This is a genomic window from Klebsiella sp. CD33 (genome assembly GCF_051992865.1).
GTDB lineage: Bacteria > Pseudomonadota > Gammaproteobacteria > Enterobacterales > Enterobacteriaceae > Klebsiella > Klebsiella pneumoniae.
This window is the reverse complement of the sequence record NZ_CP197023.1, coordinates 2,557,366-2,612,481: the sequence shown is the minus strand read 5'-3', so window position 1 is coordinate 2,612,481 and position 55,116 is coordinate 2,557,366. Positions and strand designations below refer to the sequence as shown.

At 57.1% G+C, this 55,116-nt stretch carries 56 protein-coding genes and 4 pseudogenes (2 of these 60 cut by a window edge); 22 read left to right on the top strand and 38 right to left on the bottom strand.

Features of this window, described 5'->3' with window-relative positions:
• The 4 genes from tam to ACR809_RS13010 form a co-directional block, all read right to left on the bottom strand.
• Positions 1-262, bottom strand: partial view of a trans-aconitate 2-methyltransferase gene (gene tam / locus ACR809_RS13025; protein ID WP_122051326.1) — the 5' end (the start) only. It extends 500 nt beyond the left edge of the window; the window shows 262 of its 762 coding nt (coding positions 1-262); it begins with the start codon at positions 260-262; its stop codon lies off the left edge, out of view.
• Between the two features lie 208 nt (positions 263-470).
• The gene (locus ACR809_RS13020) at positions 471-761 is read right to left on the bottom strand and encodes a hypothetical protein (protein WP_002904624.1); all 291 of its coding nucleotides are present in this window, start codon (positions 759-761) and stop codon (positions 471-473) included.
• Positions 762-989: 228 nt separating this feature from the next.
• Complete coding sequence (locus tag ACR809_RS13015) at positions 990-2,177, bottom strand: MFS transporter (protein WP_065806703.1); 1,188 nt, start codon at positions 2,175-2,177, stop codon at positions 990-992.
• Positions 2,178-2,332: 155 nt separating this feature from the next.
• Positions 2,333-2,755, bottom strand: a complete 423-nt coding sequence (locus ACR809_RS13010; protein WP_122051325.1) for a VOC family protein — start codon at positions 2,753-2,755, stop codon at positions 2,333-2,335.
• A gap of 207 nt (positions 2,756-2,962) precedes the next feature.
• On the opposite strand from ACR809_RS13010, the gene ACR809_RS13005 reads away from it, so the two are divergent.
• Positions 2,963-4,120, top strand: coding sequence for a YbfB/YjiJ family MFS transporter (locus tag ACR809_RS13005; protein ID WP_117076625.1), 1,158 nt, complete (start codon positions 2,963-2,965; stop codon positions 4,118-4,120).
• On the opposite strand, the gene ACR809_RS13000 is transcribed toward ACR809_RS13005, so the two are convergent.
• Entirely contained in the window at positions 4,117-4,962 is an 846-nt protein-coding gene (locus tag ACR809_RS13000; protein WP_117076624.1) for a LysR family transcriptional regulator, read from the bottom strand. The genes ACR809_RS13005 and ACR809_RS13000 overlap by 4 nt on opposite strands.
• A gap of 89 nt (positions 4,963-5,051) precedes the next feature.
• Here ACR809_RS13000 and ACR809_RS12995 point away from each other — a divergent pair, with 89 nt between their 5' ends.
• Complete coding sequence (locus ACR809_RS12995; protein WP_228200887.1) at positions 5,052-6,110, top strand: NAD(P)H-dependent flavin oxidoreductase; 1,059 nt, start codon at positions 5,052-5,054, stop codon at positions 6,108-6,110.
• Between the two features lie 10 nt (positions 6,111-6,120).
• Here ACR809_RS12995 and ACR809_RS12990 read toward each other — a convergent pair whose 3' ends face one another.
• Genes ACR809_RS12990 through ACR809_RS12975 form a run of 4 tightly spaced genes read right to left on the bottom strand, consistent with a single transcriptional unit; the run spans position 6,121 to position 9,423 of the window.
• Positions 6,121-6,780 (bottom strand): methionine ABC transporter permease, encoded by a 660-nt coding sequence (locus ACR809_RS12990; protein WP_021440109.1) that lies wholly within the window; start codon positions 6,778-6,780, stop codon positions 6,121-6,123.
• Positions 6,777-7,568, bottom strand: a complete 792-nt coding sequence (locus ACR809_RS12985) for a methionine ABC transporter ATP-binding protein (RefSeq protein ID WP_002904635.1) — start codon at positions 7,566-7,568, stop codon at positions 6,777-6,779. Before ACR809_RS12985 ends, ACR809_RS12990 begins: the two co-directional genes overlap by 4 nt.
• Entirely contained in the window at positions 7,565-8,371 is an 807-nt protein-coding gene (locus ACR809_RS12980; RefSeq protein ID WP_002904638.1) for a MetQ/NlpA family ABC transporter substrate-binding protein, read from the bottom strand. Before ACR809_RS12980 ends, ACR809_RS12985 begins: the two co-directional genes overlap by 4 nt.
• Positions 8,372-8,394: 23 nt before the next feature.
• Positions 8,395-9,423 carry an isopenicillin N synthase family dioxygenase gene (locus tag ACR809_RS12975; RefSeq protein ID WP_004143503.1) on the bottom strand — a complete coding sequence of 343 codons (1,029 nt, stop codon included), beginning with the start codon at positions 9,421-9,423 and terminating at the stop codon, positions 8,395-8,397.
• A gap of 282 nt (positions 9,424-9,705) precedes the next feature.
• Between ACR809_RS12975 and ACR809_RS12970 the strand changes: the two genes are divergently transcribed.
• The 3 genes from ACR809_RS12970 to ACR809_RS12960 all read left to right on the top strand — a co-directional run bounded on the left by ACR809_RS12970 (position 9,706) and on the right by ACR809_RS12960 (position 11,234).
• Complete coding sequence (locus tag ACR809_RS12970) at positions 9,706-9,969, top strand: VF530 family DNA-binding protein (RefSeq protein ID WP_002904643.1); 264 nt, start codon at positions 9,706-9,708, stop codon at positions 9,967-9,969.
• 21 nt (positions 9,970-9,990) lie between these two features.
• Positions 9,991-10,302, top strand: coding sequence for a cupin domain-containing protein (locus ACR809_RS12965; RefSeq protein WP_002904646.1), 312 nt, complete (start codon positions 9,991-9,993; stop codon positions 10,300-10,302).
• Positions 10,303-10,478: 176 nt separating this feature from the next.
• Positions 10,479-11,234, top strand: coding sequence for a VOC family protein (locus tag ACR809_RS12960; protein WP_049016967.1), 756 nt, complete (start codon positions 10,479-10,481; stop codon positions 11,232-11,234).
• A gap of 9 nt (positions 11,235-11,243) precedes the next feature.
• On the opposite strand, the gene ACR809_RS12955 is transcribed toward ACR809_RS12960, so the two are convergent.
• Positions 11,244-12,188 carry an AraC family transcriptional regulator gene (locus tag ACR809_RS12955; RefSeq protein WP_122051323.1) on the bottom strand — a complete coding sequence of 315 codons (945 nt, stop codon included), beginning with the start codon at positions 12,186-12,188 and terminating at the stop codon, positions 11,244-11,246.
• A 105-nt stretch (positions 12,189-12,293) separates the two neighbouring features.
• On the opposite strand from ACR809_RS12955, the gene ACR809_RS12950 reads away from it, so the two are divergent.
• Positions 12,294-13,532, top strand: a complete 1,239-nt coding sequence (locus ACR809_RS12950; protein ID WP_122051322.1) for an MFS transporter — start codon at positions 12,294-12,296, stop codon at positions 13,530-13,532.
• Here the strand turns inward: ACR809_RS12950 and hpxE are convergent.
• Positions 13,509-14,483, bottom strand: a complete 975-nt coding sequence (hpxE, locus tag ACR809_RS12945) for a molybdenum cofactor-independent xanthine hydroxylase subunit HpxE (RefSeq protein ID WP_162992542.1) — start codon at positions 14,481-14,483, stop codon at positions 13,509-13,511. The genes ACR809_RS12950 and hpxE overlap by 24 nt on opposite strands.
• 11 nt (positions 14,484-14,494) lie before the next feature.
• Positions 14,495-15,532, bottom strand: coding sequence for a molybdenum cofactor-independent xanthine hydroxylase subunit HpxD (gene hpxD, locus ACR809_RS12940; protein WP_122051320.1), 1,038 nt, complete (start codon positions 15,530-15,532; stop codon positions 14,495-14,497).
• A 125-nt stretch (positions 15,533-15,657) separates the two neighbouring features.
• Between hpxD and hpxR the strand changes: the two genes are divergently transcribed.
• Positions 15,658-16,581 (top strand): LysR family hpxDE operon transcriptional regulator HpxR, encoded by a 924-nt coding sequence (gene hpxR, locus ACR809_RS12935; protein ID WP_002904781.1) that lies wholly within the window; start codon positions 15,658-15,660, stop codon positions 16,579-16,581.
• On the opposite strand, the gene hpxO is transcribed toward hpxR, so the two are convergent.
• Positions 16,562-17,716: an FAD-dependent urate hydroxylase HpxO gene (hpxO, locus tag ACR809_RS12930; RefSeq protein WP_002904783.1), complete on the bottom strand. Its 1,155-nt coding sequence runs from the start codon at positions 17,714-17,716 to the stop codon at positions 16,562-16,564. The genes hpxR and hpxO overlap by 20 nt on opposite strands.
• 345 nt (positions 17,717-18,061) lie before the next feature.
• Between hpxO and ACR809_RS12925 the strand changes: the two genes are divergently transcribed.
• The 5 genes from ACR809_RS12925 (at position 18,062) to ACR809_RS12905 (ending at position 22,095) form a co-directional block, all read left to right on the top strand.
• Complete coding sequence (locus tag ACR809_RS12925) at positions 18,062-19,441, top strand: nucleobase:cation symporter-2 family protein (RefSeq protein ID WP_122051319.1); 1,380 nt, start codon at positions 18,062-18,064, stop codon at positions 19,439-19,441.
• Positions 19,419-19,919 carry a 2-oxo-4-hydroxy-4-carboxy-5-ureidoimidazoline decarboxylase gene (gene uraD / locus ACR809_RS12920; protein WP_122051318.1) on the top strand — a complete coding sequence of 167 codons (501 nt, stop codon included), beginning with the start codon at positions 19,419-19,421 and terminating at the stop codon, positions 19,917-19,919. The genes ACR809_RS12925 and uraD overlap by 23 nt, the downstream gene beginning before the upstream one ends.
• The gene (uraH, locus tag ACR809_RS12915; protein WP_002904788.1) at positions 19,916-20,242 is read left to right on the top strand and encodes a hydroxyisourate hydrolase; all 327 of its coding nucleotides are present in this window, start codon (positions 19,916-19,918) and stop codon (positions 20,240-20,242) included. The genes uraD and uraH overlap by 4 nt, the downstream gene beginning before the upstream one ends.
• Positions 20,243-20,506: 264 nt before the next feature.
• Positions 20,507-20,773 carry a type II toxin-antitoxin system antitoxin HipB gene (gene hipB, locus ACR809_RS12910; RefSeq protein ID WP_002904790.1) on the top strand — a complete coding sequence of 89 codons (267 nt, stop codon included), beginning with the start codon at positions 20,507-20,509 and terminating at the stop codon, positions 20,771-20,773.
• Positions 20,773-22,095: a type II toxin-antitoxin system HipA family toxin gene (locus ACR809_RS12905; protein WP_122051317.1), complete on the top strand. Its 1,323-nt coding sequence runs from the start codon at positions 20,773-20,775 to the stop codon at positions 22,093-22,095. Before hipB ends, ACR809_RS12905 begins: the two co-directional genes overlap by 1 nt.
• Positions 22,096-22,111: 16 nt before the next feature.
• Here ACR809_RS12905 and ACR809_RS12900 read toward each other — a convergent pair whose 3' ends face one another.
• From ACR809_RS12900 to ACR809_RS12880, 5 genes are all read right to left on the bottom strand, one after another.
• Positions 22,112-23,404 (bottom strand): glycoside hydrolase family 10 protein, encoded by a 1,293-nt coding sequence (locus ACR809_RS12900; RefSeq protein WP_002904794.1) that lies wholly within the window; start codon positions 23,402-23,404, stop codon positions 22,112-22,114.
• 141 nt (positions 23,405-23,545) lie between these two features.
• The gene (locus ACR809_RS12895; protein WP_016946380.1) at positions 23,546-24,550 is read right to left on the bottom strand and encodes a fimbrial protein; all 1,005 of its coding nucleotides are present in this window, start codon (positions 24,548-24,550) and stop codon (positions 23,546-23,548) included.
• Complete coding sequence (locus ACR809_RS12890) at positions 24,538-27,039, bottom strand: fimbria/pilus outer membrane usher protein (RefSeq protein ID WP_122051316.1); 2,502 nt, start codon at positions 27,037-27,039, stop codon at positions 24,538-24,540. Before ACR809_RS12890 ends, ACR809_RS12895 begins: the two co-directional genes overlap by 13 nt.
• 15 nt (positions 27,040-27,054) lie before the next feature.
• Positions 27,055-27,750, bottom strand: a complete 696-nt coding sequence (locus ACR809_RS12885; RefSeq protein WP_122051315.1) for a fimbrial biogenesis chaperone — start codon at positions 27,748-27,750, stop codon at positions 27,055-27,057.
• A gap of 77 nt (positions 27,751-27,827) precedes the next feature.
• Positions 27,828-28,391, bottom strand: coding sequence for a fimbrial protein (locus tag ACR809_RS12880; RefSeq protein ID WP_004143457.1), 564 nt, complete (start codon positions 28,389-28,391; stop codon positions 27,828-27,830).
• A gap of 444 nt (positions 28,392-28,835) precedes the next feature.
• Here ACR809_RS12880 and ACR809_RS12875 point away from each other — a divergent pair, with 444 nt between their 5' ends.
• Positions 28,836-29,123 carry a hypothetical protein gene (locus ACR809_RS12875; RefSeq protein ID WP_004176193.1) on the top strand — a complete coding sequence of 96 codons (288 nt, stop codon included), beginning with the start codon at positions 28,836-28,838 and terminating at the stop codon, positions 29,121-29,123.
• A 226-nt stretch (positions 29,124-29,349) separates the two neighbouring features.
• On the opposite strand, the gene map is transcribed toward ACR809_RS12875, so the two are convergent.
• The 3 genes from map to ACR809_RS12860 all read right to left on the bottom strand — a co-directional run bounded on the left by map (position 29,350) and on the right by ACR809_RS12860 (position 30,869).
• Entirely contained in the window at positions 29,350-30,132 is a 783-nt protein-coding gene (gene map, locus ACR809_RS12870) for a type I methionyl aminopeptidase (protein ID WP_004179825.1), read from the bottom strand.
• Positions 30,113-30,331: a ParD-like family protein gene (locus ACR809_RS12865; RefSeq protein ID WP_002904808.1), complete on the bottom strand. Its 219-nt coding sequence runs from the start codon at positions 30,329-30,331 to the stop codon at positions 30,113-30,115. The genes map and ACR809_RS12865 overlap by 20 nt, the downstream gene beginning before the upstream one ends.
• Before the next feature lie 289 nt (positions 30,332-30,620).
• Complete coding sequence (locus ACR809_RS12860; protein ID WP_002904810.1) at positions 30,621-30,869, bottom strand: hypothetical protein; 249 nt, start codon at positions 30,867-30,869, stop codon at positions 30,621-30,623.
• A 296-nt stretch (positions 30,870-31,165) separates the two neighbouring features.
• Here ACR809_RS12860 and ACR809_RS12855 point away from each other — a divergent pair.
• Positions 31,166-32,170 (top strand): annotated as a pseudogene (locus ACR809_RS12855) (diguanylate cyclase domain-containing protein); the annotation flags it as partial.
• On the opposite strand, the pseudogene ACR809_RS12850 reads toward ACR809_RS12855, so the two are convergent.
• From ACR809_RS12850 to ACR809_RS12840, 3 genes and pseudogenes are all read right to left on the bottom strand, one after another.
• Positions 32,170-32,763: pseudogene (locus ACR809_RS12850) on the bottom strand (MFS transporter); the annotation flags it as partial. The pseudogenes ACR809_RS12855 and ACR809_RS12850 sit on opposite strands and share 1 nt — an antisense overlap.
• Positions 32,764-33,508: 745 nt before the next feature.
• Positions 33,509-34,837, bottom strand: coding sequence for a 6-phospho-alpha-glucosidase (locus ACR809_RS12845; protein ID WP_004143438.1), 1,329 nt, complete (start codon positions 34,835-34,837; stop codon positions 33,509-33,511).
• Positions 34,838-34,848: 11 nt separating this feature from the next.
• A complete protein-coding gene (locus ACR809_RS12840) occupies positions 34,849-36,381 on the bottom strand; it encodes a PTS transporter subunit EIIC (protein ID WP_099451562.1) in 1,533 nt (510 codons plus the stop codon).
• Between the two features lie 267 nt (positions 36,382-36,648).
• Here ACR809_RS12840 and ACR809_RS12835 point away from each other — a divergent pair, with 267 nt between their 5' ends.
• Entirely contained in the window at positions 36,649-37,347 is a 699-nt protein-coding gene (locus ACR809_RS12835) for a GntR family transcriptional regulator (RefSeq protein ID WP_002904825.1), read from the top strand.
• A gap of 5 nt (positions 37,348-37,352) precedes the next feature.
• Here ACR809_RS12835 and ACR809_RS12830 read toward each other — a convergent pair whose 3' ends face one another.
• Entirely contained in the window at positions 37,353-38,096 is a 744-nt protein-coding gene (locus ACR809_RS12830; RefSeq protein ID WP_002904827.1) for a sulfite exporter TauE/SafE family protein, read from the bottom strand.
• 111 nt (positions 38,097-38,207) lie between these two features.
• On the opposite strand from ACR809_RS12830, the gene ACR809_RS12825 reads away from it, so the two are divergent.
• Together ACR809_RS12825 and ACR809_RS12820 are read left to right on the top strand one after the other, a co-directional pair.
• Positions 38,208-39,092, top strand: coding sequence for a LysR family transcriptional regulator (locus tag ACR809_RS12825; RefSeq protein ID WP_004179829.1), 885 nt, complete (start codon positions 38,208-38,210; stop codon positions 39,090-39,092).
• Positions 39,093-39,203: 111 nt separating this feature from the next.
• The gene (locus ACR809_RS12820) at positions 39,204-40,079 is read left to right on the top strand and encodes an NAD(P)-dependent oxidoreductase (protein WP_440310710.1); all 876 of its coding nucleotides are present in this window, start codon (positions 39,204-39,206) and stop codon (positions 40,077-40,079) included.
• An 82-nt stretch (positions 40,080-40,161) separates the two neighbouring features.
• Here the strand turns inward: ACR809_RS12820 and ACR809_RS12815 are convergent, their stop codons facing one another.
• The 3 genes and pseudogenes from ACR809_RS12815 to ACR809_RS12805 all read right to left on the bottom strand — a co-directional run.
• Positions 40,162-41,319 (bottom strand): CdaR family transcriptional regulator, encoded by a 1,158-nt coding sequence (locus tag ACR809_RS12815; protein WP_122051314.1) that lies wholly within the window; start codon positions 41,317-41,319, stop codon positions 40,162-40,164.
• Positions 41,316-42,491, bottom strand: coding sequence for a glycerate kinase (locus ACR809_RS12810; protein WP_122051313.1), 1,176 nt, complete (start codon positions 42,489-42,491; stop codon positions 41,316-41,318). Before ACR809_RS12810 ends, ACR809_RS12815 begins: the two co-directional genes overlap by 4 nt.
• Positions 42,492-42,504: 13 nt before the next feature.
• Positions 42,505-43,101: pseudogene (locus ACR809_RS12805) on the bottom strand (MFS transporter); the annotation flags it as partial.
• Between ACR809_RS12805 and deoC the strand changes: the two are divergent.
• The 3 genes and pseudogenes from deoC to ACR809_RS12790 all read left to right on the top strand — a co-directional run.
• Positions 43,100-43,630: pseudogene (gene deoC / locus ACR809_RS12800) on the top strand (deoxyribose-phosphate aldolase); the annotation flags it as partial. The pseudogenes ACR809_RS12805 and deoC overlap by 2 nt on opposite strands.
• Positions 43,631-43,683: 53 nt before the next feature.
• Entirely contained in the window at positions 43,684-45,189 is a 1,506-nt protein-coding gene (locus tag ACR809_RS12795) for a xylulokinase (protein WP_042937454.1), read from the top strand.
• A gap of 61 nt (positions 45,190-45,250) precedes the next feature.
• Complete coding sequence (locus tag ACR809_RS12790) at positions 45,251-46,024, top strand: DeoR/GlpR family DNA-binding transcription regulator (protein ID WP_004143402.1); 774 nt, start codon at positions 45,251-45,253, stop codon at positions 46,022-46,024.
• Positions 46,025-46,412: 388 nt separating this feature from the next.
• Here the strand turns inward: ACR809_RS12790 and ACR809_RS12785 are convergent, their stop codons facing one another.
• The 10 genes from ACR809_RS12785 to ACR809_RS12740 all read right to left on the bottom strand — a co-directional run bounded on the left by ACR809_RS12785 (position 46,413) and on the right by ACR809_RS12740 (position 53,921).
• The gene (locus ACR809_RS12785) at positions 46,413-46,643 is read right to left on the bottom strand and encodes a hypothetical protein (protein WP_122051312.1); all 231 of its coding nucleotides are present in this window, start codon (positions 46,641-46,643) and stop codon (positions 46,413-46,415) included.
• A 200-nt stretch (positions 46,644-46,843) separates the two neighbouring features.
• Positions 46,844-48,019, bottom strand: coding sequence for a type II secretion system protein GspD (locus ACR809_RS12780; RefSeq protein WP_162992541.1), 1,176 nt, complete (start codon positions 48,017-48,019; stop codon positions 46,844-46,846).
• The gene (locus ACR809_RS12775; protein ID WP_122051310.1) at positions 48,016-49,071 is read right to left on the bottom strand and encodes a zonular occludens toxin family protein; all 1,056 of its coding nucleotides are present in this window, start codon (positions 49,069-49,071) and stop codon (positions 48,016-48,018) included. Before ACR809_RS12775 ends, ACR809_RS12780 begins: the two co-directional genes overlap by 4 nt.
• Before the next feature lie 10 nt (positions 49,072-49,081).
• Positions 49,082-49,360: a DUF2523 family protein gene (locus tag ACR809_RS12770; protein ID WP_048335018.1), complete on the bottom strand. Its 279-nt coding sequence runs from the start codon at positions 49,358-49,360 to the stop codon at positions 49,082-49,084.
• 15 nt (positions 49,361-49,375) lie between these two features.
• Complete coding sequence (locus tag ACR809_RS12765) at positions 49,376-50,647, bottom strand: hypothetical protein (protein ID WP_122051309.1); 1,272 nt, start codon at positions 50,645-50,647, stop codon at positions 49,376-49,378.
• 126 nt (positions 50,648-50,773) lie between these two features.
• Positions 50,774-50,992 (bottom strand): hypothetical protein, encoded by a 219-nt coding sequence (locus ACR809_RS12760; RefSeq protein ID WP_048334838.1) that lies wholly within the window; start codon positions 50,990-50,992, stop codon positions 50,774-50,776.
• Positions 50,993-51,633: 641 nt separating this feature from the next.
• Positions 51,634-51,942 carry a DNA-binding protein gene (locus ACR809_RS12755; protein WP_087759419.1) on the bottom strand — a complete coding sequence of 103 codons (309 nt, stop codon included), beginning with the start codon at positions 51,940-51,942 and terminating at the stop codon, positions 51,634-51,636.
• A gap of 22 nt (positions 51,943-51,964) precedes the next feature.
• Positions 51,965-52,960, bottom strand: a complete 996-nt coding sequence (locus tag ACR809_RS12750; protein ID WP_087759414.1) for a replication initiation factor domain-containing protein — start codon at positions 52,958-52,960, stop codon at positions 51,965-51,967.
• Positions 52,944-53,165 carry a hypothetical protein gene (locus ACR809_RS12745; protein ID WP_096809387.1) on the bottom strand — a complete coding sequence of 74 codons (222 nt, stop codon included), beginning with the start codon at positions 53,163-53,165 and terminating at the stop codon, positions 52,944-52,946. The genes ACR809_RS12750 and ACR809_RS12745 overlap by 17 nt, the downstream gene beginning before the upstream one ends.
• A gap of 636 nt (positions 53,166-53,801) precedes the next feature.
• A complete protein-coding gene (locus ACR809_RS12740; RefSeq protein WP_223168828.1) occupies positions 53,802-53,921 on the bottom strand; it encodes a hypothetical protein in 120 nt (39 codons plus the stop codon).
• Between ACR809_RS12740 and ACR809_RS12735 the strand changes: the two genes are divergently transcribed.
• Both ACR809_RS12735 and ACR809_RS12730 read left to right on the top strand, forming a co-directional pair.
• Entirely contained in the window at positions 53,886-53,990 is a 105-nt protein-coding gene (locus ACR809_RS12735) for a helix-turn-helix domain-containing protein (RefSeq protein WP_223386949.1), read from the top strand. The two genes, ACR809_RS12740 and ACR809_RS12735, sit on opposite strands and share 36 nt — an antisense overlap.
• Before the next feature lie 218 nt (positions 53,991-54,208).
• Positions 54,209-55,116, top strand: the 5' portion of a protein-coding gene (locus ACR809_RS12730; protein ID WP_004176170.1) for an aldo/keto reductase. The gene runs 130 nt beyond the window's last position; 908 of the gene's 1,038 nt are visible here — the first part of the coding sequence; the start codon lies at positions 54,209-54,211; the stop codon falls past the right edge of the window.

Genomic DNA, 55,116 nt, shown 5'->3' with positions numbered 1-55,116 from the left:
AGCGGGCAATATCGGCATCAATGAATTCGCAGTCGGGTAAGGCCTGCGCCGCCTGGACCAGCATGGCCGGGGAGTTATCGATACCGACGATTGTCGCCAACGGCCAGGCGGCGCGTAGCAGGCGGGTGCTGTTTCCCGGCCCGCAGCCGAGGTCGACGGCGTGCTCGACCTGCAGATGGGCAATACGCGAGAGCAGGTCGGCCGCGGGGCGGGTACGTTCAGCGTCAAATTGCAGATACAACGAAGGATTCCAGTCGGCCATCGGGTGCAGTTCCTGTGTGAGGAGGGAGACAGGGTAAAGCATAGAACGCGTCAGGCGGCATGTCAGCGGTTAATGAACCTCAGCGGTCACCTTTGTGCGTGACAGTGTCACAAAATAGAACGTGGCTGGATTGCGCCTGCGCTGTTGGCCGAACCTGGGATTGAGACATGGCAGGGAACGTCTCTGCGCCCATGGCGGGCGCAGGAGCCTATTCGGCGTTTTTGAGCGCCTCGGCGCGGCTGGCGGTGGCGTAGACAAAATCCAGCATCGGCTCGAGATCGGTGTCATAGCCAGCCTGAATAATTTTTCCTCGCAGCCATTCGATTTCACTGGTGATATCGGGAGGAAAAATGTTGTTATCCTGCGCCCGGCGCAGCCATTTCAGCAGAAAGTTATTCTTTCCCCTGATACCACCCGCTTTTTTCGATTTTCCGTGCATCTTCAGCGCGACCAGGACGCAGTAATAGAAATGAACGCGCTGATTAAAACTTTGGTGCATGTCTGTGTTTCCCGCCAGAATCAGGAATTCACCGTGTGGGTCAGTGATTCGGATTGGACTACGGTACCGGGCTGGATCGTTGCGCGAACTCTGTTGTCTACCAGTACCGTCCATGCATCTGTTGCCAGACGCTGACGGGATGTTGGCACGGAAGCCGAATCGTCGTCAATTGCCGATTCATTTTTTGCCGGCGTCATCGGACCGCGGCGGCCCGCGAGCCGGGCCACACTACTCTCTGGCGACAAGCCGCTGTTGCCGATGTACGCGGAAAATCAGCAGGAATGCGAGCGCCACCACGATCGCCGCCAGCAGATACAGCGTGGCGAGATCGTAGAACCCGGCGACCCAGCCGGCCAGCGGCCCGGTCAGGCCCAGCGCCAGATCAAGAAACGCCGAGTAGGTGCCGAGGGCGGTTCCCTGATTTTGCTCTTCCACCTGTTTTACCGCCTCAACTCCTAAAGCCGGAAAGACCAGCGAGAAACCCGAACCGGTGAGAAAGGCGCCGACGCCGGCCATCCATGCTGATGGCGCCAGCCAGATAAGCAGCAGGCCGAGACTTTCGATGATGAAGCAGGCCAGGGAGACCGGGACTCCGCCAAAGCGGGTAATGGTATTTCCCAGCACCAGGCGAACGCAGATAAAGCCGACGCTGAACAGCGAAAGGGTAAACGCGGCGCCCTGCCAGCTGTGCGCGGCGAAGTAGAGGGTGATAAAGGTGGCGATAACGCCGAAACCGACGGTGCCAAAGGCCAGCCCCAGGCCGTAAGGCCAGATTTTTCGCACCACCGCGTGAAAGGGCGCTCTGGTGCCGGCGGTCACCTTGACGTCCTGGCGGGTACGAGCGAACAGCAGACCGATGGCCGCGACCAGCACTACCACCGTAGCAAAGCCGCTGATGCCAAAATAGTGATTGAGGGTAACTCCCAGCGGCGCCCCGACCGCCATCGCCACATAGGTCGCCACGCCGTTCCAGGAGATAACCCGTGACGTGTGGATCGCGCCGACGGTTTTGATCCCCCACAGGGTGGCGCCGGTGGCGGTAAAGCTCTCGCCGACGCCGAGAAACACCCGGCCCGCCAGCAGCGCGGCAATGGCCAGCATCGGCGTTGCCTGCAGGACTACCGCCAGTAGCGTGAAGGCGCCACTGAGCAGGCAGCAGACGATCCCAAGGCTGACCACTTTTTTCGGCCCCCAGATATCGGTATAGCGCCCGGCGTGCGGCCGGCTTATCAGCGTCGATATGTACTGCAGACTGATCACAATTCCGGCGACAAAGGTGCTGTAGCCCAGCTGATAGTGAATATAGCCCGGCAGTACGGCCAACGGCAGACCAATGGAGAGATAGCAGATACAGGTAAAAACAACGATCGAGATAATGCGCAAATTGAGTTGTGTAGTGCTGACGGAAGTGCTCATAGGGATAAGAGGTTAATACAACGGGATGTGTAGCATAGCGCGCCGTGAGGACGCTGGCGAGGCGCGACAGCGTTTTATCGGTAACCGACGGGAACGATATTTGTACGAATGTAAATAACTGCTTTTACAGCGCTTAACGCCCGCCTCGCTCAGCGTCAGCTCGCCGCCATACCCGACGAATCACACACCATGCCCCAGGCGCGGTTTTGCAATACCGTGCGGTAACCGTCCCGGTCGACGAAAGTGACGCCATTGACCTCCCAGTAAGGGTTAAACGCCGTAACGCGCAGAAATCCGGCGGCGTCCATGGCTGCGCACTGTGCCTCCCATGCCGCCTGCTGCGGATAGTACAGCACCAGCAGATCTTCATCGCCTGGCGAGGGGGTGACGGGATGGTGGCGGCAGTGGGTGAATTCCAGATGCCAGCCCGCTTCGGGCGCGCCGAGCATTATCCCGCTGAATACTTCATGATCGGTAAAGCTGCCGAGCAGCTCGAGTCCCAGCCCGGCGCAATACATGCTGGCGGTGGTGTCCAGTTCGCTGACCGGCCTGGCAATGCGCATATGACAGAACGACATAATGACTCCCGTGAGCATAAGTTGAGTTGATACTGTACCGGTAAATCGGCCCGGCGTGTGTTAAGACGTGCCCAGGCGCCACCTCCTCTCTGTAAATACCATAGCGGACTAACATCCGCCTTGCGCCAACAACACCTCTTCATCATAATAAAAAAAGAATTATACAACATTATTGTTCTTAAATTGAGAATCATTGTGGGGTGGTGGATGAATAACCAATCGCGCCAGGCCTTATGGCTGGCACTGGCTGGATCGATAGTACTGATGATCGGCATGGGCTATGGGCGCTTTGCCTTCACCGGCGTGCTGCCGCTTATGCTTAATGAAGGTCTGTTAACCCTGCACGAGGGCAATCTCGCCGCGTCGGCCAATTACGCTGGCTATCTGGTCGGTGCGTTGCTGCTGGCGCGGGTGCAGCCTGGGGCCGCCACCCGACTGAGCATTATCTCCGCCGGGTTGACCATCGCCAGCCTGGCGCTGCTGGCCTGGGTGAGCTCGCCGTGGACCATTATTACGCTGCGCGCCGTCGCCGGCGCGCTGAGTGCGATAACGCTGATTGCAGGTTCGCTGTGGCTGCTGGAACATATGGGGCATCATCACGGGGCGCCGTTGCTGTATGCCGGGGTGGGGCTGGGGATATTTATCTCCGCGGAGGGGATCGCCCTTGGACATGCCCTGAGCCTCACCAGCCAGCAGATCTGGCTGCTCTGCGCATTATGCGCCGGTATGCTGCTGGCGCTGGCGATCCGTTGGCTACTGACTCCGCCGGCTGCACTGGTGCGGGCTTCCCATGTTGAGACCTCCCTGCCTGCGTCCGGGAGCGATACCCGTCGCGCGGCGTGGCGACTCTTGATGGTTTACGGTCTGGCGGGCTTCGGCTATATCATCACCGCCACTTATCTGCCGTTGTTTCTGTCCGGTTCGCTGCAGAGCGTTGACCCGGTCCATCTGTGGGCGCTGTTTGGTCTGGCGGCCGCGCCGTCCTGCCTCATCTGGCATAAGCTGGTGCTAAAGTGGGGATACCGGCAAGCGCTGACCCGCAACCTGCTCGTCCAGGCGCTTGGCGTGATCCTTCCAGCCTGCAGCGCTTCATTGCTGTTTTGCGTGCTAAGCGCGCTTTTGGTGGGCTTTACCTTTATGGGCACCGTAACCATTGCGCTACCGAAGGCGAAAAGTCTCAGCCATCAGGTGAGCTTCAATATGATTGCCGCGATGACTGCACTGTACGGTGTGGGACAGATTGCCGGGCCGCTTATCGCCGGCGCGCTGTATCAGATCGCGGCTTCATTTAACCCGGCGCTCTGTGCCGCGGCGCTGGCGCTGCTGATTGCCGCAGGGCTGGTCTTTACCGAACGCCAGGCTTAGCCAATCGCCACGCTTTGCAGCAGCTTGCGCCACTCGCTCAGGGCGGGGGCGCTCAAGCCGCTGCGCCAGATAAGCTGGGTGGTCGCCTCGCACAGCGGTTCGCTAAGGCAGTTTTCGGGAAGCGTCATCAGCGACAGCACGCTCTGCGGCAGCAGGCAGGCGTAGCGCCCGGACGCCACGCAGGCAAGCATGCTGTGATAGGAATTGACCTCATGCACCTCCACGGCCGCCTGCTGTTCCGCCAGCCAGCGTTCTCCCAGCGCGCGGTAGCTGCAGCCGCTGGCAAATGCCGCGAACCGCAGCGGACCCGGGGTCTGCGGACGGACCAGCATCAGGGTTTCATAAAACACCGGGGTGAATGCCAGCTCGTCGGGACAGGCAGGTTGCCCATCGGCCCCTGGCGGCAGGCAGACCAGCGCGGCATCAAGGGCGGCGGTTAACACCCCCTGGGTTAACTGGCGGGTCGGTTGGGTGATGAGGGTGATATCCACCTGTGGGCACTGCTGTTGGAAGCAGGTAAGCAGCGGCGGCAGCCGGCTGACGGCGGTCGCCTCCATCGCGCCCAGACGCAGACTGCCGCCTGGGGTTGTCGGATGCAGAGCCTGCTTTGCCTCTTCCGCCAGGCTCAGGATCCGCCGGGCATAGCTGAGAAACTGCACGCCTGCCGGGGACAACACCATTTTTTTGTTGCCGCGAACGAAGAGCTCAACGGCAAGCTCCTCTTCCAGCTGCTGAATGCGGGTCGTGATATTGGACTGTGCGCGACCCAGCCGTTTTGCTGCCTGGGTGACGCTCTGCGTTTCTGCCACCTGAATGAAGATCTCGAGTGTGCTGTGGTTCATATTTTTCTTCTCAATACGATAATAATGTTGATCTTACCATCTTTAAAGGAGATGGTAAGCCTCCAGCATCGTTAATGCATGAGGAAACCATGAGCAACCCGCTGCTTTCGCTTCTTGATATTGATTATCCCCTGATTCAGGCCCCGATGGCGGGCGTCTCCACCCCCGCGCTGGCTGCCGCGGTAAGTAATGCCGGTGCGCTGGGCTCGCTGGGGCTGGGCGCTTCAACCGTTGCCCAGGCGGAAGCGATGATAGTCGCCACCCGCCAGCTGACGGACCGTCCGTTCAATGTCAATCTGTTCTGCCATGCGCCGCCCCGGCGCGACGCCCGGCGGGAAGCCGACTGGGCAACAACATTACGTCCCCATTTTGCCCGCTATGGCTGTACGCCACCGGATTCGTTAAGCGAGATCTACCAGACATTTATCGGTCATGCGCCGATGCTGGAGCTGCTTCTCGACCTGTCGCCGGCGGTGGTGAGCTTTCATTTTGGTCTTCCTGAAGGTGAGACGATCCAGCGTCTGCGGCGGCAGGGGATCGTTACCCTGGCGACGGCAACCTCGCTCCAGGAGGCGCTGCTGATTGAACAGCAGGGGATCGACGTGGTGGTCGCTCAGGGCTATGAGGCGGGTGGGCACCGGGGGATCTTTGCTCCGCAGGCGCCTGACGCGCAGCTGAGCACCTTCACCCTGGTGCAACTTCTGCGGCGTCGACTAACCATCCCGGTGGTGGCCGCCGGGGGCATCATGGACGGAGCGGGGATCGCCAGCGTGATGCAGTTGGGGGCGCAGGGCGTACAGCTCGGTACGGCGTTTTTACTGTGTCCGGAATCGGCCGCCGACGCCGGCTACCGCGCGGCGATCCACAACAGTCTTGACGGGCGTACGGTGCTGACCTCCGCGATATCCGGGCGTCCGGCACGCTGTCTGGCGAATGCCTTCTGTGCGCTGGGGGAAGGCTATCCGGCGAGCGCCGTGCCGGATTATCCGCTGGCGTATGATATCGGCAAAACACTGGCCGCCGCCGCGAAAGCCCAGGGCGTCCATGAGTATGGCGCCCACTGGGCCGGGCAGGGGGTGGGGTTGATCCGCGAGTGTGACGCCGCCACTCTGATCCGCCAGCTGGCGGCAGAGAGCGGCTGGAACTAATGACTGACGGCTAGCGGCGGTGGGCCAGGCGGCGCACCAGCCGATCGCCGGCCATTTGCACCCCCTGCACCATCGCCACCAGGATCAGCACCGTGCCAAACATGACTTCATTATTAAACCGCTGATAGCCGTAGCGGATGGCGAGGTCGCCGAGTCCACCGCCGCCGATCACACCGGCCATGGAGGAGAAACCAATCAGCATCACGATGGTCAGCGTGATCCCGGCCAGCAGCGTTGGCAGGGCTTCCGGCAACAGGGATTTAAAAATCACGTGCCAGACGTTGCCGCCCATCGACAGAATGGCTTCAATTCTCCCGTAGTCCACCTCGTCGAGCGCGTTTTCCGTCAGACGGGCAAAGAACGGAAAGGCGCCGATGGTCACCGGCACGATGGCGGCGGTGCTGCCCAGCGTGGTGCCGACGATCAGCCGGGTAAAGGGGATCAGGGCGATCAGCAGTACGATAAACGGCAGCGACCTGCCGATGTTGATCACCGCGCCTAACAGCGCGTTCAGTTTCGGCATCGGCGCCAGCCCGTTGGCGCGGGAAATAAACAACAGCACGCCGGTGGGCAGCCCGATCAGCACGGTAAACAGGGCCGCCAGGCCCACCATATAGAGCGTATCCAGCGTGCCGTCGAGTAATAACGGCCACAAATCTTCCCAGCTCATGCTACTCCGCATAATGGCCTCCCCTGAACGCCGTGGCGGGTAAGAAATTCCTGTTCAGCCTGCGGGTCGTGCAGCAGCGACTGGCGCAGCCGCGACCATGGGGTCACCAGCAGGTCGGCGAGTTTACCGCTTTCGACAATCTCGCCCTGTTCCAGCAGCGCCGCGTGGTCACAGATGGTTTTCACCACCTCCAGCTGGTGCGTAATCAGCACAATGGTCAGATTGAGGCGCTGGTTAATATCCGCCAGCAGGGCCAGCACCGAGGCGGTGGTCTCGGGATCCAGCGCACTGGTCGCCTCATCGCACAGCAGCACTTCCGGCCGGGCGGCCAGCGCCCGGGCGATGCCGACGCGCTGCTTTTGCCCGCCGGAAAGCTGCGACGGGAAAGCAGCGGCCTTTTCGCTGAGATCCACCAGCTCCAACAGTTCGCGCACCCGGGCCTCGCGAGCGGCCCTCGGCACTCCGGCAATCTCCAACGGCACCGCGACGTTGTCAGCGACGGTGCGGGCATGCAGCAGATTGAAGTGCTGGAAAATCATCCCGGTGCGCAGGCGATAATCCCGCAGCGCCGCCTTGTTCAACTGGGTAATATCCTGTCCGTTCACCAGAATGCGGCCCGAGGTGGGCCGCTCCAGTAAATTGAGACAGCGGATGAGCGTACTTTTGCCGGCGCCACTGCGCCCGAGAATGCCGTATATTGCCCCTTTCGGTATCTGCAACGCGATATCGTTCAGCGCCGGTCGGCCGGTTCCGGCGTAGGTTTTGCTCAGCCCTTCGATGGTTATCATGACTGAGGGGCCACCGGGATCACCGAGCCGTTATAGGTTTTACGGATAAACTCCGCCACCTGCGGCGAGGTCAGGTCTTTCGCCAGCGCCTTAATGCGCGGGTCATTCGCCAGGGCTGGGGTGGTCACCAGAATATTGGCGTACGGGTTATGCTCGGCGCTTTCCAGCCCCAGGGCATCCTTCGCTGGCACCAGGCCGGCTTCCAGCGCGTAGTTGCCGTTAATCACCGCCAGGTCGACATCATCGAGGGAGCGCGGGATCTGCGGCGATTCAATCTCCAGAATCTTCAGGTGTTTCGGGTTCTCGACAATATCCTTCGGCGTCGCCAGGGTGGTGGCCGGATCGGTAAATTTGGGATCCAGCTTAATAAGCTTCTGCGCCTGCAGCAGGAACAGCGCCCGGCTCAGGTTGGTGGTGTTATTCGGCACCGCCACGGTGGCGTTTTCCGGCAGTGATGAGAAATCTTTATGCTTATGCGAGTAGATCCCCAGCGGCTCAATATGCACCGTGGCCGCGACGGCAAAGGTTTTACCCAGCGCTTTCTCCTGATCCTTCAGGTAGGGGACATGCTGGAAGTAGTTGGCATCCACATCGCCACTGGCCAGCAGTTCATTGGCGTTGACCCCGCTGGTCAGCTCCACCACCTTCAGATCGAGGCTGGGATCGATTTTTTTGATGTAGTTGAGGATCTCCGCGTGGGGAACCGGGTCCGCGGCGACGCGCAGCGCGGCAGCCTGGGCAGACGTCCATGCCAGAGAAAGAGACAGTGCGACTCCTGCCAGTTTAAAAGCGGCATATTTCATGGTGTGTTCCTTTTTAGTTATGGTTAAACGATCAATTGCTCGGCGCGTTCGCGAAACACGTCCTGATAGTAGCGTTCCGCCACGTCCGGATGGGAACGCAGACGGCCCTTGAGATAATTCCAGCCGACATCGCGCAGCAGCGGATTGTGCGGGTCGCTGTCCGGCCCTCGCGCTTCACGCGCCAGCTCGGGCGGCAGGGTGTAAACCGGCACCACCGCGTCAAGCTGGGCGCCGAGGAAGAAGGCGATGGAGAGGCGCTGCTGCTGCGCCGGCGGCGACACCACGCGATGGACGGTAGCGCGCAAATACCCGTTGGTCGCCAGCTCCAGCAGTTCGCCAATATTGACCACAAAGCTGCCGGCCAGCGGCACGGCGTCGATCCATTCTCCAGGCGCGACCTCAACCTGCAGTCCTTTCTGCTCGTCCTGCAGCAGGAAGCTGAGAAACCCCGAATCTTTATGGGCGCCGACGCCCTGGCTGCTTTGGGTCTCCTGCTGGCCGGGATAGCGGATCAGTTTGATATGCTCGTTGGGTTTGTCGCCGTAGAGCTGATCGAAAGCATTCTCCGGGAGCTGCAGGGCTTCGGCAAAGGCGCGCAGCAGGCGGATGCCCACCTGGGTCATTTGCTGTTGCCAGTGAAGTAATACCGGTTTAAGCGACGGCAGGGCGGCAGGCCACAGATTCGGACCCTGCAGGCGCTGCCAGCGCGGGGCGTCGTCGCTGAGGGTCAGCGCCGGACGTTCGGCGCCGATATCAAACTGTTCTCGCCAGTCAGGCTGGCCGCGCGTCAGCTCAGAGGCCGCGCGGTTATAGCCGCGAAAATGGGGGGAGTGGATCATCGCCACCTGCTGTTTTTGCGCCTCATCGAGAGCAAAAAAGCGCTGGGACTGGCGCTGAACTTCATATTGAAGCGCGTCGTCGACACCGTGGTTGATCAAATAGAAGAAGCCGATGTCGCGGGCGGCATGACGCAGGTCGGCCAGGAAGGCCGCTTTATCCGCGGGGTCCGCGTAGCGGGCCAGATCGAGAATCGGCAGGGTGGTCGCGTTCATTGTGTTCTCCGAAAACGGGGTAATAAGTTATGGGTTGATTCAGGTTCTGGGTTCGGGCACAACAGCAGCGCATGGTGATTTCCTCTGTCCGGGGCTGAACACAGCTTGCCTCAAGGCCAAATAAGCAACCAATAACGTTATTTTCTAATTTATGACCGCGCGGGGTTCAGTGCTTTTGCGTTAAATAGATATAGGCGCGAAGCGCGTAATGAAGCCGGTTGCGCCCGTCGGTGAGAGCCAGTAAGGTAGGCGCACTTTTTAATGCGGAACGGACGTATCGTAATGCACAGCTCGAAAGATCCCCTGCACGGCGTGACGCTGGAAGCGCTGCTCAATGCCCTGGTGGCGCGCTATGGTTGGGCGGAAATGGCCCGCCAGGTCAACATTAACTGCTTTAAAAGCGATCCCAGCATTAAGTCCAGCCTCAAATTTCTCCGCCGGACGCCGTGGGCGCGCAAAGAGGTGGAGGCTATGTATCTCGCCTCCCTTGATGATGACGCGCCGGTGGAGAAAGCGGACCCCTGGGCAAACTGGCAGAAAAAATAACCCTTACCACAGGACACCATCATGCAGAGCTGGAGCAGTAAAGATTTCACCGCCGACCGCGCGTGGGGCGCGCTGGATATTGCCAATTTTTCCGGCACCACCGTGCGTCTACACTGGACCGACCAACCCTATATCTGGCACATCAATGATGGTCAGGAGGTGTTTGCCGTGATGGATGGTCAGGTGGCGATGCATGTGAAAGTCGACGGCGAGGAGCAGATCATCATGCTAAACGCCGGCGATATCTTCTACGCCGGGGTGGGATGCGAGCATGTCGCTCACCCGCAGGGGGCGGCGCGTATTCTGGTGATTGAGAAAGAAGGGTCGGTCTGACCCCGCGGCGGGCGGTTCTTTGCCCGCCGTTTCATCGCCTGCCAGATGCGACATACCGCTTTGATATAAATCACTTATCCTGCTTTCGATATATTTAATTCTTGTTTGCCATTCCCTTCACCCCAGCACTATCTTTTGCCGCAGGCGCCTGACCAGGCACAATCGCGGGAGAGATCATGGCAACCTTGCAGTGGGACCACGCAGTACAGTTTGTGAATCAGCCGGAAGCGGCGATTGAAATCTTTGCCGGGCAGCAGCTGCGGGCGGTGGCCGGAGGGCGGCATCCGGGGTGGGGAACCCGTAATGCGCTGAGCTATTTTGGCCTCACGTATATCGAATTCCTCGCCATTGCCGACCCGGACGAACTGCGCGCCGCGACGGACAAATTCCTCCTTTCGCGCGACGCCGCACGGCTGCTGCCGGAGAATGAGGCGCTGTTTCGGGTGGCGCTGCGCAGCGACGACATCGACGCCACCTATGACCAGTTGCGTCGTACAGGGGTGACAGTGTCACCGATTGTCGATGGCCAGCGCAACGATCCGCAGGGCAATATCATCCGCTGGCGGATCTTCACCATCGATGGCGACACTGACGGGCTGGTCTATCCCTTTGTGCTGCAGTGGGAAGAAGACGACGCCACCCGGCTGACGCGGCTGCGCGCCCAGAGGCTGGACGCGCCGCATCCGCTGGGCGACATTACGCTTGAGCAGGCGGTGTTCGAGGTGGTCAATCCGCAGGCGGTGCGCGATCGCTGGCAGGCGCTGCTGGGCTTTCCGCCACTGGGGGAGCAGGGACTGGACGTGGGCGGCCGGCAATTTATCTTCCGTGAAGGGGCTGCCAACCAGCTGACCGAACTGGTGTTCCGCGTCGCCAACCCGGCGCTTAAGGGGCAGCGCTTTCGTGTCGGCAACGGCGTGTATCGCTTTACATAAAGGCTGACTCTAGCGTGCCGTGGCGCGCAGGGCTCCCGGCGGCTGGCCGGTGATGCGTTTGAAAGCCCGGCTGAAGGCCGCCAGCGACTGATACCCGAGGCTGAAGGCGACTTTTTCCAGCGCCTGGCCTTCATGGGTGATGTACTGCACCGCCAGCCGCATACGCAGCTCGGTGAGATAGCGGGCGGGGGTGGTGCCGGTGGCGGCGAGAAAACGTTCCGCGAACAGCGAGCGTGAAAGACCCGCCTCCCGCGCCAGATCTTCCACTTTCCAGTTGACCCCCGGGCGCTGATGCATGGCGTAGATCGCTTTCGCCAGCCGGGGATCGCGCAGGACCTGTACCCAGCCGGTGGCGTTGCCGCACCCGCACGCTACCCAGCCGCGGACAATCAGCGCGGCCACCACGTCCGCCAGCCGGGCGAGGATCCCGGCATAGCCTGCCTGGCGGATGAGCGATTCCCGCTCCATCGCCGCCAGCAGCGGCTGGATCTCCGGCCAGGTATTAAGCAGGCTGCTGACCCGCATCACCTCCGGCATGGCCTTGACCAGCGGCTGCATGCCGCCGAGCTCAAAGTCCATACAACCGCTGAAAATGACGGCGCGCTCCGGGCAGTCAGGCTGGTCGCCAGCGTTGATACAACTTACCGTGCTGCACACCGTTTCGCTGGGCAGCTGCGCCACATTGACCACCGTGGCCTGCGGATCCGAGAGCAGGGCGTGCCCGTCGCCGTTGGGAATAAACAGCGCATCGCCGCTCTCGAGGGTGAACTGTTCCCCGCTGGCCATGCGCAGCAGCACCGGCCCGCGGCTGATGAAATGGAACTGGGCTTTACCCGCCACGGCGCTAAAGCCGACGCCGAACGGGCGTGCGGTTTCGATGCGCCGGTAGTTAACGCCGGAGAGGCGCATACCGCGCAACAGTTCGCTGGTAAGGTCGATGGCAGGCTGGCTCATGGTAATTCCGGACGAATAATCAATAACTGAAGAGTATGCATCATATATCGTCCAAAAGTAAGTCCCTAAGATGACCAGGATGTTAATAAACCTGGAGAGTTGTATATGAGTTCCTGCATAGCTGCTGACGCGAGCCTGTCTCCCGCCAAACCTGCCTGGCGCGCCGTCTATGCCCTGGCCCTCGGGGTGTTCGGCCTGATCGTGGCCGAGTTTCTACCCGCCAGCCTGTTAACGCCGATGGCCAGCAGCCTCGGCGTCAGTGAAGGGATGGCCGGACAGGCGGTCACCGCGACGGCGCTGGTGGCGTTAGTTACCGGCCTGCTGATCGCCACCGCCACCCGCAATATCGATCGCCGCTGGGTGCTGATGTTCTTTTCCGTACTGCAGATAGTCTCCAGCCTGATGGTCGCTTTTGCCGATTCGCTGGCGTTTCTCCTGCTGGGCCGTCTGCTGTTGGGGATCGCCATCGGCGGCTTCTGGGCGATGTCCACCGCCACGGCGATGCGTCTGGTGCCGGCGGCCCATGTGCCAAAGGCGCTGGCGATCATCTTTTCCGCGGTGTCTGTCGCCACGGTGGTGGCCGCGCCGCTCGGCAGCTACCTCGGGGAGCTGATCGGCTGGCGCAACGTGTTTATTCTCTGTGCGATACCCAGCCTGCTGGCGCTGCTCTGGCAGCTGTGGGTGCTGCCCTCCATGCGCCCGGAGAGCGTCGGGACCTTCTCCACGCTGTTCAGGGTGCTGCGCCGTCCCGGTATGCTGGGCGGCATGCTGGCGACGATCCTGATTTTCAGCGGCCATTTCGCCTTCTTTACCTACCTGCGGCCGTTCCTTGAGACCGTCGCGCAGACCAGTGTCGAAGGGGTTTCGCTGATATTGCTCGGCTTCGGTGTCGCTAACTTTATCGGCACTTCGGTGGCGAGCTATCTGCTGAGCCGTAGCCTGCGCCTGACCCTGGCGCTGGTGCCGTTGATGATGAGCGTTCTGGCGCTGCTGATGGTGACGTTTGGCCATCTGACCGTGCTGGCCGGGCTGCTGGTCGCCCTGTGGGGATTTGCCTTCGGCCTGGTGCCGGTGGCCTGGTCCACCTGGCTTGCCACCACCGTGCCGGATGAAGCAGAAAGCGCGGGCGGTCTGCTGGTCGCCTCTATTCAGCTGGCCATCAGCGCCGGGGCCGCCGGCGGCGGGGCGGTGTTTGATTTGCACGGCGCCAGCGGCGTCTTCACCGGCAGCGGTCTGCTGCTGTTGAGCGCGATGGTGATTGTCTTCGCCGCCGTACGGGTGAAACCGGTCGCCCGCGCCGACCAGCCGGTGACGGGCCGCTTATCCCGCGAGATCGATAACTAAATTGGCCGACAGGCTGCGGGAGCAGCACAGCGCAATATGCTGCTCTGCGGCCTGTTTTTCCGCCTCCGACTGCACGGTATCCCGGTGGTCGACGGTCCCCTCGCGTACCGGCGTCAGGCAGGCGCCGCAGATCCCCATCTCGCAGGAGAGCGGCACCGCGACGCCATGCTCCTGCAGCACCTGGGCGATGGTTTTGTCCCCCGGCACCGGCCAGCGCTCCCCGGTGGAGGTGAGGGTGATGGTGAAGGTTCCGTCCGCCGCCGACGCCGCCGTCGGGGCGGGCGGCTGGAACGCTTCGCTGTGCAATTGTTCCTCTCCCCATCCGACCGCCCGCGCGGTATCGCGAACCCGGGCCATAAATCCGGGCGGACCGCAGAAGTAGACCCGGGTGTCGGCGTCCGGAGCCCCCAGATCCTGCGCCAGCCGCTGGCGCGGACTCTGCCCCTCGTCTGAGCAGTGGATCTGGCAGATTCCACCCGTTAGCTGGCGGGCGATCTCGGTGGCGAAGGCGGCCTCCTGCGCACGGCTAACGTAATAGTGCAGCGTAAAGCTGGCGCCGGACGCCGCCCGGGCGTGGGCCATCGCCAGCAGCGGCGTAATGCCGATCCCGGCGGCGAGAAGCACCACATGGCCGCCCTCGTGCAGCGGAAAGTGGTTGCGCGGGGCAGAGATCATCAATGGCTGTCCCGGGCGCAGGGTGTCATGAATATAACGGGAGCCACCGCGAGACTGCGACTCGCGGGCGATGCAGAGCAGATAGCGATCCTGTTCGGCCGGGCTGCCGGTCAGGGAGTACTGACGGATCAGCCCGCAGGGAAGATGGAGATCGATATGGGCGCCGGGCGTCCACGCCGGCAGCGGTTGCCCCTCGGCGCTCACCAGACGAACGGCCAGATTTTTCGCGCCCTGGCGCCACAGGCCATCGACCACCACCGGGAGTATGTCGCGCATATGACCTCCACTCATACCAGAAAGAAATCGCCAAAGCCCATCTTCTTCAGCCCGCGCCGGTAGGCGATAGAGCTGCGGTCCGCCGGAATATGCGCCTCCAGCGTCAGATCCAGCGGCAACCCTTCCGGACGCTGGGTCTCGACCATCAGGCGGTCCTCTTCAAATACCCGCAGGTTGAACGCATGTACGTCTTCCACCGGCACGTGCAGATCGAAGTTGCGGGCAATAGGGGCAAACATCCGCGTCACCCGGGACGACACCGGCGAGGCGGCGTTCATGATCACCAGCCTGGCGTCGGCGGGAAAATGGATGGTCAGCGTAGCGGTGAACGGCAGATGCATTTCAAAGTGACGCAGCCACTGGAACCCTTCCGGCGCGCGGAAATCAGAGCTGGCGGGGTAATTGCCCACCGAGCTCCAGTAGTCGGCAACAAAGCCGAACGGCGTCTCCTGCGGGGTATAGTCCGGCACCTGCTGGTTGTCCGGATCGGCGAAGGTGTCGGTGTGGATCCACGCGAAGTGGGCGACATCGAGAAAGCCTTCGACCTGGCGGCCGGCAAATCCCTTTACCTCGAAGGCCGGGCAGTTGATTTGCTGAAAGCCGGCGTCGTCCCAGTGCGGCATGGTCGGTAACGGCGGCGGATTGTCCGGATCGCAGGCCAGGCAGGTCCAGATCAGCCCGTAGCGCTCCTCCACGGCGAAGCTGGTGAGATGCAGTTTGGCCGGAATGGGTTGCCCCGGACTGGAGGGGATACGGTTGCAGCGGCCATCCTCGCCAAAGCGCAGGCCATGATAGGGGCAGACGATACCTTCCTCTTCATGAAATCCCAGGGTCAGCGGCACCCCGCGGTGCGGACAGACGTCGCGGGCGACTACCACCTGGCCTTTAATACGATAGATAACCAGCTGTTCGTCCAGCAAGGTGGCTTTCACCGGGGCGCCGGCAATATCGCAGGCGCGGGCCACCGGGTGCCAGCAGCGGGCCAGCCGCAGCCAGTCTTCCGGGTCAAAGGTGCAATGGGCGGGGGGCGTGGGGGTGGTTGTCTTCATGATTTCTCTTCCTGCTCACATCGGTGATTGTTTTATTGTTGTGAGATTATTGTTGTCATATTAGGGTGTTCACATCCATCACCATTAATTCACTCTGCTGTTGCAAAAAAGAGTACAGGGGCGCCATGAGTCCATTTTCCCGTTTCGCGCACTATTTCATCGCCGTGGCCCGCTGCGGCAGCCTGCGCCGGGCCGCCGAGCAGCTGCATATTTCCGCCTCGGCGATTAACCGCCAGATCCTGCAGGCCGAGGAGGCCTTCGGCACCCCGCTGTTCGAGCGCCTGCCGGAGGGACTGCGGATGACCACCGCCGGTGAGTTGCTGTATGACAACCTGCTGCGCTGGCAAAAGGAGTTTCGTCAGACCCGGCAGAAATTTGATGAGCTGCAGGGGATGAAGCGCGGGAGCGTCAGCGTTGGCATGGTACAGGCGCTGGCGGAAGGGGGCTTCGCCGCCGCGCTGGCGGAGATCATCGCCAGCTGGCCGTGGCTGGAGCTGGATCTGCAGGTGGCTGACAGCCACACCGTCAGCCAGAAAGTGCGTCAGGCGGACCTGGACGTCGGCCTGATCCTCGATCCGCAGGGGCAGGCTGGACTCAGCGTGCTGGCCTTTGCCGAACTGGAGGTGGGGATTGTGATGCGTCCGGACCATCCCCTGGCGGGGGCGAAGGCGCTGTCTTTGGGCGAGCTCAGCCTGGAGCGGCATATCGTGCCCGGCGCGCCGTTGATCGTCCATGAGCGGGTGGCGCTCCTCTATCGCCACCATGACTTTGCGCCGGAGAATACCATCAGCTGCAATGATATCCGGCTTATCAAGTCGTTGGTGCTGCGCGGCAGCGGCGTGACGCTCCTTAGCCTGCTCGACGTGCTGGACGAGGTCCAGCGTGGACAGCTGGCCTTTGTCCCGCTGCGCAGTACGCTGCTGCGACCGCTGACCCTGGCGCTGTGTACTGCGCCCTCGCGTCAGCTTTCGCGGCCCGCGCAAATGGCCATTCAGACGCTGAGTGCGGTGATCGAATCCATGGCGACGGTCAGCCCAGCGGCCCGCTGAGGATGGTGTCGCACATGCCGTTGATAATGCGCTCCCCGGTCTCCTCGCGCAGCTCCTGGTACCAGGCTTCGGTGAGCTGCATATCCTTCCCGTGGGTAATATCGCACCGCTTGCGCGCCTTCAGCACCAGGTCACGAACCCGGTCGCAGCGCTGGGCTTCGTACTCGCGCAGGGCGGCCGCAATATCTCGGGTCTGGCGGAAAACGGCGCCCAGCACCACCGCATCTTCCATCGCCGCGCAGCCTCCCTGGCCAATATCCGGGGTGGTGCTGTGTCCGGCATCGCCGAGCAGCGCGACGCGGCCGCGCACCAGGCGGCTGAAAGGTTCGATATCATGGATTTCAATGCGGTTGGTGGTCTGCGGGTCGAGGGCGGCGATCAGCTTCTGCACCGGCGGCGCCCAGCCGGCAAAGTAGCGGCTGAGGTCAGCGCGCAGGGTGTCACGATCCTCCGCCAGACCCGCCGGCAGCGGCACATCAAAGAAAAAGTAGAACCGGCCGGCGGAGACCGGCATCAGCGAGACGCGCTTGCCTTCGCCGACAAAGGTGGTCCACTGATCGCCGGGGGCCAGCGCTTCATCTATCTCCACCAGACCGTTCCAGTTGACGTAGCCGGCGTAGCGGCGCTGCGGGGTAAAGCCCAGCACCCACGGACGCAGTGCGGAATGGCTGCCGTCGGCGGCAATCAGCAGATCGCCGCTGGCGCTGCTGCCGTCGGTAAACCATACCGTCACGCCGTCGGCGTCTTCTTCACAGCGGGTGACGCGTTTGCCGAACTGCACGCTGTCCCGTCCCCAGTAATCCAGCATTTCCCGCTGCAGTTCTGCCCGGGAGACCGGGCAGGGGCGGCTGCCGGTGCGTTCGATCAGCGGGGCGAGACTGAACTGGGTCATGTTCTCGCCGCTGCGGAAATCACGATACGCCATCCGGCGCAGCGGCCCGCCGAAGGTCTCCATGATGTCGCCCATGCCGAGGTGGGCCATGCACTTCACGCCGTTGGGCCACACGGAAATCGCTGCGCCGACCGGTTTGATCTCTTTCACCGCTTCATAGACGTCGCAGTCGATCCCCGACTGTTTGAGCGCCACTGCCGCGCTTAAACCGCCGATGCCGGCGCCAATCACGATTGCTTTCATTTTTTTCTCCTTCTCCCGATGTTGTGACTGACTACAGCAATTTGCGTACCAGTTCGCTGGAGGGAGGAAAACCGCCTGCCTGAGGCACAGCGATGGCTCATGACGCACCGCATCGGTGCAATGTGAGGTATTGGTTGCCTTTTTATGAATCAAAAGTTTCTGTATGTTGCATTAAGAATCTATCGTTTCAGACGCCTGGTTCAGCAGCGGAGAGGGGTGATGCATCACGAGCGTAATCTAAGTTGATGATTTTGGAGTGATAATAAATTTATTGGTGCCCTTTTGTCGTCTCTGGCCTGCTTTGTGCACTAGCCCATGCACTTCTCTTTGCTACGGGATATCACTATGTCTGACGAACATCACAGTGGCCTGCTTTACGGCCTTGAACAGCGGATCCCACCGCTTCCGGCCTTTTTCAGCGCTCTCCAGCATGTGCTGGCGGGCCTGGTGGGGATCATCACGCCGCCGCTGATCATCGGCGCTACCCTCGGGCTTGGCGACTGGCTGCCGTATCTCATCAGTATGTCGCTGCTGGCCTCGGGCATCGGCACTTTTCTGCAGTCCAATCGGGTATGGGGCATCGGCGCCGGGATGATCTGCATGCAGGGCACCAGTTTTGCCTTTCTCGGCGTGACGGTGGCCGGAGGGATGTGGGTAAAAGCCCAGGGCGGCGGGCCGCAGGATATGATGGCGATGCTGTTTGGCGTTAACTTTGTCGCCGCTCTGGTGCCGGTGATTGTCAGCCGCTTTATCGAACCGCTGAAGAAAATCTTTACTCCCATCATTACCGGCAGCGTGATTGCGCTGATCGGCATCAGCCTGATCAAGGTCAGCGTCATCAACTGGTGCGGTGGGGAAAAGGCCGAGGATTTCGCCAGCATGAGCAATATCGCGCTCGGGGCGGGCACCCTCGGGGTTATCGTCCTGCTGAGCTGCGCCAAAAACCGCTGGCTGCGGCTCTCCTCGGTGGTGGTGGGCATTGCCGTGGGCTGCATCGCAGCGGGGCTGAGCGGTCAGTTCCATCTTCTCAGCCTGGGCGACACTCTGTTTCGCCTGCCGACGCTGTTTCCGTTCGGCTTTCAGTTTAACAGCGCGATATTTCTGCCGGTCGCCCTGGTGTCGCTGGTCTGTATTCTGGAGGCGGTGGGCGATCTGACGGCCAACTCGCTGATTTCGCAACAGTCTGTTGACGATCGCGCTTTCCGTAACCGGCTGAAGGGCGGTATCCTGGCGGATGGCGTCAGCTGTATGGTGGCGGCCATGCTCTGTGCTTTTCCGAACACCACCTTCGCGCAGAACAACGGCGTGATCCAGATGACCGGGGTGGCCAGCCGCTATGTCGGACGCTACATTGGCGTGATTCTGATCCTGCTCGGGCTGTTTCCCCCGGTGGGCGAACTGCTGCGGCAGATCCCGGCGCCGGTGCTGGGGGGCGCCACGATGGTGATGTTTGGCTGCGTGGTGGCGGCCGGGATCCGGATTATTACCCAGACCCCGCTGAGCCGTCGCGATGTGCTGATCGTGGGGCTGGCGTTTGGCGCGGGTCTTGGCGTGGAGTCGGTGCCGGCGTTTCTCAGCCATTTTCCGCCGATGGTCGGCGATCTGTTCGGTTCGGCAGCCACCAGCGGTGGGCTGGTAGCGATAGCGCTGAACCTTATTCTGCCGCAGGAGCAGGCGGCGACGAAATCGTTAAGGAGTCAGGATGATCGCGCTGAGTCAGTTTAACAGCCTGAGCAAAGATGAGGCGGCGGGGCTGCTGGCCCCTTGCGTGGCGATCCCGGCCTGGGGCGAGATGCTGGTGAGCTTACGACCTTTCGCCAGCCGCCATGCGCTGCTGCAGGCCGCCCGTAAGGCGATGGCTAACTGGGGAGAGGACGAGCTGAACGCGGCGCTCAGCGCCCATCCGCGGATCGGTGAGAAGCCGACCGGCGGCCAGGCGCACGCGGCGCTGTCGCGCCAGGAACAGTCGGCGGTGGACAGCGAGAATGAGCGGCTCGCGCAGGCCCTGCGGGAGGGCAATGCCTGCTACGAAGCCCGCTTTGGCCGTGTGTTTTTAATCCGCGCCAAAGGGCGCAGCGGCGAAGAGATGTTGCAGGCGCTGACGCGCCGGCTGCAGCATACCGCTGACGAAGAAGTGGCTGAGGCGCTTGCCCAGCTGCGGGAAATTACGATGTTAAGACTGGAAGGAGCGATTGGCGAATGAGCACCCTGAGCACCCATATTCTGGATATTTCCACCGGCACGCCGGCGGAAGGCGTGACGGTCAGCCTGAGCCGGGAGGGCGAGACGCTGGCGAACCTGGTGACCAACGCCCAGGGGCGTATCGCCACCTTTAGCGCCGCGCCGTTGCCGGCGGGGCGCTATTGCTTAACAGCGGAAACCGGGGCGTGGTTTGCCCGCGCCGGGCGCGAGAGCGTCTTTACCCGGGCGCAGATTGATTTTGTTATCGGCGAGGCGGCAGAGGACCATTTCCATCTGCCGTTTCTCATCGCCCCGGGCGGGTGGTCGACCTACCGCGGCAGCTAAGCCGGCTGACCGTTGCCGGGCGGCGCTGCGCTTGCCCGGCCTGGATCGTTACGGAGCGGGCAGAGACAGCCCGTAGGCCCGGTAAGGCGCAGCCGCCACCGGGCATGTACAGGTGGCTCCGGCGATCATCCTTCCTGTTTTATCCCCACTCAAGGATAATTATTCTCCTATCCCCTACAGGGGATAACCTTGACATTATCCCCTGTAGGGTATAAAACCAAGTTTATCCCGACAGGGGGATAAATGATGGTGAGGAACAAGGCGATGAATTCCCCGCAGATATACAGTCCCGTGCAGCTGGCCAATTACCTGAAGCTGCTGCGCCAGCAGAACCACTGGACCCAGGATGCGCTGGCCAGGCGGATCGGCATTAAGCAGGCCACGCTGTCCAATTTTGAAAATCACCCCGACAAAACCACCTTAACCACGCTGTTTAAGATCCTCCAGTCGCTGGGGGTGGTGATGACGCTGAACGCCAAAGCTGCTGAGACGGCGCCGGCTCCCGATAACAACACGGACCTTGACTGGTAATGGCGACGCTTACCACCTGGATGAACAATGTGCGCGTGGGAACCTTAACCCGCCAGGCTAACGGGGCGCACAGTTTTCGCTATGACGAAGAGTGGCTGCGCAGCCTGCGCGCCAGACCGCTCTCCCTCTCACTGCCGCTGCAGTATGGCAATATCACTGCCGACGCGGTGTATCACTATTTTGATAACCTGCTGCCCGACAGCCCGCAGGTCCGCGACCGGATCGTCAGGCGCTATCAGGCGCGCTCGAAGCAGCCGTTCGATCTGCTGGCCGAAGTCGGGCGGGATAGCGTAGGGGCGGTGACCCTCCTGCCGCCGGGGGAAGAGGCGCACCTGAAAGGATTACGCTGGCAGACGCTGGACGAGGCGCAGCTCACCGCTTTGCTGACCGCTTACCAGTCGGATATCCCCCTCGGGATGATTACCGGCCAGGACGATTTCCGTATCTCGGTGGCCGGCGCCCAGGAGAAAACGGCGCTGCTGCGGATGGGCGAGCAGTGGTGTATTCCGCAGGGCGCCACGCCGACCACGCATATCATTAAGCTGCCCATCGGCGAGATAAAGCAGCCCAATGCGACGCTGGATCTGCGTGAAAGCGTGGATAATGAGTATCTGTGCCTGGCGCTGGCCAGAGAACTGGGCCTGGCGGTGCCGGAAGCGGAGATCATCGCCACCCCGCGGATCCGCGCCCTGGCGGTAACCCGCTTCGACCGGCGCTGGGCGCAGGAGGGACGGGTGCTGCTGCGTCTGCCGCAGGAGGATCTGTGTCAGGCTTTTGGTCTTCCTTCAGCGATGAAATATGAGTCTGACGGCGGGCCGGGTATCGCCGCGATCATGACCTTTCTGCTGGGCTCGAGTGAAGCGCTGAAAGATCGCTATGACTTTATGAAGTTCATGGTCTTCCAGTGGCTGACGGGGGCGACGGACGGTCACGCAAAAAACTTCTCAATTTACCTGTTGCCCGGCGGCAGCTACCGCTTAACACCGTTCTACGACATTATTTCGGCGTTTCCGGTGCTGGGCGGCACGGGACTGCATCTGCGCGATCTGAAGCTGTCGATGGGGCTCAATGCCACAAAAGGGCGTAAAACAGAGATTAACGCCATCTATCCGCGTCATTTTCTGGCGACGGCCAAAGCGGTGAACTTTCCCCGGGAGCAGATGCTGGCGATCCTCCAGGAGTTTGCCGGGCATGTGCCGCAGGCAATCGAAAGCGCTCGCCGGACGCTGCCGGCGGACTTTTCCAGCCACGTCTGGCAGGCCATTACAGAGAACATGCTGAAGCTGCACGCCCGCCTGCAGCAAGGGCTGCAGGCGCTATAGCAGAGCCGGCTGGCGGCTAGCTCTGCGGCTGCCCCCAGCGGCTGCGCAAATAGTTAACCGCCTGCCGGGTTTGCGGCTGATTGAGGTTGTTTTCGCGGAACAGGATGGTGCCCTGGATCTGCGGCAGAGTCTCATTGAGATCGAGCTGCTTTTTCAGCTCCGGCACGCCGCCATCCACCGTCCAGTCAGGCTCATTTTTGGACGGTTCACCCACCTTGTACAGCGCCACGCCGATATACAGCCGGGTATGCGTCGGTTTAACCACCTCGGCCCACCAGTTGGCCAGCACATCATAGCGCGCGGCATCGCGGGCAAACGGCCAGTAGATCTGCGGCGCGATGTAGTCGAGCAGTCCCTGCTGCACCCAGCTGCGGGTATCGGCATAGGACTCATCATAGGCGGCCGCGCCCCGGGTATCGGACCCCGCCGGATCGTGGGAGCGGTTGCGCCACACCCCGGCCGGGCTCACGCCAAACTCGACGTTCGGATTGAGCTTTTTGATGGTGGTGGAAACCTGGGCTATGAGCTGCTGGGTGTTATGCCGCCGCCAGTCGCCCTTCGAGGCATAGCCCTGCCCGTAACGGCGGAAAGTCTCGTTGTCGTTAAGCGGGGAAGAGGCGGTTTCGGTATAGAAATAGTCGTCGAACTGCACGCCGTCAATCGGGTAGTTCTGCACCACTTCAGCGACGATGCTGGTGATCCAGTCACGCGCTTCGGGAATGCCCGGGTCGAGAACAAAGCGATCGCTGGCGGTGCGGATCCAGTTACGGTGCAGGACGAACACGCTGGCCGGTACCTGGGTGAGGGTGTTGTTCAGCTCGGCAATCGTCGACGGTTTGGTGTTGACCGAGACGCGATAGGGGTTAAACCACGCGTGAACCTTCATGCCGCGCTTGTGCGCTTCATCCAGCATAAACTGCAGCGGATCGTAGCCAGGGTATTCGCCGATTTTGCCGGTCAGCATATCGGACCACGGCAGAATATCCGACCGCCAGAGCGCCGTACCGTCCGGTTTCACCTGGAAAAAGACGGTATTGATCCCCAGGCGCTGCAGGTTATCGAGTTTAGCGATCAGCGCCAGCTTCTGCTGCGTGATGCGGCTCTCCGGCGTGCTGGCGATAATCGACCCGACCGGCGGCCAGTCAAGGCGCGAAACGGTGGTGAGCCACACGCCGCGCACCGGCTCCCGGTGCGCCTGCCCGGCTTTGACGGCGGCAGCGTTCGGCGGCGTGACAAGGGATTTAGGGGCTTTACTGGTGCAGCTGAACAGCATGCCAGCGGCGATGAGCGCCGCGCCTGCCAGCGCCACTTTGCTGGCTAAGGGGAATCGACGAGAATGGCTGATGATGAACTCCCGTGTACTCAGATCGTCGCGTGTAGGCGCTATTCTCTTACGATTCGCCGGTCAGAGCAATTCCTTCATCCGCTTCATCCGTCGGTTCGCCATCGCCTAGTCATAATGCAAGGTATAGGTCGCGACGGCCGACACCTGACCGGCGGTGATCCGGGAACGTGTCTGGTAGTAGCGGGCAGTGAGCGGCAGGGTAAACCGGCCCGCGCTCGCGCTGCCCAGCGTCATCTCATGATTCAGTACGACCGGCTGACGATGGTAAAGCAACTGCACGCCAATACCCTGCGCCCGATCGTCGGTGGCGTCATTGCGCAGAACGCCATGCCCCCGGGCGGTGAGGGGCTCCGCGCCGTCAACACGCAGGGAAATAGTCACAGCGCTGTTGCAATCCAGTTGCAGCGCGAAAGGGGTGTCGCCGGTGGTTTTGCCGACGCCGCCGAAGTGGTCAAGCATCGCCGCAGGGAGCTTAATCAGGGCTGGCGTGGCGTCATTCACTGAACATCCCGCGGTGCTGATCCTGCCGGTTAAGTCTAACGCGGCCAGCGGGGTATGCTCCGCCATTAAAAAGCGCTCGCTGTGATACTCAAGCTCGCCCGGCGTCGCCGCGGGACCGGTTTTAATGAGCTCAATCGTCAGGCGGAAATAGCCCAGTTTCCACACCGCATCGGGCAAGGCGGCGGGATTGTCCACCCGTTGGCTAAACGGCGAGGGCGTCGGCCGGTCAGGAAAGCCGCCATAGCCGCCGATAGCGCGCAGCGATACGCGAACGCCAATGCCGGCGAGGTTAGTTTGATAAACCGTCGGTCGCGTCACTCCCCCGGACAGCAGACTGTCCAGCAGCAGCGGTGACAGCCCGTGCGGATCGTCCGCGCAGCGGATCCACTGTTCGCCGCCGTCGCTAAGGCGGTTCCAGGCGAAACTTTTATGATACAGCGGGGTGCCGGGTCTGGCGTCAGCCGGAACCGTGAGCTGCCCCACGTTCAGCCGAAGGGTGGAGGCCTGGCCGCGGACAAACACTGGCGTACAGGCCCATCCGCTGGCGGCCGGTAACAGAATAAATAACAGCGTCATGGCGACCCGACGCAGGAGAGTTAAAAAGGACATGATAACGTCTGCTGTAAAATGAGTGGATGGGGGGTCTGCGCCAGCGTCGGGGTGAGATCGTAGCGGGCGCTACAGCGCTGCTGAGGGCCCGGCCCCCATTGCGCATAAAGGGTGCCTTTTGGCGCCAGGCCGGCCAGGTACACCTGACCCTCGCTGGCAACGATGCTGTTGGTGTCTTTGGCGCGTACTTCGCTGCCAAAGGGCAGCGGTTGTCCCCGCGACTGCAGCGTAAACAGCGCCTTATAGCCAACGTGGGTGTGAAAGCGCGCCAGAACCACCGCGTCTTTGGTAGGGACCAGCGTCACGGTGCTGTTGGCCAGATCCACATTCTCCGGCAGCGAATGGCTGTCGAGAGAGACGTCGTTGCGGTGATAGGCGGTGGCGAAGGGCAGCACGGCGTACCCGTCACCATTGGTGGCGATGGTTTTCTGGTTGGCGAGGGTCACACCCCCGGCGCCACCGGCGTCAATCAGGACGACAGCGCCATTCATTTCCGGCGTAAAGACTACCCCGTGGCGGTGAATCAGAATGCCCCCGCTGGCGCCGTAGTTCAGACGAGCGGCCTGCGAATCGTGGCTGTAGCCGAGATTCAGATCGCCCCTTCCACTGCTGTACCCGGCCGTCAGGCTGCCGCTGGACCCGTTTTGCCGATCGCGGGTTTGGCTGACGGCGTAGCTAAGCGCGTGATTGTCCAGCAATGTGCCGTTGAGGCTGACCATCTGACTGCCAACGCTGTGGCGGGAGGAGGTCAGGGTATAGCCGGCATAGCTCCCCGGCAGCAGGTGGCTCAACGGCACGGAAAGTGACAACGTCACCACTTTGTCGGAATGCGGCTCGTCATCCTCCTCGTCACCGTGGCTGCTGCGGGAGTCGCTGTAGCTGAGCGACCACGCGATACCGTGAACCTGGCTGCTGATCCCCATATTGACGGTACGCTGTGTGGCGCCCCCTGACCAGTAGCTGTCCTGGTCGAGACTCAGATAGAGGGTGATATCGTACGGCAGGCTCTGGCTGGCGGTGATTTGCAGGGTTGCTTTTTTGTTGTCGCTATCCTGCAGGTCGTCGTCGCTACCCGGGCTGGAAAACGCCTCGCTCAGCGTGGCATAGCGCTGATGCGAATAACGCCAGCCGGTGAAAGTCAACTGCGTGCCGAGACGATCAAAACCTTTGCTGTACTGGAGCTGCCAGGCCCGGCCATCGATCGGATCCTGCTGGTGCCGGTCGCGGGCGTTTAACAGCTGCAGCGAGAGCGCCCCGGCTTCTCCCAACCCCTGTCCTGCGCCGAGCGAGAGGTTATGGTATTGCGCCGCGCTCTGCAGTCCGCCAAACAGCGTCAGGTTGTGGGCGAACCCGCGCATCAGCGACAGCTGCATCATCAACGGTCGCTGGCTGGCATCGTCGCTATGGTAGCGCCCGGCGACCAGGTTGTATTTCAGGCTGCCTTCGCGCTGCATGCTGGTCACCGAAGCATACGGCTGGGTGAAGCGGCGGATTTCGCCATCCGACTCTTTGACGGCAACCTCAAGATTGCCGCTGCTGGCGGTGGGATAAAGATCGTCAATCACGAACGCGCCGGGGGTGACGTAGGTTTGATACAGCACGTAGCCATTTTGCCGAACCGTGACCTGGGCGTTGGTTCTGGCAATCCCGCGGATGGTCGGGGCAAAACCTTTCTGCGAGTCCGGGAGCATCGCATCGCTGGAGGCGAGGGATATTCCCTGAAACTGTACCGCGTCAAACACATCGCCCGACGTGAAGGTATCCCCGAGGGTCAGTTCACTCTGCCAGCGCGTCAGGTCGCGCTCAAGCCAGGCGCCGCTGGTCGTCCACTGGGGCTTATCATCGCTGTTGGCGGTCAGGCTATTGCTGGCGCGCAGGCGCCAGGCGCCGACGTTCACGCCGCTTTTCAACATCAGATAGTTATCGCGCTCGGTGCTGCCCTCGCGGGTACGCTGGCTGGCGCCTGAATAACGATAGTTACTCTGAAAGGCGCTAATACCTTCGTCCCACAGCGCAGAGGGAACATTATCCCTCGCCCGGTGCGTCATCAGCGCCTGAGGAATGGTCATTACCAGCCGCTGATGAGCAAAATCGAAATTGACCGTGCTGCCCGGCAGCAGTGCGTTGAGTTCGGGACATGAGCGGGACGTTGCGCCGGGCGCCTGGGACAGCACGGCCGGGTTAACTCCGGCCTGCAGCAGATCTTCCGGCTTAAGGCAGGGCGTGAGATGTCCGCGATCGTTCTGGCGAAACGTGACGGTCTTACGGGCGTCCAGCGTGACGCCGTTGACCTGCCAGCTCACCGGATAGTCGCCTGGCGGCTGGCCCGCCTGCTGATTGAAGCGTTGCAGATCCACTGCCGGCAAATGGTCGTTTTTCTCCAGCAGATCCATATTAAAGGTCGCCTGGGCGTGCAAGAGCGCGCTCTGTCCGCCCAGCAGGATGGAGAGGCTGACGACGGTAACGGTATGAGCCAGGCCGTGGCGCATCGCGACATCAGACGCTTAGTGCGCCGAAACGGGGGCGCTAAACGTCTGCACAGCGCCAAAGTCATCCAGAATGCGCCAGCTCACCTCGCGGGCGCAGGCCTCGCCGGGGAGGGCATACTCTTCACGGCTGTGAGGAGCAATCACGCTGCGCTCAAGCGGCGTTTTCTGGTTCTGGCCCGCGCAGCTGAGCGTGGTGATAGTCACATAATAGGGGGAGGCATTCTCCGCCTGCAGGTGGTTGCCGCTGACCCGCCAGCGCAGGTGCTGCGCCGCGTTGAGCGCCGAGCCAGGGAGCCCTGCCGGGCGATAAATGAGCTTCAGTTGATTCTTTATAGCAAATTGCAGAATGTTCTCGCCAGCCGGCGCGGTATTGGCAGGGATCACTTTGATATTCAGGGTGAACAAACTTTCCCGATCGTTTGGCATTTGCGCCGAGGTTAATAACACGCGCAGATCGTTGCTGTCTCCGGCATCCAGACGGAACAATGGCGGGGTGACGATAAACGGTGATTTATTATTATCAGCCAGATCGTCTACCCAGCTCTGAATAAGCACCGGATCGTGAGGATTGGTGTTTTTTACCGTGATGTCTGCCTCATGGCTTTGTTCATTATAAATGACACGAGTGCCGGCAATGGCAACCCCGGCGGCAGACGCCAGGAACGGGCAAAAGAGAAGGCTCAGGATAAAAGCCGCTTTATAACACTGCATAATTGAGGATCCGGTCACGAGGAATGAGAATAAGGGCAGGGGGACGCTGCCCTTGGAAAAGTGGCAATCAGGACATTCTATTCGTACACAATATCAATATTGGCCGTGGCATTAATATTGCCGGCAGTGACATCCTGTGAGGAATCGCTCTTCAGATCGGCAATAAAGTTAAATGCAATATCACCGTTTTCGTCGGCTTGCGAAACCGCCGTTTTGCTCTGCTTGTCAAAGGTCAGCTGAGTGCCTTCCGTTGAGCCGTCAGGGGAAGAGAAGACTTCAATGCCCACCCCTTTGGCGGTATCCGCGGCGTCGGAGAGCGCCAGCACGGCGGCGCTGGTGCCGTTAGCGTTGGTGTCCGGAGTACCTTCCAGGCTGATACTGATGTTCTGCGCCAGTGGGCAACCGGTGAGGTTGATAGTGAACGGCGTTTCTGCGGTTTTCGCTTCATGGGATTTCAGCGCCGACATATCGACGTTGCCAAAATCGACATTAACATCGCCACCGTTATTGGCGATCTGGCAGGACTCGTTAATAATTTTACCGGTGAAATTCAGTGTACCCGCCGCGCGGGCGGTGGTCACAGTAGCCAGACTTAAGGCCAGCAGTGAACCAACAACCAGCAGGGTGCCTTTTTCTTTCATACTCAAACCTTATTAAATAATCACAAGTTAACAAAAGCATTTAACATTTTTAAAGCATGTTTTTTATTTCTGTTCACAAAAAACGGTAAGCATCACTAATGTATATTACCGTCGGGGGCGGGATTATACGGAGAACATCGTAAAGGCCCATTGATAAGATGTGTTAAGCTGTAACATTATTTATTTTTTGGTGTAAGTATAATCTCATTAAATATTAAAAAGAGTCCCATATGTATAATGCATTATTTCCGGGAGATAACTGTTCTGAGCAAATTTTACGAAAAAGTTGCTGTTAATCCCGGCAGTTGACCGGGTGGCCCGGAATAATCATTTACGCTGCCGCTATTTTGCAGTAGCGTGGAGTGACGGCAGGAAGCCGCAGGTTGTAGGGCACAGAAACGATGCTGTGCCGCTCAGTGTCACCCGTTATCAAGGAAGATTGCTATGTCTCCATTCCGTCTCGCTCTGCTATGTCTGTGCCTGGCGCCGCTGGCGTCGTCTGCTGCGCTTTCCGGCCAGGTTCATTTTTCAGGACGGGTCATCAATCCGGCCTGTGTTATTGCCCCCCGGCACGATCGTATCGATGTCTCGTGCCAGCACCATTCACCGGAACAGGTCGCCTTGACAAACAACCGTCCTCGCTACGCCATGCCGGACAATCGCGGTGAGGTCAGTATTCACTGGCGAAATGCGCAGCATAGTGAAGCGGATGTCATTATTCGCTATCGCTAAGGTAGGATAAAGGCAATGAAGAGTAAGCTGATGCAAGAAGGTAAAGGATAAACCGTTGTGCGGTTTATGCGCGCATCAGCCATAACCAGCGGGCAGGCGCGCGCGCAGAAATCATTCATGAAAACAATTATTGCCGCCGCCCGGCGGCAGAATCAGGTGTCGTCTGGCGCCCAAGCGAGCTCCGGGATCGGAAAGCGGCCCACCGTCATAGAGAAAGGGAAGCAACTCAGCGGATCCGCGACTGTTCATCGTCGCGTAACGTCAGCACCTCAAAACCGTTGGCGGTAACGGCCACGGTGTGCTCCCATTGCGCGGAGAGTTTTTTATCGCGGGTAACCACCGTCCAGCCATCTTTTTTGGTTTTGATACGGCTGTCGCCCTGGTTGACCATCGGCTCAATGGTGAACACCATGCCTTCCTGCAGCACGGCGCCTTCTCCGGGGCGGCCGTAATGCAGCACCTGCGGTTCCTCATGCATTTCCTGACCGACGCCGTGACCGCAATATTCTCTGACCACGCTATAGCCATGTTCCTCCACCCAGCGCTGAATAGCGTGGCCAATATCGCCCAGCGTCGCGCCAGGCTTCACCACCTCAATGCCTTTCCACATCGCTTCATAGGTAGTCTTTACCAGCCGGCGGGCCAGCGGGGAGACATCGCCTATCAGGTACATCTTACTGGAGTCGGCAATCATGCCCGCTTTCTCGAGGGTGATATCGACGTTAACAATCATCCCGGAGCGCAGATGTTCGGTCGCTTTGGGGATCCCGTGGCACACCACATCGTTAATGGAAGTGTTCAACACATAGGGAAAATCGTATTGCCCCTTGCTGGCCGGGCGGGCGTGCAGCTGGTTGACGATAAAATCTTCCACTCGATCGTTAATCGCCATCGTCGTTACGCCGGGAACGATAAAAGTATCCAGCATATCAAACACTGACGCCAGCAGCTGGCCGGCATGGCGCTGCCGGGCGAGTTCGTCGGCGGTTTTAATGATTATTGATGGCATTGATCACCTCCAGCAGACGGTCAGAGCCGGATTTCAGCATCAGCAGTTTGATCTGCTGGTGGTTAAGCTCAGGGTAGAGTTCGCTCATCATGCCCAGACGGATCCAGTATTCCGCCTGGGCATTGACGGAGCGGGACATGGCTTTGCTGGCATCACGAATATCATCGTGCAGCAGATCGGAGATTTTGACGATTCCCATAGATATATACCGTAATGATTCGTATATACATCGTATACAATCCAGCGCGGGATGTCCTTGGCATTTTGTGGCGTAGATGGCGAGCACCATGCAAAAAAGCCCGACCAGCGGGCTTATATTCAGCATTTTTTCGGGTTAAAAATTCGCGCTGTGCACCATGGCGAAAATTACCCATTAGATTATCGGTATGCAGAAAGAAAATAACATGATGGCGACGCATCAATATATTTTATGCAGGTGTTAATTTTGCGTATTAATAGTCTCCCGTCAGGCCGGGAATCCGAAGGATTTACAGCGCGTCAGTGAGTTTATCCACCACCACTTTACCCGCATTATCGAACTGCGTAATGCGGAAACTGTCGCTCCAGGAGCGGCGGGTGGTGAAGCGGTCGAACAGGGATACCCGGCCTTTGCGCTGGCCATCTTTACTTAAAATAACCCATTCGGTCACCGAAGAATAATGCTGGCTATTGTCATGCCGACTCTGTTGTTCAACAAGCTGGTCTTCTTTTTCCACTTTTAAATAATCACGCAACATATTTAACCTCCATAGAAAGTATTATTAACATTACTCCTTTTATTTATTCTTTCAATCAAACTTTTTAATCAATAAAAGTAACTATTAGTGGGCGACCTAAGTGCAAAAATCGCGGGGAATATCACTCCTTCGGACGGCCTGGTCCACTACGCTTAACGAGAGCGTCCGCCGCGCCTACTGCGGTGTCCGGGTCAGAAAGAGGCCAACAAAAGGCTATCTCCTTGTATTCTTAATAGGCGTAATTCTGCTATATCTAATGCGTTTTGCCACGATCAAGCCACAGAGAGCGCTGTACCATGAGTAACGATCACCTGACGGATATTGCCTATCGCCACTTTATTGAAAGCGTTAAAGATTATGCCATCTATATGCTGAGCGCCGACGGCACGGTCATTAGCTGGAATGAGGGCGCCCGCCGGGCAAAAGGGTACCTGAGCGATGAGATCATCGGTCGCTACTTCGGTCTCTTCTATAGCGAAGCTGAGCAACTCTCCGGTGTACCCGCAAAAAACCTGGAAATCGCCCTGCGTAGCGGGCAGTTTGAAGGGGAAGGCTGGCGGTATCGCAAAGACGGGTCCCGATTCTGGGCGCATGTCATGATCGATACCATCCGCGATGAGCAGAACACCCTGCTGGGTTTTGCCAAAATTACCCGCGACATTAGTGAACAGAAGGCGATTAACGACCGCATCGCCTGGATGGCGCGCTACGATGCGTTAACCGGTTTACCCAATCGGGTGGAGTTTTTTGAACGGGTGGAGAAGCTGATCACTGGAAATGATGCCCGCCGCTTTGCCATTTTCACGATCGATTTAGACAAATTTAAAGAGATTAACGATCTGCAGGGCCATCTGATTGGTGACCAGCTGCTGCAGCGCGTGGCGGGCGCCGTGCTCAAAACGCTGCAGAAGGAGGAGATGGTCGCCCGCTTCGGCGGCGATGAGTTTGTGGCCGTTAAACCTTTTTCCGATGAAGGTGAAGTGGATGCCTTTGCTGCGCGCCTGTGGCACTGCTTCAGCGGTAAGCAGACGTTTGCCGCGACGGAAGTGGTTCTCTCCGCCAGCATTGGCATCTCAGTCTACCCGGAGGACGGCACGGATATTAATACGATACTGAGCAATTCCGATCTGGCTATGTATCGGGCAAAAAGCAGCCTCGACCATAAGATTTGCTGGTATGAACGTGAAATGGATGACAAGACGCGGCAGCGCAATATGATGGCCGCCGATATCCGGCGCGGTATTCACGCCGGGGAGTTTTCGCTCCACTATCAGGCTATCCGCAACATCAAAGATCGTAGCTCCGGCGCGCGCCACATGCCAACGAACAGGCAGATGGCCGGAATCGCTTGTACCAGCAGCATATAGCGCCAGACGTCCGGCAGATGGCCCCAGATGATGCCAATGATCGCGTTGATGGCAAACGCCGCCAGCTGGCCAATGACGATGGCGACTTCATTCAGGCCGGTCAGCTTGCCGCGCATCTCGGTAGGCGCCACTTCTGAAATAAAAGTGGGGGCGGTGACCGAAGCGCCGCCGACGGCATAGCCCAGCAGGGCGCGGGCAATCAGCAGGGTAGTGATATCGGGGGCCGCGGCGGAAAGCAACGCGCCGATGAGAAAAACAAAGGAGAGAAAGAGTAAATATTTACGCCGGCCGAAGTAATCGGCAAATTTGCCGCCAAACACGCTGCCCAGCGCGGCGCCGACCAGCAGAACGCTCATTACCAGCCCTTCGGTGGTTGGGGTTAGCGCCATGTACTGCTTCAGTGAGGAAAAGGCGCCGTTGATAACGCCGGTGTCGTAACCGAAAAGCAGGCCGCCGAAGGTGGCCACTAAGGTGATCTGATGAAGTCGTTTTCTCTGTTGCTGGTTCAGGTTTGTTATAAATGACATGGTAGTCCCTTTATTTTGTTGAACGACACAAGATAAAAATACATCTCCCCAGTCAGGATTTATCACGCCTGTGTTGTCGTATCTAACTGAATTAAATGATTTTCTTCTTTGTGTAATTGCTCAGCACAAGGCAGGGTACGCTAAGCAATGGCGGTCAAAGAGGTTTACGGCTTGGTGTTGACATGGATGTAGTCGATATCCGTTCTCCTTTGCGGGTTAGCGGTCTTTAGTGCGTCAGTCGCGACGACATTTGCCGATGAACAGCGCTCTGGTGTGGCACGTTGCTGTCGCTCCGGCGATTTACCGTGGTAAGAATATGGCACAAAGAAATGGAATGAACATGCAACAAGATCACATTATGAAAATTTAATTTCAAATCAGTGTTGCAGAATGGTAAATGCATGAAGCCAATCACAAAGGCTAAAGGGAGTATATCCCCATGAAAAGCAGGTTAAATTTACAGTGAGGTAATAACGATGTTGTTTTCAGTGGGTTAATGTAAATCGAAGAATACTACGCAGATCACATTTTTACGCCATAATATTGAAGAATAGAATTTATATTTCATTGTCACGATCGGGGCAAAATGAAGATAGAGGCCTTTTACCTCCGGTCTGAAGGGGGAAATGAGCGATTCGCTTTGCCCACGGGGGAGGAGGTTAAGGATGAATGCATCACCGGGGGAAACACCGGGTAAAAATGCAGAGAAGGGGGATTCTCTGCATCTTACCCATCACGAAAAAGATCAGTGCAGTGCGGGCCAGTAGCCTTCGTTGGCGACGATCAGTTCATCGAGGATGGCTTTCGCCACCGAAGCGCTGGGCACCGTTTTCGACAGGGCGATGGCCTGCCACAGTTTCTGGTAACTGCCCTCAATCCAGGCGTCAACCACCAGTTTCTCAACTGCCACCTGCTGCTCCATCAACCCTTTCTGGAATGACGGGATTTTCCCCATCGCCAGCGGTTCCGGACCATTAACGCCCACCAGGCAGGGGACTTCCACCATCGCCGTCTCATCGAAGTTGGCGATGGCTCCGTTGTTCTCGACGATCAACAGCATCCGCTCCTGGGTGTTAAAGGCGATGGCGCAGGCGAGGTCGACGATAAAGGTGGCATGGGCCCCGGCATGGAAATGCGCGCCTTCCGCCGTGCCGCGACGGGTGATCTCCCGGGCCATATCAAAGACCTCTTTTTCGCGTCCGGCCATCACCTCGTTGGCCCGCGTAAACTCCGGGTCGGAATGCGCCACTTCATAGTCCGGGTAGAGATAGTATTTCAGATAGGTGTTAGGCAGCGTCGACGGATCGAGGGCAAACACATCCTTCACCTTTTTAAAGGTCTCGATCCAACTCGGCGCCTTATGCTGAAAGTCTTCTTTTGGGCTGCTGTATCCCTGCTCCGCCACGTGACGCTTCAGCGCCGGCATCAAATCGTTACCGGCTTTATCGGTGATGCTGGTCCACCAGCCGAAGTGGTTCAGGCCATAGTAACGAACGTTCAGCGCTTTGCGCGACGGCAGGCCGAGGATGTCGGCGAACAGACCCTCGATAGCCACCGGCATATCGCAGATGTTGATGATGCGCGCGTCGGGCCGCAGGCGACGGGTCGCTTCCGCGACGATAGCCGCCGGGTTGGAGTAGTTGAGCATCCAGGCCCCTGGAGCGTACTGCTGCATATAATCGACCAGCTCCAGCACCCCTGCAATCGAGCGCATACCGTAGGCAATCCCACCCGGACCACAGGTCTCCTGGCCCGGCACGCCATATTTCAGCGGGATCTTTTCATCCTTTTCCCGCATCTCATACAGGCCAACGCGAATATGCGCCATCACGAAATCGACGTCGGTAAAGGCCGCCTGCGGATCGGTGGTATAGCTGAACTTCACCTGTGGGAAGCGTTCAGCCACCAGGATGGCGCAGGCGTCGCCGATAGTCTTCTGACGCTGGTGATGGTTGTCATACAGACGGATCTCCCGCAGGGGAAAGCGCGACATATTTTCCAGTAACATCATCACAATCCCAGGGGTATAAGTACTGCCGCCGCCGGCAATGGTGACCACAAAATTATCTTTCATTTACCACCTCGTTATTCAGTAACACCCAGACTGGCGTTGACCGCCGTTCGAATTTTGTTAACTCCCAGGCCATAGATAACCTGGACATGGTTTCCTTTAATCAGCACGCTGCTCCCGCCGCTCTCTTTCAACAGCGTCTGCTGGATAAGGGCGGGGTCCCGCACATCAACCCGCAGACGGGTAAAACAGTTGCCCACCGCACAGACATTCTCTTTCCCTCCCAGCCCGGCAATCACCAGCGCGCCTTTATCCGGATGCTCGCTATTAGCCTGTTGCGAATGCTCATCTTCGGCTGCGGTTTCGCGGCCCGGGGTGAGCAGCCGCAGACGGGTAATACAGAAGGTGCCGACCAGGTACATGGTCGCGGTTTCCAGCAGACCGAGGGCGACAAACACCGGCCAGCGTGTCGCGCTGACTCCCGCCGGGAGGTTATAGACGACGAAATCGATGAGACCGTTAGTGGCGCAGACCCTGACGTGAAGCAGCCAGGCCAGCATCTGGAAAAAACCGTCCAGCAGGGAGTAGATAAGCCACAGCAATGGGGCGGTGAAGATAAAGAGAAACTCAAAAGGTTCGGTGATCCCCACCAGGACGGAGGTAACAATCAAGGGGATCAGCGTGACTTTCAACCGCTGCTTATTCTCCGCTTTCGCCGTACGGTAGAAGGCGAGCGCCATGCCGGCGGTGCCAAAAATCTTCACCATCCCATAGGTGAGGAAACGGGCGGAATCACTGAGCGCGTCAACGGGGTGGCGGGCGATTTCGGCCAGGAAAATAGGCTTAGCGCCAATGACGGTCTGACCATCGATCAGCAGCTGACCGCCGATAGAGGTAAAAACGAACGGCGACCAGATCAGATGATGCAGCCCGGTGGGGATCAGGAACCGGTTGAGAAAGCCGTACAGGAAGACCCCGATGGCGCCAAAGGATTTCATAAAGCCGGTCAGCGCCGAAATGCCCAGCTCCACCACCGGCCAGAGATAGACGGTGGCGATGGCGAACACGCCAACCAGCGGCAGCATCACGATCAGCACCAGCTTACTGTTGCCGTAGATCGACAGCGCGCCGCGAAACTCAATCCCAACCACGCGATTATGGACAAAGGCGACAGCGCAGCCAAGGATAATCCCAAGGAATACGCCCATATCGATAACCTGAAAACCGAAGATAAAGGTTTGTCCGCTGCCGTACAGTTGCGCGTTGGTGGCTCCGGTCGCCAGGCGATGGGTGAGGGTTAGCCAGCTATTATTCGCCGCCAGGTACATCAGCCAGGTCATGGCCGCCACGAAGGCCGCTTCGGCCTTGCGGGTTTTCGCCAGACCGCTGGCCAGCCCAAGGCAGAACAGAAACCCAAGATGGTTCATCAGCGCCCAGAGCATACTGGAGACAAATTTCCCCATCAGGTAGAGCCCGCTGCTTTCATCCACCCACAGCCGGTTGGTCGTCATGCTGAACAGGGCGATCAACAGGCCGATAGCTGGCAGATACAGCACCGGCCCGATCATCGCCTTGGAAAAGTCCTGAAGCTTTTTCACTCCAATCATGGTTGTCCTCTCGTCTTTGCAGACCGCTGTCATCACCTGATGAATAGGCTTATCAGACTAGGAGCAGACCACCGGGAACCCGAGCAGGAAAAGGACCATCTGTGACGAAAGTCATATATATTATTGCTGGACAGATATATAAATATGGCGTGATTTATAGATGTGTCATTGTTGATTTTTTCGCTGCAAGATAAAAATAATCATCTAATTACAGGAAGTTATTCATGGTTACCGTTGACTGGCGCCACTCCATCGAGACATCTAAAAGTGATTTATAAAAAGATTGCCACTGAACTGAGGACCCGCATCAACAGCGACGACTATGCCGTCGGCGATATGCTGCCCAGCGAAAAAGCGCTCGCCGCGGAGCTGAAGGTCTCGGTGATGACGCTGCGCAAAGCGCTGGCGCTACTGGAGGAAGAAAAGCTGATCGCGCGGCGGCACGGCAGCGGAACCTGCATTGTGCGTAAAAGTAACTATCATGGCGGGGAACTGGAGGGCTTTAACTACCAGATGCAGGTGGTGGGCGTCACCAACTACCGTAACAAAGTTATTGAATTTACGCTGCTTGATGCCCCGCCAGCCATTGCCCAGCAGTTAAAGATCCAGCCGGGGGAGAAAGTGTATTACGTCAGACGGCTGCGGCTGATCGATGAGGTCCCAATCCTGGTGGAAAACAGCTATATCCCATTCGCCACCTTCCCCTGGCTCAGCGTGGGTAACCTCGAGCAGTCTAAGTTCAACTATTTCAAAAAAGAGTGCCATATCACCATCATTGAGAGCCACCGCAGCTATACCCCGGTGCTGGCGACCCGTGAGCAGGCGGAGCTGCTGCAGGTGGCGCCAAACAGCCTCCTGCTGCGGGTGCAGTCGATCAGCTACGCCCAGAACCGGGCGATCGTCGATTTCTCAGAGATCTACCAGAACACCAGTAAGTACAATGTGAAGCACATTACCCGCCGCTAGAGGATTCAGACCAGCCATCCCCGGGCGATCAGCTCTATCCCCAGCGCCAGCAGGAACAACAGAAAGCCCTGACGAAAGCGCTGCGGGCTGAGACGCGAGCGGATCCGCTGTCCCAGCCACATGCCGAGCAGCGCCGGCAACAGCGCCAGCGCCGACAATAGCCATGCATCATCATGCCAGCCATCGTGCAGGGCGAGGCCAGCCGCCAACGCCAGAGTGGAAAGGGTGAACGACAACCCCAGGGCCTGCACCAGCTCGTCGCGACGAAAGCCCAGCGCCTGTAGCCAGGGAACGGCCGGAATAACAAATACCCCGGTCGCCCCGGTGATAACGCCGGTCAGCCCGCCCATGAGCGGCGACAGCCACTTCTCCACGCGGCCGGAAACCTGAAACACCGGACTGCAGAGCGCATACCCGGCATAGACTATCAATGCGGCGCCAAGCGCCAGCGCCGACCACCGAGGATTGAGGCCGATCAGCAGTGAGGACCCGGCCAACGTGCCAATAATAATCCCGGTCATCATAAGCCAGAGACGGCGTACAATCTGCGCCAGCGCCGGGCCTGCCAGTAACTGCCAGAGATTGGTGAGCAGCGAGGGAAGCACCAGCAGCGCCGCTGCGGCCTGCGGCGGCATCAGCAGGCCAAGCAGGCCCATCGCCACGGTGGGCAATCCCATGCCGGTCACCCCTTTGACCAGCCCGGCGGCAATAAAGATCAACAGGAAAGAGATCGTGTGTAAATCGAACATTATGGCTCACTTTTCAGGGTAGAAAGGGGCATTGAAACAGCTGGTCGTGAGGGCCACAATGCGGTATGTTGGCCATAGACTACGGAAAAACCGAAGGGAAAGGAGGGCCTGATGCGACTGGATCTGGCCGATCTGCGGCTATTTATCGCCATCGTGGATACCGGCAGTATCACCGGCGGAGCGGCGAATGCCCATCTGGCCCTGGCGTCCGCCAGTGAGAGGCTGCGCAAGATGGAGGCCGAGATCGGCGTGCCGCTGTTGCACCGTCATGCCCGCGGGGTGACGATGACAGAGGCCGGGGAGGTACTGGCGCGCCATGCCCGCCCGCTTCTTGCGCAGCAGCAGCGTCTGCGCCAGGCGATGCACGCCTTCGCCTGCGGTCAGCGGGGGACGCTGCGCCTGTTCGCCAACACCTCGGCGATGTCGGCCTTTCTGCCGGGGAAGCTCGCCGCCTGGATGGCAGCGCACCCGGCGGTGCAGATCGAAACCGAAGAACGCACCAGCGCGGATATCGTCAGCTGTATCCTGGCGGGCGTGGCGCAGGCCGGAGTGGTGTCCGATGCGGTCGACCCCGGGCCGCTGCGCCTCGATCCCGTCGCTGACGACCCGCTGGTGCTGATCGTGCCGCCAGCTCACCCTCTGGCCGAAAAAGAGGAAGTGGCGTTTGCGGCGGTGCTCAACGAGCCGTTGGTCGCCCTCTATCAGACCAGTGCGCTACAGCAGCATATCGAACAGCACGCAGCTGAACTCGGCCAGGCGCTAAACGTTCGGGTCAGGATGAGCCATTTTGCAGGGCTTTGCGAGATGGTGGCGCACGGCGCCGGCGGGGCGATCCTGCCGCGCGTTATTGCCGAGCGTTACCGGCAGCGCTATTCGTTTGCCGTCATCGGGTTACAGGACCGCTGGGCGCAGCGCCGTTTGTGCCTGTGCTATCAGGATGACGCCAGCCTGTCGCCAGCGATGCGCCGCTTACTGGAATGGCTTCGTCAGCCTTGAGAACATTAGTGACAGTGTCACTTTTCATGCCCGTTATTGCTACTGACATCCGTGCCAGAGATGCGATAGTAGAGGTCCGCTTTTATTAAGACGCGAATCAGGACAGACAAGATGAGTACATTACCAAAGGTCGCGGTGCTGGGACTCGGCGCCATGGGACACGCTTTTGCCAGTAACCTGCTGAAAAACGGCTTTACCGTTGCCGGCTGGAACCGTTCGCCAGCCCGCGGCGAAGATTTACAGGCGCATGGGTTATCTCTGCACGCCACGCCGCAGCAGGCGGTGGCCGATGCCGAGGTGATCATCAGTATGCTCGCCGACGGCGAGGCCACCCTCGAGGTACTGGCGCAAATCGCGCCCGCCTGTCAGCCGCAGGCGATCTATTGCCAGATGGGCACCATTGGCCTGCCGGAGACCCGGCAGGCCATCGCGTTGTTGCGGGAACTTCAGCCAGCGATGACCTATATCGATGCCCCGGTGTCGGGGACCAAAGCCCCCGCGGAGAAGGCACAGATCCTGGTGCTCGCCAGCGGCGATAGGGAAAAGGGCGCCGCTGCCGAACCGGTGTTTGCGGCTATCTCCCGCGGGACGCAGTGGTTTGGCGAGGCGGGCAACAGCCAGAAAATGAAGCTGGTCCTCAATGCCTGGCTGATTTCGATGATGCAGGGCATCGCGGAGAGCGCCCAGCTGGCGAAGACGCTGGGCTTCACCCCCGACCAGCTGTGGAGCGCCCTGGAAGGCGGCCCGCTGGCGGCGCCCTATGTCAAAGTGAAACTGGACGCCATCGCCAGCGAGCAGTTTACCCCGCAGATGCAGCTGGCGCATGCCCTGAAAGATGCCCGGCTGGCGCTTTCCCTGGCCGAGCCGCACACGATGCCGGGGCTGGAAAACATCGCCGAACTGTGGCAGCAGGCGACGGACGCGGGATATGCCGGAGAGGATTTGTCTGCGGTATATCAGTGGCTGTCGCCGTCGTCAAAAGCGTAGTTTCCTACCCACGCCAGGAAAGAAGTGGCCATGGTGGCCACTTATCCTGGCGGATGGGGCATCAATTCGAATCTACCGTACGTTAGCTTAAGCTATCAATCCATTCGCTCTGGCGCGGATTCAGCCGGCGATAACAGTGTACCGACACCGCCAGCTGCGTCAGGTCGGTGAAGACCATCGGATCGAGCTGTATATGCTTTTTAATTTGCTGCAGCCGATAGGTGAGCGTATTACGATGAATCCCCAACAGCAGCGACGTTTTGCCCGGTTCGGCATTATTGGCAATAAAGCTGCTCAGGGTATCCAGCAGCACTTCGCCGGAATCATGCTCAAGCAGCTGGCGTACGTTATTGATAAAAAAATTGACCATATAGCTGTCTTCCAGCACCCTGAACAGGCAGAGCATTGCCATTTCGCGAAAGTAGTAGATCTGCCGCTGCGGCTGCACTTTGCTACCCACTTCGATCACCGAGCGGGCGAACCGAATGGCCTCGCGAATGTCCGGGGCGCTGTCCGCCTGCACGCCAATCCCGATATGGTAATGGCTTATCTGATTACTCAGTACAAACTCAATGCCCCGCAGCAGGGTTTCCTGGGCTTCGCTTAGCGCGTTGAGGATCAATATTTCATGGCTGCCCAGCAAAATAACATCACTTACGGCGGAGAGCTGCGAGAATTCCCGCAACAGCGTACTCAGTATGTCGCTTAACTGATGCTGTTCGACCTGCACGGTCACTACGATCGGAACCCGCGGTGTATCAAAATCGAAACCAAGTTCCAACAGGCGATGAAGCGCTTCTTGCCCGGCGGGTGTAGCCCCTTGTTCAAGATACTGACAAAACAAGGTGTCACGCAGACGTTGCCGCCAGTTGGTTTCCCGCATCTCTATGGCCTGGCGGACCAGCAGTTCGGCGGTGAGCACCGCCAGTTCAGCATAGCGGCTTATCGCCGCGGGATCGCCGCTGATGCCTACCACCATCACCACGCGATCGTCATAGATAATGGGATGATTAATACCAGGATGCACGTTGTGAAAATGCGCGGCTTCCGCGGCGTTGTTAATACAAATGCGTTTCCCGGTGCGTATTACCTCCCGGGCGACTTCATGCTGTTCGCCGATACGATGCCGCTCACCTGAGGCAATGATCTGTCCATGATGGTCAATCACATTCACGTTATGATGAATTATCGCCATTGCCCGGGCGACAATTTCATTAGCCAGCGCTGTTGTAATAATCATACAGTTATCCGCTTATGTGCCTCTCCGCGCCACCCGCTCAGAAAGGTTCGTAGAACATTCTCCGCGGCGTCGGCGAGGAGCGGTTCGCATGTGTTCATCGACTCTGCCAGCGCCATAGGGCGCTGGCAAATAGACCACATTGCGTCAATATGGTGTTGATATAATTGCCGGCTGCTCTCATCACGCCCGCCGCAAAGGGCCACAACCGGCACGCCATGGCGTGCGGCTTTGCCTGCCACGCCCACCGGGGCCTTACCAAAGGCGCTCTGCCGATCGAGCCAGCCTTCACCCACGATCGTCAGCGCGGCATCGCGAAGATGGTCGTCGGCGTTAAGCAGCTCCAGCACCAGGTCAATGCCCGGACGCAGCGTGGCGCCGGTATAGGCGATAAGCGCAACCCCCATACCGCCCGCGGCCCCGGCGCCGGGCCGTCCGCTGACGTCGAATCCGAGGATTTGCGTAAGCAGCTGGCTATAATGCGCCATTCCCGCCTCCAGTTCGCAGAGCGCCGCCTCGTCCGCGCCTTTCTGCGCGCCATACACCCAGGTGGCGCCATGCTCGCCAAGCAGAGGGTTAGTGACATCGCAGGAGGCCTGTATTTCGCTTTGCTGTAGACGCGGGTCCAGACCGCTCAAATCGATGCGCTGAATATGCGCCAGGTCCTGACCTGCCGCGGGAGCCGGCAGCAGGGTGCCGTCCTTACGCCAGAATCGTGCGCCGAGCGCCTGGGCAAAACCGATGCCGCCATCGTTGGTCGCGCTGCCGCCCAGGCCGATAATCAAGTGCCGACACCCGGCGTCCAGCGCCGCCTTTACCTGTTCGCCCAGCCCGTAGCTGCTGGCCTGACGCACATCCCGCTGCGCTGGCGGCGTGAGTTCGAGCCCACAGCTTTGCGCCATCTCGATAATGGCCCGCTCGCCGGGCAGGATCAGGAAATCCGCCTGCACGGAGAGACCGTAAGGCGAGGTACAGCGCTGCTGTTGCCACACCGCCCCCTTAAGCAACGGACTATCCGCCAGAGTCGACAGCAGTCCCTCTCCGCCGTCGGACACGTGCATTTCGACCAGCTCCAGCGTCTGGTCAACCCGGCGCAATCCCTGGGCTACCGCTGCGCAAGCGGCCTGCGCGCTACAGCTACCTTTAAACGAATCCAGCGCGATAACAATCTTCATACGTTCTCCTGCGTTAATGCGCTTTGCGCGGCGTTTTATCGGTGGTCATGAGCTGTAATAACATCCCCAGCAGCGCACATCCCGCCATGGTAAAGAAGGCGTAGATATAACCCGCTGGATTTTCCCAGCCGCCGCCAAACTGAATGAGCCAGCCCATAAGCAATGGCGAAATGCCGCCGCCGATAAACATCGCCGTGGTGATAATTCCGTTAGCGGTAGAGGTGGCGCGTTCTTCGGCGGAGTCCGACGCCATGGCGTAGTAGATAGGCCACACGGCGTTGGCCACCAGGCCAAAAAATAGCTGAATGGCGATAAGGCGCGGCATATTGGTGGCGAAATAGAACAGCGCAATGCCGATACTCATCCACAGACCGCAGACGATCAGGGTTCGTTTACGGCCAAAGCTATCCGACAGCCAGGGCCAGATTACCTGACCCAGGGTACCGGTAAGCGTGAAGATAATACTCAGCCCGGCGGACGCCGCCAGCGACAGGCCGGAGACGTGATAAAGATACGGGGGCAGTACAACGTTAATGCCCATATAGACGATTTGCGTCAGCAGGGTATTGCCCGCCGTCAGCGAAATATTGCGGTTGCGCAGGGTGCGTAAGGTGATGATTGGCGGTCCGGTCGGCTTTCCCGGCGGTGGGCATACCACCGATACCAAGGTTCAGGAAGTGCGGCAGCTGATTGCCGACGGCGCTCGGGAAGTGGATATGGTCGTGAATATCGGCAAAGTGCTCTCCGGCGATTATGACTATGTGCGCGAAGATTTGCGCCGCGTGGTGGAAGCCGCCGCCCCGGTACCGGCCAAAGTGATCCTTGAAACGCACTATCTTAATGAGGAGCAGATTCGTCGCGTGTGCGAAATTGCCGTAGAGGTGGGGATGAAGTGGGTCAAAACCTCTACCGGCTGGGCGCCCACCGGCGCCACCGTGGAAAAAGTCAGGATCATCGCCGACCAGCTTAAAGGCCGAATCGATATCAAAGGCGCCGGGGGCATTCGCGATCTGGCCACGGTGCGTGCGCTGTACCAGCTTGGCGTGCGCCGCTTTGGCATGAGCCATGGCGCGGTAACCAAGGTGCTGGCTGAACTGGAGCAGCACCCGGAACGTTTTCCCGAGCTGAACGCCGATTAAACTGAGAGACCGCGGGCCTGGTGGCCCGCCTTAAGACGTCACCGGAGTTAGTGATGAAAGATAAAATACTCACGATTGATGTTGGCACTGGCAGTACCCGCGCCGCTATTGTGCGCATTGACGGCGCGATGATCGGCTTTGCGCAAAGAGAGTATGAGCAAACCACGCCGCGTGCAGGTTGGTCAGAACAGGCCCCGTCTTTATGGTGGCAGGCCGCCTGCGACTGTATACGCGAGGTGCTTTACCGCTATCCTGAAACGGCAGCGCAAATTGCGGTTATTGGTGCTTGCGGACAGATGCATGGCACCGTCCTTCTGGACGACCGTGGCGAGCTGGTGGAGGATAGGGCGTTGCTGTGGAATGATAAGCGCAGCCAGCCGCAAGTTGACGCCTTTAACGCGCGCGAAGGTTGGGAAAAGTGGCTGGCGCATTTGAATAATCCGCCTGCGGCAGCATGGCCCGCTTTCAAGTTAGCCTGGTGGCGCGAAAATCATCCGGATCGCTGGTCGCAGCTCGCCAAAGTATTAATGCCGAAGGACTATATTAATTTCATGCTGACCGGTGCCATGGCGACCGATTATAGCGAAGCGTCGTGCTATTTCCTGATGGACAGCGAAACCCGTAGCTGGTCTTCGCAAGCCTGCGAAACGTTTGGTCTGCGGGTCGATCAGCTCCCGGAGCTTAAACTTTCCAGCGACATAATCGGTCAGGTGACGCAGCGCGCAGCCGACCTGACGGGCCTGCCGGCGGGTATCCCGGTGGTTGCCGGGACGTCGGATATGGCGGCCTCTCTGCTGGGCTCGGGTGTGTATGAACCGGGGATGGCGTCTGATTCAACCGGCACGTCGACGCTGATGACGGTGGTGTCGCCGCGGCCGTTACACCATCCGCTGGTTAATAATCTTCATCTTGCCAACGCGGCCTGGGGCGGATTTACGATCCTCGACGCCGGCGGCGATGCCGTTCGCTGGGCGCGGCTGGCACTTGCCGATAACCATATTACGCATCCACAGCTTTTACAGGAAGCGGCGGCGGTGCCGGCGGGGGCAGAAGGGCTGCTGTTTCTTCCCTATCTGACGGGAGAACGTCTGGCCGAACACACGAACTCGCGGGCACAGTTTTTTGGCCTGCAGCGCAAGCATCGCCGCGGTCATTTATTCCGCGCAGTTCTGGAAGGGGTGGCCTTTGCATCCTGGCGCAATCTTCGGCAGCTGCAGAAGTGCGGGCAGTATCCCCAACAAATGATCGCTTCCGGCGGCGGCGCGCGCAGCTCGCTGTGGCTTGAAATCAAAGCCGCAGCGTACAATCTGCCGATATTATCTACGCGTAATCAGGAGAATGGCGTCACCGGATGCGGTATTATCGCCGGGGTTGGCGTAGGGTTGTACGCCGATTTTGCCAGCGGCGTGCGGCAAACGGTGCAGTTCGACAAACTGATCTCACCGGATCCCCGTCTGCGGGATTATTACCACGCCTGCTGCGAGCTTTTTGATACGCTGTACCGGCAATCCGCTGCCTTATACGACAGGCTGGATGCGCTCAGCGTAGGACCCGACTGATACGCAAAGGTAAGCCAGCGCCGCGACGCGCGTAACGAGCTGTAAAAAAGAGAGAGGCAGAATGTTTGCAGAAGAAAGACAGGAGAAGTTACTCGGTATTCTCAGGGAAAAACGCAAAGTTGCTGTTTCTGAGATGTGTGACGTCTTTAATGTATCTGGCGCTACCATTCGTGCCGATCTCCGCCAGCTGGAAGAGGAGGGGTTGCTGACCCGAACGCATGGCGGAGCCGTTCTTCGTACCCGAGCGAGCTTCGAACAAGCATCGGACGCCCGCGAAATTGTCAATCTCAGCGCGAAAGAACGGATCGGCCAGCGCGCGGCGGCGCTGGTTGAGGATGGCGATATAATCGTGCTGGATACCGGTACCACGACGCTACATATCGCGCGCAATATTCGTGACAGACAGAACGTCACGGTGGTTACCAATGATTACCAAATCGCCCGGGAGCTTGAGGCCAGTCCCTCGATTCAAACGATTCTGCTCGGGGGGATCGTTAAGAAGGGATACCACTGCGTGGTGGCGATCAACGGACGTTCCATTCTCGACACGCTAAACGTCGATAAAGCATTTATGGGCACCAATTCGCTGTCGCTGAAACACGGCGCCTGCGTGGCCGATATCATGCTGGCAGAAACGAAACGAGGCATGGTGGAACACGCCAGTCAGGTGATTATTGTCTGCGACTACAGCAAGCTGAATAACACCTCGCTTGCCCAATTTACCGCCGCAGATCGAATTGACACGGTGGTGGTGGATCGTCTGCCTGATGATGTTCAGGCGTATCGTAATGCCGGCATTCAGGTGATTTCTCTGGATGAAGAGAATCTTCTCTAGCGCGGAGTTCAGGCGGTATCAAATATCAGGTGGGCCGTAAAACCCCGCCCAGATGGACGGGGATGTAAGGCGCGTTTTACCGAGTCACGTGAAGAAAAGCGATACAGAGGAGTGGATGCGATATGTGGCGTAGATTCCCTCAATCGGCGATTTAACATAATATACATTATGCGCACCAATGGTGATCGACGCAGAAAAACACTTTTTCTGCTCACCCGATGGACTCTATAATGGATTCGTGAACGATTATGCTGAGCGGTTACGAACTGCGACGGCATAGGACGAGGAATTTTTGCGGTGGCGCGACGGCTCATAACCTGATTGCGGCAAACTACCGAAAAATGAATTCGTTTTCCTGAGCCCGTCTAACTCAGGGTCGTTCACCCAATCAGGCAATTTTGCCTGATTGAATCCACGCTCCCAAAAGTGTTTTTGTGCAATGCTGACACAAATCCAGCCTCAGACACTCTCCGTCACCAAAAACCGATCCATAACCTGCAACGCGGTCTACAGACAGAAACTCCTGAAATTCAGAGGCTGCCAGTTCAGCCCGACGCCCGCAACGATCGCAGAATTTGGCGGACAGAGAAAAAACCTCAACTTTTGAAAACTGCTGCATAGCATAGTACCCTCAAAAATGTTTTGCCAGCGCTACGCTCGGCCAACCCCGGACAGCACCAGAATGAATTCTGGCACTGACCGGCGTTTTATCTATAATGTTCTGGTTGAGACACACAAGCAATGAACAGAGCCGTGAATTATTATACGGTTCTCAAAATCCGGTGACGCGCCCTCCTCGCCCGCGCTGCGGTGAGCGCGTCACCGGATTTTTCGTACCTGTAAAACAATAACGATATCAGTTTTTGTTGAATCGTTCCCCTTGCTAGTGAGAAAAGGAAACAACGAAAATCCCGTTTTAGTATCAGTATTTTTGTTATCAGCGAGACCACCAATCAGAATAATATCCCCATCTTTCAATGAGATATCAGTAGAAATTGCCCGTTTAATCAGCGTCGGACTCTCATTAACGCCATTATCAGTAGTGGTGAAATTGGATAATTCCTGAGACAGATTCAGGTCAATCACACTAAAACGAACCTCCGGCAAAATTTTAAAAATAATCCCAGAGTCTTTATAGTTCACAGACTGAACTGCCGATTGCCCCTGATAACTAACAGTTCCCAGCGTAGGAGTTGAACTGCCAACCGAAAATTCAGCCTGAGAACCTGAACGCGCCCGCAATGTGGGGGCCGAAACGGTGGTAAACCGCGAATCTGTGTTAAACAGCTCAACCAGCGCACTGAGTGATCCTGTGCTGACTTTCAGAAAATTGTCATACCCTCTCGCTGAACTGCCACCAATCTGTAAATTCAGTTTTGAATTCAATAAATTAACAGCCAGTTGCAGACCTGAACCCGTTTTCGACGTACTCTGGACCTCATAAACATAACCGGAAACCAGAACCTCATCAGCCGGAATATCTACCAATGGCAGCGCCTCAGAAACACGTCTAATCTCAGATTTTGTACCGTAAAAAACCAACATGTCAGCAGCCGTTTTCTCACCACCTCCAGAGAACTGACCACCGTCACTGGCTAATGATTGCATCTGTGATGCCAGATAATCGACAGACCGATACAGCGGTTTATAGGTATAACTGAATTTCGGCAAAACTGTTTTTTCTGCTGATTGAGAGGGCACATAGTAGAAATCGACACCATTTTTTGTTTTAGATCGAACGCCGATATCAGCCATGTAATCAATAAAAAATTTTCTAGCGTCCTGCTCCGGCATCAGGTGAAAAGAAACATTTTTGTTAGTCATTGCCACAACATCGGGAGACAAACGATAAGGCTTTTTCAGAATTTGAGTATAAAAAACGCTCAGAGCATCAGGTACTGGTGTCGATTTGAGTTCGAAATCCACCCCTGATCCCGCAGCATCCACAAAAAAGGGAAACAGCAACATTGACGAAAGAAAAACAGTTTTTTTCATTTTTGCACCCCTGAACCTGACCATGTCGTAACAATCTCGCCATCTAAAACACCACTAATTACAGCACCGTTGATAACAAACCCCGCCGCTGGTTCGACCCGCTGACGTCCATCCGCACCAGAAAGAACGACAAAACGCCCCGCCTTATCCCTGATAACACCGATAACACGCCACTGTCTGGAAACCGCTGGCCGCGACACAGATACCTGAACAGAATTCGAATTAGTTCTAGCCTGAACAGCACCATTAACTGTCAACGCTGCTGAATCCGTTTTGTCATTAACATTTTTCCCCAACCCATCACCATGAAAAAACCCCCATAAAAACCAAACTCCCGAGAGACCAACAACCATAAAAAAAATAATGCCTAACCAGAGAAGGCCGGAAGAAAAAATACTCTGCCGCTTATCAACTGTTTTTTCCTGACCGTTACCATCATAGGACTGATAAAGTGGAAATATTTTTTTATCAAAATTGTAATTACGTTTGCTGGTTAACTCAGATTTAATCAGTTTTGCACCTGAATAAATTTCAACGCGATAACTGGAGTTAAGGCCCAGCATTTTCAATTTAGTCATTTTGAATGTTATTTCTATTCTGTCTCGAATAAATCGAGGCAGATTAGTAATTGACTGATTCGCAACAACCAAATCACAGGTCACACCAGTTTCAGGATGAACAAAATGACGATGTTCTGCCAAAAATGATCTATGGTTTTTAGGCATTTTAGAGTCCGAGGCCCAGATACGCCATGCCTCATCGACACAAATCAAATCCCCCGGCTGGCAATAGGTTTTCACCCCGTCTGAATCTGAATTTTTATAGGGGAAAAAATTTTCGTCCTGAACCTGCTCATTTGTAACAAGCAAAACCTCGCCAATCTCAGCATTTTTATAATTATCACGAACATAACTATAAATTTTTTCAGCATTCAGGCCATAGATATTAGATACAACCCTACGCCCCTGAGCAACAGCGGGAATTATTACACTGCGGACAACCTCAAAACTTTTACCACTCCCCGGAACGCCAACATATGCAGAAATCGCCATAACCGCCCCGCTATCCAATAACCGGAATTCGACGAATTATGAATCTGGTAATAATTGCAGCCACCATCATCGAAATGCCCGCAGGAACCTGGAACAAATTCAGCCAAAACCAGACAGAATCAGGTAATTGCGCGAACAATTCAGCCACAGGTAACGGGCTAACATCAATTAAATCGATCAAAACAGGTGTGAATTCCTGAACGATATAAAAAAGCCCGAACAAAAAAACAAATTTTATAACCACGGAACGGAGCAGGAAGCCGAGCGCGGCATAGATTGCAGCCAGCATATCAATCAACCCCTATCATGCGGACATTACCCGACGAAATGCCGAAAAGGCCCAGACAATCAGAAAAATTATTTTTATCAGTTCGCGATTCTGTTCAATCAACCCACAATGAGAATCGATAACGAAATTTTTATCCCATATTTCGAACTCACCGACAGGACAGACTGCATCACGTGAACCAACCGAAAAATTACCCCAATCGGCTGGGAATATATTTAGCAGAGGCGACAAAATAGTTTTTCCGTCAGGAGGACTATCGAGCGTTGGTTCAGTAGCAGTCTCACTGCCTGACCCCGAATCAGTCCCTCCCCCTGTATCTGTACCAGTGTCAGTATCGCTAGTTGTTTCCAGATCCTCCCATGGCGTAGTCCACTCGGCGTTAGTGGGCTCTGTTCGCCCTACAGCAGTCAGTGCATCAGTGAAATCCTGCGCTGTTACGAGCGGATTGGAACTGGACACCGGAATCCCGGCGTAATCTGACTGGCTGGCGGCATCCAGCAACAGCGCATTGGCCACATCGGCCAGCCGTTGAGGATTCAGAGGGGTATTTTTGGCCGTCTCCTCCTGTTCAGCCGTGATATCAGCTGATTGCGGCGTGATAGACGAATCGTAACTAGCGTTAGGTAGCACTGTGTAGCTCGCCGTTCGGTCTACCGTGACTGTAGAACCCGAACTGGTCGAATAAGAATTCTGATATTGAATCTGATAAGTCGTGGAGCCGCTCGAACCAGTGCTGGAACTCAGAACAGAAAAACCGGCTGAATACGTGCAGCCACTGGCACTGTTACAGGGCAGAAGACCGTTGGAGGACTGATAACGATACGCTGAATAAATCAGACTTTCTGGGTAATCGCCTGAAAAATAGGGTTTTGTTCCGCCTGAACCGGCACCAACATAAAATTTTCGACCGTTATCAGCAGAACCCCCGGAGGAAACACCCGCACTCTGGTCAACACCAAAAATTTCATCGCCCAGATCGAGCAGAGCAGAACCCAGACCCGCCCACGTTATTGCACCAGTGGCGAGCTGAAATTTTGTAGGGTTTGGCGACATTGCAACCAACCTCTTAACTGACTGATTTAATGCGGTTTTTGTTGCATTCTCCAAAACTTGCCTCTCAGCAGCACTAACAGCGAGTTGGGCCGCGCCCCGAGAAATCGCAGTACGCAGAGCGGCAGCACCGGCATAATCGGCACCTGCGATTAGCAATGGTAAAAATGCATAACTAATTGTTGGCAGAATTATAAAAAAAATACCCAAACCCAAACCCAAAACAATTTTTTTCATAATCCTCTCAGTCCAACGATTATCGCCCACGCCGAGACCAGACCCCAGATGAAAAAAATCATTTCCCAGCTCATAATCACCTCAATAACAAGGAGGGGAATACCCCTCCTGAAATATTTTTTATTTTTAGCCGCCACGAACCAGCGCCACAACGATTTTGGCACCGCGCATGGCGGCATACAGAGTTAGAAGAACCCCTGCAATCGCCAACACCCCCGTAATCACTGGCGCGACAGAGAATGAATCCGTCAGACTGGAGAGATCGAGATCCCCCTCGGCGGCAAAACTGGCGGCCGGGGCCAGAATGGCGGTAGACAGAACGGACAGTGAAAAAAGTTTTCTCATTTGTATAACTCCATAGATATTAAAAATATAATTCGGTTTTTTAGCCGAATCGCGCGAGGCGCAGAATCACGCCGATTGAATGCGCCGCCAGCCACAAACCCAGAACGGTGGACAGCGCAAAAAAATAAAATGGTAGAAATTCAGAGTAATCAATCATTTTTTAGCTCTGCGATTTAGAGTGAGTGGGTTATAACCAGACAGGAATAAATTCACCCCAGTAATTAGAGCTGCACAGAACATTAATAGCAAAAATAACGGCAGATCAGAAAATTCAATAGGAGCCCTATAACTCATATAAAGTGTAATTGCTAGGCACATCAGCGCATTCAACGCAATAATATTATTGATTCTCACTCAACCAAACTCCGTGCCATCGGCATTTCTAACCTGAACAACGCCCAAAAAATTACATTCAGGGCAACCCTCACAATCACAGTTGTCACAACGGTCGAAATAGAGCAAAAATTGTTTTGCTATCTCTATAACCTCTAGCGAATAAAAATCTGAATCCTCGAAAACTATTTTCATGGGCGATTCGCCCACAAAGCGCGCAAAAACAGAGAAATATTTTTTTGCCCCTCTCGACTAAACAAAAAAATAGCGATTCCGAACAAAATAAAATTCAGCATTTGCCACCCGCCCTATTTAATTTCTACGATTTGATCGCTCTCCAAAAAATATTTTATCGCCGCGCCGTTTTTTCCGACATAGGCATCAGCCCAGATCGGGATCTCCACGTTTTTTCCCTGTAATGAGGCAACCCGATTTAGAATCCCAGAATCAACGAGCTTTTTTGGTACCTGAATGACTGTCTGAACCGACTGCGAACCGCCCCAGCCATCAGGGCGGAAATTTTCAACCCCAATTTCATAGAACGAATAATTGCCCTGCGAATTAGTATATTCGCGATTGCGAGCACCAAGAAATTTTCCACGAATTAAAATTGTCATCTGCATCACCTCATGTAGTTAATCAAATTTGCAAAGCTGCTCGATAGGTCGAAATTTCCCCCGGCGTCAGGTGCAGGCGACCACGTTCCCCGGCAGTTAGTAGCGCCAGAGCCGTGGGCGCATCAAACATATCTATCAAACTCCTCAAAGTTCTCCCGATTAGCCGCCGACCCCAACGAATCTGAGAATCCAGAGTTGACGCAGTTTTCTCAATTTTTGTGCGGACACGAACCGGCTCAGAATTAGCCAGTGTGCGAGCAAAATCGTTGCAACCGGCATAAGCCGCTGAAATATCCAACAATAAATCAACGGAAACTTTTTTCAGCTCTGCCTCGTGTCGCCACCACGGCGTTACGGGGTTAACTATCCCCTGCTCAGCGTTTTTGTCGTAGGATCGCCAATAAACCTGAGACTGACGAGATCCGACATAAATCGTTGATCCTAAATCGTTTTTACCAGAACGGGTTTGAATAGTGGTGATCTTGGGTCTCGGGCCCTTTCCGCAATAAAACGCATCGCGGTCATATGCGGCGATAACCGAGTCAAAACCGGTTACACCAGAATAATCGTCGTAGGCTAGATCGAGCCGGTTCAGTCGAGAGACACCCAGAATCTCAGTCAAAAAATGATGCAATTCAACTGGTTGTTTTCTCTCAAAAAATTCTTTGCATGCGTGCCCATTCAGATAACAGTGGACCGTGTCCCGATTGCCACCAAACGCCAGATAGCCGAATTCGACAACCCCGGACAGGTCGGTGATACGACAGTGATCGTAATACCCTAGCCGCCCCCTACCAGCAGCAGGCGATAACGACATCCCGAAAAAATCACTGAACAGAAACCGAGCACGGTCCTCCAGAGCAGCGCAACACAGATCCTGAAACTGATGCTTATCACCAGATTCTGGCAGAACCGGCCACGGGCCGAATCCAACGGCCCGAGGATAATAATAGTCAGCCAAATCCCTGAGCGCGGACATTTGAAATGTAAACGAGAGTGTGTCAACGATAATAGTCATTATTACCACCACCAAAAAAATCGATACAAACAGCGATCAGATCATCTGAATTTTTTGCACAATAATATGAATCCCCGATGCGCAGATGAAATCCGGAATTATCAAAACCCTCAATTACCAGTTCGGCAGAAAATGCGGCAAAGTCATCGTCTGGTACTACCCCCGTATTACTCATACGGGGGTCGTCGGCGTCATATGCGTACATCTGAATGCTCTCCAGAAATCAATAATCGAAGTAGATCAAAAAGTAACAACCAATTCAATAAATAAAAAACAAGCCAATATGTTGACAAATACAAAAAATTTAAAATCGATTTGATTCAATAAGTTATATATATCCACTTTGGCGGCAGAGTCAATTACCATGAATAAGGCGGGATTTTGATGTGCTGTAGCGGGGAACTAATGTGCTGTAGTGGGGAAATAGTGAATAAATGACCACAGAATTGAGGATAAAAAATAAAAAATGATGTGCTGTAGTGGGAAGAAAAGCACTTTTTGCTAAATTGATAATAATGTAAAAGTGTTTTTTCAGGGTTGGCAATTCGCGCTATATATTTTTTCTACCACGATCTGTCCTCAAAAAAAATTGACCGAGGAAAAATATTCTCAGGATAATGGTGTTGCGCATAATGGGGATTATGATAAAGATTGCCCTGCGGGTTTTATGTTCGCAGGGCAATTTTTACCATAATCCCTGATCACATTATACGCACTCATGTTGTAGTAGCTAACTTGAGATGTCCGTCTCTGACCAAATAGACATGTCCGCGCTACAGTCTTACCACAGCGATCACTGCTTTCAAAGATAGTTTCCCAATCAAAGGATTCTGATGACGGATCATGCACCGGCATTTTTACTTTGGATGAAGTTAACCGACTCTAAATCATTCATGACGTTGTCGACCGGCGTCTGACCACTCAGATGGCCGCGCAGCGCCTGGGTATTCCCGATCGCCAGTGCCGACGCCTTCTCCCGCGTTACAATCAATCAGGCCCACGGAGTATGCCTAACCGCCGTCGTGGATAACCCAGCAATAACCAGCTGCCTGATGGTCTTGCCCGGTACGCACTCAATATTATCCGCGAACGCTATACCGACTTTGGGCCTAGGCTGGCGTATGAGAATGTTGTCTACTTGTGAAAAAAAACTCATAACACCATTCAATGGCGCATGCTGGTTCCCTTCATACCAGTGCAATACCCTGTCACATACATAATTGCTGGCAATAAAAGAAGGAACACCGAATGAAGTATGTGAATCTGGGTCGTAGCGGGTTGAAAGTCTCCCGTCTTTGTCTCGGTTGTATGAGTTATGGCGAACCTGAACGTTTGCCTCAACCCTGGTCCCTGGATGAAAAGGCGTCACGACCGCTCATTCGTCAGGCGCTTGAAGCCGGCATTAATTTTTTTGATACCGCGAATATCTACTCGGGCGGTAGTTCAGAAGAAATTACAGGAAAAGCGCTGAGAGAGATGGCCAGACGCGACGAGATCGTTGTAGCGACAAAGACCTTCTTTCCGTGGCGCAACTCACCCAATACCGGGTTTCTTTCCCGCAAGGCCATTTTTCAGTCTATTGACGATAGCCTGATGCGCTTAGGCATGGATTATGTGGATCTCTTTCAGATTCATCGCTTTGACTACTCCACGCCTGTTGAAGAGACCATGGAGGCTCTGCATGACGTCGTTAAAGCAGGAAAAGCGCGTTATATCGGCGCATCTTCTATGGAAGCCTGGCGCTTTGCAAAAATGCAGCATACCGCTGAGCGTAACGGTTGGACCCGATTTATCACGATGCAACCGCAATACAACCTGCTTTACCGGGAAGAAGAGCGCGAGATGCTGCCCCTGTGTGAAGACCAGGGCGTTGGGGTGATCCCCTGGAGTCCGATGGCACGCGGCAGGCTCACGCGCGACTGGAGTGTCACGTCCCGACGAACGCAAAACGATGCCTTTGCGTTAAAAATGTATGAGAACGCAGCCCTTCTGGATAAGCCCGTTATTGATGTTGTTGCCAGCATTGCCGAAAAGCACGCGGTGCCAAGAGCTCATGTTGCAATTGCCTGGCTGTTATCAAAATCCGTCATCACAGCACCGATCATTGGCGCAACGAAACCAGAACATCTTTCCACGGCTATCAGCGCGCTGGACTT

Bases quoted from the DNA above. Each gene is read 5' to 3' on its own strand.
- ACR809_RS12770 (WP_048335018.1), bottom strand. From the start codon at position 49,360: ATGCTGGCTGCAATCTATGCCGCGCTCGGCTTCCTGCTCCGTTCCGTG.
- ACR809_RS12975 (WP_004143503.1), bottom strand. From the start codon at position 9,423: ATGAACGCGACCACCCTGCCGATTCTCGATCTGGCCCGCTACGCGGAC.
- ACR809_RS12735 (WP_223386949.1), top strand. From the start codon at position 53,886: ATGGCCGCGCAGCGCCTGGGTATTCCCGATCGCCAGTGCCGACGCCTT.
- ACR809_RS12845 (WP_004143438.1), bottom strand. From the start codon at position 34,837: ATGAAAGATAATTTTGTGGTCACCATTGCCGGCGGCGGCAGTACTTAT.
- ACR809_RS13005 (WP_117076625.1), top strand. From the start codon at position 2,963: ATGAATAACCAATCGCGCCAGGCCTTATGGCTGGCACTGGCTGGATCG.
- ACR809_RS12950 (WP_122051322.1), top strand. From the start codon at position 12,294: ATGAGTTCCTGCATAGCTGCTGACGCGAGCCTGTCTCCCGCCAAACCT.
- ACR809_RS13000 (WP_117076624.1), bottom strand. From the start codon at position 4,962: ATGAACCACAGCACACTCGAGATCTTCATTCAGGTGGCAGAAACGCAG.
- ACR809_RS12820 (WP_440310710.1), top strand. From the start codon at position 39,204: ATGAGTACATTACCAAAGGTCGCGGTGCTGGGACTCGGCGCCATGGGA.
- ACR809_RS12990 (WP_021440109.1), bottom strand. From the start codon at position 6,780: ATGAGCTGGGAAGATTTGTGGCCGTTATTACTCGACGGCACGCTGGAT.
- ACR809_RS12790 (WP_004143402.1), top strand. From the start codon at position 45,251: ATGTTTGCAGAAGAAAGACAGGAGAAGTTACTCGGTATTCTCAGGGAA.
- ACR809_RS12780 (WP_162992541.1), bottom strand. From the start codon at position 48,019: ATGAAAAAAACTGTTTTTCTTTCGTCAATGTTGCTGTTTCCCTTTTTT.
- ACR809_RS12965 (WP_002904646.1), top strand. From the start codon at position 9,991: ATGCAGAGCTGGAGCAGTAAAGATTTCACCGCCGACCGCGCGTGGGGC.
- ACR809_RS12960 (WP_049016967.1), top strand. From the start codon at position 10,479: ATGGCAACCTTGCAGTGGGACCACGCAGTACAGTTTGTGAATCAGCCG.
- ACR809_RS12760 (WP_048334838.1), bottom strand. From the start codon at position 50,992: ATGAGAAAACTTTTTTCACTGTCCGTTCTGTCTACCGCCATTCTGGCC.
- ACR809_RS12875 (WP_004176193.1), top strand. From the start codon at position 28,836: ATGTCTCCATTCCGTCTCGCTCTGCTATGTCTGTGCCTGGCGCCGCTG.
- ACR809_RS12955 (WP_122051323.1), bottom strand. From the start codon at position 12,188: ATGAGCCAGCCTGCCATCGACCTTACCAGCGAACTGTTGCGCGGTATG.
- map (WP_004179825.1), bottom strand. From the start codon at position 30,132: ATGCCATCAATAATCATTAAAACCGCCGACGAACTCGCCCGGCAGCGC.
- ACR809_RS12890 (WP_122051316.1), bottom strand. From the start codon at position 27,039: ATGCGCCACGGCCTGGCTCATACCGTTACCGTCGTCAGCCTCTCCATC.
- ACR809_RS12925 (WP_122051319.1), top strand. From the start codon at position 18,062: ATGTCTGACGAACATCACAGTGGCCTGCTTTACGGCCTTGAACAGCGG.
- ACR809_RS12745 (WP_096809387.1), bottom strand. From the start codon at position 53,165: ATGTACGCATATGACGCCGACGACCCCCGTATGAGTAATACGGGGGTA.
- ACR809_RS12825 (WP_004179829.1), top strand. From the start codon at position 38,208: ATGCGACTGGATCTGGCCGATCTGCGGCTATTTATCGCCATCGTGGAT.
- ACR809_RS12755 (WP_087759419.1), bottom strand. From the start codon at position 51,942: ATGACAATTTTAATTCGTGGAAAATTTCTTGGTGCTCGCAATCGCGAA.
- ACR809_RS12985 (WP_002904635.1), bottom strand. From the start codon at position 7,568: ATGATAACCATCGAAGGGCTGAGCAAAACCTACGCCGGAACCGGCCGA.
- ACR809_RS12830 (WP_002904827.1), bottom strand. From the start codon at position 38,096: ATGTTCGATTTACACACGATCTCTTTCCTGTTGATCTTTATTGCCGCC.
- uraH (WP_002904788.1), top strand. From the start codon at position 19,916: ATGAGCACCCTGAGCACCCATATTCTGGATATTTCCACCGGCACGCCG.
- ACR809_RS13015 (WP_065806703.1), bottom strand. From the start codon at position 2,177: ATGAGCACTTCCGTCAGCACTACACAACTCAATTTGCGCATTATCTCG.
- hpxE (WP_162992542.1), bottom strand. From the start codon at position 14,483: ATGCGCGACATACTCCCGGTGGTGGTCGATGGCCTGTGGCGCCAGGGC.
- ACR809_RS12765 (WP_122051309.1), bottom strand. From the start codon at position 50,647: ATGAAAAAAATTGTTTTGGGTTTGGGTTTGGGTATTTTTTTTATAATT.
- ACR809_RS12815 (WP_122051314.1), bottom strand. From the start codon at position 41,319: ATGATTATTACAACAGCGCTGGCTAATGAAATTGTCGCCCGGGCAATG.
- ACR809_RS12750 (WP_087759414.1), bottom strand. From the start codon at position 52,960: ATGACTATTATCGTTGACACACTCTCGTTTACATTTCAAATGTCCGCG.
- ACR809_RS12885 (WP_122051315.1), bottom strand. From the start codon at position 27,750: ATGCAGTGTTATAAAGCGGCTTTTATCCTGAGCCTTCTCTTTTGCCCG.
- ACR809_RS12865 (WP_002904808.1), bottom strand. From the start codon at position 30,331: ATGGGAATCGTCAAAATCTCCGATCTGCTGCACGATGATATTCGTGAT.
- ACR809_RS12795 (WP_042937454.1), top strand. From the start codon at position 43,684: ATGAAAGATAAAATACTCACGATTGATGTTGGCACTGGCAGTACCCGC.
- hpxD (WP_122051320.1), bottom strand. From the start codon at position 15,532: ATGAAGACAACCACCCCCACGCCCCCCGCCCATTGCACCTTTGACCCG.
- ACR809_RS12840 (WP_099451562.1), bottom strand. From the start codon at position 36,381: ATGATTGGAGTGAAAAAGCTTCAGGACTTTTCCAAGGCGATGATCGGG.
- ACR809_RS12995 (WP_228200887.1), top strand. From the start codon at position 5,052: ATGAGCAACCCGCTGCTTTCGCTTCTTGATATTGATTATCCCCTGATT.
- hipB (WP_002904790.1), top strand. From the start codon at position 20,507: ATGAATTCCCCGCAGATATACAGTCCCGTGCAGCTGGCCAATTACCTG.
- ACR809_RS12970 (WP_002904643.1), top strand. From the start codon at position 9,706: ATGCACAGCTCGAAAGATCCCCTGCACGGCGTGACGCTGGAAGCGCTG.
- ACR809_RS12905 (WP_122051317.1), top strand. From the start codon at position 20,773: ATGGCGACGCTTACCACCTGGATGAACAATGTGCGCGTGGGAACCTTA.
- ACR809_RS12980 (WP_002904638.1), bottom strand. From the start codon at position 8,371: ATGAAATATGCCGCTTTTAAACTGGCAGGAGTCGCACTGTCTCTTTCT.
- ACR809_RS12810 (WP_122051313.1), bottom strand. From the start codon at position 42,491: ATGAAGATTGTTATCGCGCTGGATTCGTTTAAAGGTAGCTGTAGCGCG.
- ACR809_RS13020 (WP_002904624.1), bottom strand. From the start codon at position 761: ATGCACCAAAGTTTTAATCAGCGCGTTCATTTCTATTACTGCGTCCTG.
- ACR809_RS12895 (WP_016946380.1), bottom strand. From the start codon at position 24,550: ATGTCCTTTTTAACTCTCCTGCGTCGGGTCGCCATGACGCTGTTATTT.
- ACR809_RS12775 (WP_122051310.1), bottom strand. From the start codon at position 49,071: ATGGCGATTTCTGCATATGTTGGCGTTCCGGGGAGTGGTAAAAGTTTT.
- hpxR (WP_002904781.1), top strand. From the start codon at position 15,658: ATGAGTCCATTTTCCCGTTTCGCGCACTATTTCATCGCCGTGGCCCGC.
- ACR809_RS12880 (WP_004143457.1), bottom strand. From the start codon at position 28,391: ATGAAAGAAAAAGGCACCCTGCTGGTTGTTGGTTCACTGCTGGCCTTA.
- ACR809_RS13010 (WP_122051325.1), bottom strand. From the start codon at position 2,755: ATGTCGTTCTGTCATATGCGCATTGCCAGGCCGGTCAGCGAACTGGAC.
- hpxO (WP_002904783.1), bottom strand. From the start codon at position 17,716: ATGAAAGCAATCGTGATTGGCGCCGGCATCGGCGGTTTAAGCGCGGCA.
- uraD (WP_122051318.1), top strand. From the start codon at position 19,419: ATGATCGCGCTGAGTCAGTTTAACAGCCTGAGCAAAGATGAGGCGGCG.
- ACR809_RS12785 (WP_122051312.1), bottom strand. From the start codon at position 46,643: ATGCAGCAGTTTTCAAAAGTTGAGGTTTTTTCTCTGTCCGCCAAATTC.
- ACR809_RS12860 (WP_002904810.1), bottom strand. From the start codon at position 30,869: ATGTTGCGTGATTATTTAAAAGTGGAAAAAGAAGACCAGCTTGTTGAA.